Origin of the sequence: Aquimarina sp. AU119 (assembly GCF_900312735.1) — a bacterium.
GTDB lineage: Bacteria > Bacteroidota > Bacteroidia > Flavobacteriales > Flavobacteriaceae > Aquimarina > Aquimarina algiphila.
Genome location: NZ_OMPF01000016.1, coordinates 173,014 through 230,684, shown reverse-complemented (window position 1 = coordinate 230,684; position 57,671 = coordinate 173,014). Strand labels below are relative to the sequence as shown.

The window sequence follows — 57,671 nt, the reverse complement described above, 5'->3', positions numbered from 1 at the left end:
TCCATTTTTTAATTAATGAGTCTGGTACGGTATGATCCATCATAATTTTATTCCAGTGTTTTTTGTTCATATATGCAGGTGGTTGTACAGCCATATACGTTTCTCTAAGGTGTTCAACATCTTCTGGGTTACATTTTACACTGATAGCTTCAAAATTAGATATGTCAGTAGCAGTAAACATTTTCCCGAGTACTTTAAAGACTAATACATCAGGTAATTTCCCAAATGGAAATGATTCGGTTACTCCTTTTTTAGAAATACAATGCCCCCTATATTCTTCGATATTCATACTATAAAAATTGAAGTTATTAATTCCTGACCTTATATCTTCCTGATTTGGTGTCAAAAATGATTAAGTCTTCTGGAAATAGACCAGAAAATGCTCTTGCTTGAACTAGTTCTTTGGGTCTTCCAAATTCAAAACCATCTTGATTCATTACAATCATTTTATCACATAACTGTATAGCAAAGTCAATCTCATGTGTCGAGAAAAGAATTGTCTTTTTGGTTTCGAAAGCAAGGCGTTTTAATAATTTCAGAATATATGCCTTATGATAAATATCTAGATGAGTAGTGGGTTCATCTAACATGATAAAAGGAGTGTCTTGTGCTATTGCCCGAGCAATAAGTACTTTTTGTAATTGACCATCGCTTAGCTCAAAACATCTCTTTTCTATCAAATCATTGATATGTGTAACCTCTATCGCTTTACGTATTTTTTCTATATCTTCATCGGCCATTTTACCAACCCAATTGGTATAAGGTTGCCTGCCCAATGCCACTAATTCTTGTACCGTAAGGTTTTTTGAAGCAATTTGTTCTGTAAGTACAATACTTAATTGAGAAGCCAGTTCTATAGATTTATATGATGACAGATCCTTGTCAGATAACAATACTTTACCATGTAGAGGAGGCTGTACATGAGATAAAGTACGAAGTAAAGTGGATTTTCCAATCCCATTAGCGCCTACCAATCCTATAAGCTCTCCTTCATGTAACTTCAAGTTGATATCAGCTGCAACTACATTAAGTTCTTTTTTGGTTCGATATCCAATGGATAGGTTTTCCGTTTTAAGTACAATATTTAAGATTTCAGGATCGATAGATTTAAGGTTTAATACTTTTCTTTATCAAATATAGACAATAGAATTTTAAACACTTTTTTGATACTTTTTCTTTCTAATAAATGCAAATAATACCCCAAATAAAGCAAGAATACCTAATGGGACTATCATATTAATCACTTGCCATTTGGTCTTGTTTTTAATTACTTTTTCGATATCCAAAAATGAAATTCTTATTTCTTTACTTCTAATTTCAACGAGACCAGAATCGTCTAATAGATAATTTACTGTATTTAAAAGAAATTCTTTATTACCATAGTTCAAATTCATAGCAGGATCAAATCCGAGAGGCAAGGGCTGCCCTTTACGCACTTGATTTTTAATAATGTCTCCATCAGCGACCACCACCATCTTTGTAGGTTTACTATCATCTACATGAGATGCTATTTTATAAGGTTTTATCCTGCTTTTATATACAGATTTAAAACTTCCTTCTAAAAGTACAGCGAGATTTTGAGGTCCTTCTGTATAACTTGTGATATCTGGTTTTTTTCTTATAATATTTTCTAATCTGATTTCTTTTGGGACACCTTCAGTTTTTGATTTATCAGAACTTGTAAGTAGTATAGTTTTCTTAATATTGTTTTTCAAGGTATCTAATTGATTAGAAAAGTCAAATTTTACAGATTCTATGTTTTTTACAATAGGATGATTACTAGTGCTTTTGGTTAATGATCCATAAAACCAGGGATAGGGTGTAAATTGGGTTTCATTTCCTTGTCCTGATGCTAGTACCAATGGAGCAGAATATAAATCATTTACCAGAACAGGATTTATTCTTACACCATATGAGAATAAGGCATCTCCTAATCGTAAATCTTGCATAATTGCTACAGATGATCCCTCTGGATTCATCAGGCTATCAATTTCCATAGTGACAGATTCTGCAAGCCATAATGACTTACCACCATTCATAATAAATTGATCTAATACATATTTTTCTTTCTCAGAAAAAGCTATAGTAGGTTTGGCATTGATAATCATATCAAATTTTTGCAAGTCTTCTAATGTTTTTTCAGGACTTCCCGCAACCGAATCCAGAGTAAATGCACCGACAAAATAATAATTCTGTAAGGTTTTAATAAAATCTGCAATTTTGATATCTGGTAACTGACCATTACCTTTTAATACCGCTATTTTATACTTTTTTGGGTGAAGTAGTTTAGTTAGCCCATCTATAAATGCATATTCTAATTGTTGTATTGAACTGTTTACTCGTTCTTCGGTGGTTGCTCCAATCGTATTTTTGATCAAAGGAATTTTTACACTTTGATCTTTAAGGCTTATAAGTGCCCAGGGAACCACAGTTTCAATTTCAGTCTTTCCGCTCTCCTGTACGCTAACTTCCATAGGAGTTAACCCAAATCTTTGCAATTCTACAATAGTTTGAGAACGTAATTCTTCTTCTTCAAGGGGGTTCGTGAAAATGTATTGTATATTGGGATTTAAAACGTTAAACTCTTCTAATAATTGTTTTGTTTCTAATTGTAAACGCCTAAATTCTGAAGGGAAATCGCCCTCTAATAAGACTTCTATCAATATAGGAACATCTGCTTCTTCTATTATGTTTTTTGTAGCTTCAGAAAGAGTGAAACGCTGATCTTGAGTAAGATCAAAACGCTTATAGAATGTATTTCCTATTATACTTAATACAACAGCAAATATCAATGTAATACTTGCAGGTTTAATTTTTTGTTTTAAAGAGCTTTTTTTTAGAACTACAATAGTAAGTGCAATAAATATCAATATACAACTTAAGAAATAGAAGACATCTCTTGTATCAAGAATACCTTCACTCATACGTTCATAATGTAATTGCATTCCAAATTGCCCTAAGGTTATATTGGGAGATCCAAATAATGTGTAATTTGCTAATCCACTAAATCCGAAATAGAAAACAAAACATAGAAATAAACCGACTAAAAAAGAAACGATTTGATTGTTGGTAATTGAAGAAGAAAATATCCCAATTGCAGTATATGACGAACCTAGCAGAAGCAAAGCGATGTATGATCCCAATGTACTACCTATGTCAAGATTACCAATGGGTTTTCCGAGTTGATATATAGTAAGAATATATAATAATGTAGGAATAATAGCAATAAGGATTAAAGAGAGGCTTCCCAAATATTTCCCAACTACCAAATGCCATTTTTGTATGGGTTTGGTAAATAATACTTCAAGAGTACCTTGTTTTTTCTCCTCGGCAAAACTTCTCATTGTCACAGCCGGAATTAAGAATAGCAGTACCCATGGAGCAATTTGAAAAAAAGGAGATAGATTTGCAAATCCACTGTCAAGGATATTGAACTGTCCTTTGAATACCCATAAGAAAAGGCCATTAAGCGTCAAAAATATAGCAATAACAAGATATCCTACTGCAGAGGAAAAAAAAGTATTAATTTCTTTACGTATTAATGCAAACATATTTTTTTAATTTCTAGTCTTTAAACAATTTAGGAGTACTATTTGCAATCTAAAAAATTATGCATCTACGACACTCCAAGCTTCAGGTCTTTGATTGAATTTATTTTTGGTGTTTTTCCAAACTCCATTGAATAACGCAGAGTTTCTATAGTTATTGAGATGTTCTTCAGATTCCCAATGACTATACGTGAAAAATTGATTAGAATTCGTAATATCTTGTAGCAGTTTTAAGTGACTGCAACCTTCAAAATTTCGAATTTTATCCTTGTTTTGCTCAAAGACTTCTAAAAAAGCATCAATTTGATCGGGGATAAATCCCATTTTTACAATTCGTATTATCATTTTTTAAGTTTCAAAAGTAGTGACATAGAATACTAGTACTACGATTCATGTTTTTTTAGATTAGAGTCATTCAAAACTAATACTGACTGTATCCCTATAGTATAATCCAAATAGACTAGAAGCCCCACCAACGGTTTTAGGATTACTCTTATAAATTGCTAATTCTAAATATCCAGAAGAATTAAAGACAGCTAGTTTTTTACCATCTTCTTCGCGTTTGCCTTTTTCGATATCAAAATTGATAGCATCACTGTATCGTTCATATACATTTTCAAATACAGCTGTACGAGCAGTAATTTTAAACTTCCTTCCTTTACCTATTTCTTCAAATAGTTTTCGGGTAATATTGGTTACCAGATTTCCATAATTGTCAATATAAATAATACTTCCAACAATTTGAGTACCTCCAACATTTACAATAGGGGTCATTCCTTTGATGGTTTTAATTTCAGTTATTGTTTTTCCAATAACTTCAAGTGTACCTCCTCGGGCAATGTGGCAAGCTACGTTTACAAAAACATCTAATACAGGGAAATTTGAAGCAATAGCATCATGAATATTTATCTCTACCACTTTTTCAGGATTAAACTCTGATGTAATCAAACAAACGAGTCCGTTATTAGCACATATAAAATAATGATCATCTAATTTTACTGCAATATGTTTATTTTCGGGATTAAGCTCGCTATCTATTCCAACAATATGTATACTACCTTTTGGAAAGCTTTTATAAGCGTTCTGTATTATATATGCAGCTTCTGTGATATGAAATGGAGAGATTTCATGAGATATATCAACAACTCTGGCTTCCGGCAATTCTGTATAAATAGCACCTTTTACAGCAGACACAAAATGATCTTTGATTCCGAAATCTGTAGTTAAGGTGATAATTGGCATGTACAAGAATTGTTAATATCTTTTGGCTGTAAGCGTTTAAAAATATGTAAATTTGTTATGAAGTTACTCAAAGTTTTTCTTTGGACTACAAAATGATGATAAAACCATCGTATTTACTGCTTTTTGATCACTTCATTGATTGTGATACTTTAAGCATTTTGCTTCGTTTTAATTTTTTATTTTGCTTTCCCGACAAAACTTAAACAACTTTAGCAAACTTAGTCAATCCTAAAAAAAAATCATACTAAAATCCACATAGCTTTTGAACGAACTTATAATTGAACTTACAGAAATTAATCCGAGAGAGTTTTTCGGACTTCAGAATAGCAATATTCAGTTATTAAAAAAATACTTCCCTAAGTTAAAAATTGTTGCGAGAGGTAGTAAAATGAAAGTATATGGAGATGAGGATTTACTCGAAGAGTTTGATTTACGTCTTAACATGCTACTGGAACATTTTGGAAAATATAATAAATTAGATGAAAATGTAATTGAACGGATATTGACCAGTGATAGTAAAGCTGATTATGAGACATCTGCAAATAGTGGAGAAACGTTATTGCACGGAGTTGGAGGAAAGTTAATCAAAGCACAAACAGCTAATCAACGTAAACTTGTTGAATCATCTAATAAAAATGATATGGTTTTTGCCATAGGACCTGCAGGTACTGGAAAAACATATACAGGTGTTGCGTTGGCAGTTAAAGCATTAAAAGAAAAGCAAGTAAAACGAATTATACTTACTCGCCCTGCTGTAGAAGCAGGAGAAAACCTGGGTTTTTTACCAGGAGATCTAAAAGAAAAACTAGATCCTTATATGCAACCACTATATGATGCGTTAAGGGATATGATTCCTAGTGAAAAGTTAGATAGCTTTATAGAAAAAGGAGTCATTCAGATTGCACCAATGGCATTTATGAGAGGAAGAACCTTAGATAATGCTTTTGTTATTCTTGATGAAGCACAAAATACAACACATGCTCAGATGAAAATGTTCTTAACCCGTATGGGTAAGAATGCTAAATTTATTATCACAGGAGATCCTGGGCAGATAGATCTGCCAAGAAGAGTAACTTCTGGGCTTAAAGAGGCATTATTAGTACTAAAAAATATTCAAGGGATTGGTATGATTTATCTTGATGACAAAGATGTGATTCGCCATAGACTTGTTAAAAAGGTAATTGCTGCATATAAGGATATAGAAAATAGAAATGGATAAATATTTTAGGCTTTAATTCGATTAGGATTAAAACTTAAAACATGAAATTAACTAATGAATACAATAGTAGATACAAACTATAATTTCCCAAATCAAAAGTCTGTTTATAAGGGAAAAGTGAGAGAAGTATATAGTATAAATGATGAGCTTTTGGTTATGATTGCTACTGATCGCTTATCAGCATTTGATGTGGTAATGCCCAGAGGTATTCCTTTCAAAGGTCAAATACTCAATCAGATTGCTACCAAAATGATGAAGGCTACTGAAGATTTGGTGCCGAACTGGCTAATTGCTACTCCAGACCCAAATGTTGCTGTTGGTCATCTTTGTTCACCTTTTAAAGTAGAAATGGTGATTCGAGGATATCTTTCTGGTCATGCTGCACGCGAATATAAGGCCGGAAAAAGAATGTTATGTGGAGTTGATATGCCCGAAGGAATGAAAGAGAATGATAAATTTCCAGAACCAATTATTACTCCTTCGACCAAAGCAGATAATGGAGAACATGATGAAGATATCTCTAGAGAAGAGATACTATCAAAAGGAATAGTTTCTGAAGAAGATTATGTGATTCTTGAAGAATACACACGCAAACTTTTTCAACGAGGATCAGAAATAGCAACAGAGCGTGGATTAATTTTGGTGGATACCAAATATGAATTTGGAAAAACAAAAGAAGGAGAAATTGTTTTGATAGACGAAATACATACTCCGGATTCTTCTAGATATTTTTATGCCGAAGGATATGAAGAAAGACAGCAAAAAGGAGAGTCACAAAAGCAATTATCAAAAGAGTTTGTAAGACAATGGTTGATTAGTAATGGTTTTCAAGGTAAAGAAGGTCAGCAGATACCAGAAATGACTGATGAATATATTCATTCGGTTTCTGAACGTTATATTGAATTATATGAAAATATCACAGGCATTCCTTTTGAAAAAGGAGATGTTACCTATATAGAGCAGCGTATAGAAAAGAACGTATTAGCATATTTATAAGTTTATTCTTTTTTCTGCTTTTAAAATTTAAAAGAAAGCTGATCTTTTTTATAAGAGATCAGCTTTTTATTTCTACAAAAAATAAAGAATTAATCAAGGATAAAAATACATATTAATTCTGCGCAATGAGGACCATAGTCAGAGCATAATCCAGTCCTTGGATCAATACATTGTTTTCTACCCTCCATTAATAGATATTTGTTGTTTTCTGTTTAGTTTTTCAATACTATTAAGGTTTATTTTTTTTACCTTATACAGGTTTTAAAAGTTAGTATTCTTTTAAAGATATATGAAGAGTTTTGTTTTTTGATACGGTATTAACTCAATTAACAGTATGATATACAATATATAACTATTAGAATATTCGAAATGATATAATAAAACTTTCCATTTCTTAGTATGAAAAAGTTGTATTCAAAAATAAAAAAAGCTAATCAAATATTAATATTTTGATTTCCTGGGGTAAAAAATGATTAGTTGTACAATGATTCCAATAAAAATCAAAAAAGTGATTTCTACTTTTAAGAGTACTTTATCTATACTAAGTAATTTTTGATTCATTCTTGGAAGTTGTAATTGTGCATTATCTTTGAACTTAATATTTGCCAGAGCATCTATATTTTCTAGTATAAGATCAATGATAATGTTCATTTCTGAATGTACTTTTTTTACAGTTTCATGTGTCTTACCCGCAATGGATTCTTCTAGATCCAGTAACCTGATATATTTTTTTTCTAAATTATTAAAATGTAGCGATTCCTTTGTTGTTAGTGTCGTGGCTCTAAAGTCGGTTAACAATTGTTTAATTGTTATACTTTCCCCGAAATTATTAGAAAATGTAGTATTAGTATTTAACTGTAATCGTTTTAGGTTGAAAAGATGATTCAGTTTATACACATAGTGTTGAGTAATTACATGATCTTTATATGATGAGTCTAAAGAGCTTAGTACCATTGATAAGTGTCTTTGATTTAGCCAATTAGTTGTAAGAACCAAGATTACTACCAAAAATATTGCTTTAATCAGACGAAAATTAAAAAATAAGACTGATTTTATCGCTATAATTTTTTTGTATATTTTTATTATACTATTCATTGAAACTGCAACATAAGGTAGGTTTTCAATACGCTTCGCAAGTATTTAATTTTATTTTTTATGTCCTGGTTCATAAATTAATCTTAAAAATGTACTGAATCTTTCATTCTTTCTACTTATCGGAATACCTGTCACTATTCCGATCAATAAGTCGTTCGCTATTCCAACTCGCATTTGTGGTCTTATCGTCATATCAAAGTCTAACTCATTCACATTTTTATTGAACTCAATACCAATGAAATTTCTGGTACCACTTATCATATAATGTACATTGGAGTTTATTTGCCAATTTGTATCAATAACACCATTAGAAAAATGGTGGATAAATTGAGGTCCGGTATATAGTAATGTATGAAAATTTTGCCCCCATCTCTTTGCAACGATATAAAATGGATTATAGACATTACCTGTAAATAGTGTTTTCTTTCCGTAGTTGTCGAACTCGGTCATCTCAAACTCATGGATATATCCAATGGCCATAGAAGTATTAAGCTTTTCTGATACAAAAAAAGAATATTGTGCTGCAAGTTTTAAACTGTTTAGGTTGCTGGAAGGTGCGTTTCCGTTTTGGGATGATGGATAAATGGAAAAAGGCAGCTCAACTTCCAAACCCAGTCTATCTATAGGGGCCCATTCATATTCTACTAAGGCTTCATATTCATCATATACGTTTCTATCGGTAATACCAAATCCAACGTTCCATTCTTTTTCACCTTTTCTTGCGCCCAAATCTCTTATTAAATCAATATATAGGGGTTCGGCATGAAAATTTTTAATGGGCTCCTTTTTTTCGATTTCTTGTATATAAATACTATCCTTGGTTTGTTTTCCTGATTCTTGCGCCTTGACTTTTGCCAATGCGAATAATGTAAAAATAATTGTAAGTCTCATTTTTAATTTATGATTGCTGAAATGAAGTTTATTAATAACTTTTTACGGTCATTTTATGTGAGTTATACAGGAAGATTAATCTGTAGCTATTTTGCTGTGATTTTTTGCAACTCAATTTTTAAAATAGATTTTTACTATTTCGATAAAATACCTACTACATCTAAGTTAAGAAAACCCTTTTTTAGGAGAAAAAAAATGACCTCATATTAACCTTATTTAATACTGCTTAGCCCAATCTTCCTCTTCCTTTGTAAGATTTATTTGATATACTTTAGGCACATTTTTTAAAATAAAATACAAGGGGTCAAATGTAGAATTATGCGAAAAATCCAAATCTCCTTTTTGAGGTACTACTGCAATTTGTATTTGGTGTTCATCTCTAAAGTTGTTAAAAGCGTATGAATTGACCCCAATGAATAACTCTATTAGAATTGAATTAATGTTTATATAATATCTATTAACAAGTTTGTTTTTTGCTTTAGAAAATTCCTCACTATTAAGTTCAGCTATAATTTCTTTCGAAGAGAACCTGTAAAGATCACCCTCCCAAACAGGTAATCGATATGGATATACCAGTATAAGATTAACTATTTCTTTAGGGTATAGATTAAAAGCGTATTCTGCTAATTTTAATGATTTGATGCTAAAGTCTGTAGGAATCAATATTTTTTTCATAATGCTCGTATTTTATTTTGATTACAATAGTAATCTCGAGACATTAAAAAAAGATAAGAATGAGATTGGAATGAGATTAAAATTTTAACGAGCTATCGTTAACCCTTGATCAACATTAGGTAATTGTACTAAGACTTGTGTTCCTTGTCCTATTTCTGAATGAATTTTTAGCTCTCCACCGTGAAGATGTATTATTTTATGGGATAGGGGAAGTCCAAAACCAAACCCTTCATAAGCCCTTGCATTCGAGCCTCGGTAAAAGGGTTCAAAAATATTTTTAACATCATCTTTGGGTATGCCGATACCTTTATCCTTTATAGAGATGAGAATTGAATTCTCCTTTGCCTTAAGACTAAGGTCAACTTTTGCATTTTTTGAATATTTCAATGCATTGTCTAAAATATTTAGTAAAGCTACCTTTATAAGGTCGTGGTTTCCTTGAAAAATGAGCTTATCAGGATTTTTGGGCAAAAATTGAAAATCACAATTTATTTTGTTTGAAATGGAAGTGTCAAAACTTGTTTTTAATTCGGTTATAAGTTCATCAGCTCGTATATGTTCAATAATCAAACCTTTTGAATCAGATTCGGTATGGGCCAGTTCAAGAAGAGCATTGATAAGCTCATTAAGTCGTAAAGCTTCTTTTTCAATGGTTTGAAGTGTAACAATATATTCTTGTTTCGTTCTAGTACTGTTAAGTGCAATCTCTGATTGACCAATGATAGCCGTTAAAGGATTCTTGAGTTCATGTGAGGCATTATGTATAAAACTGCTTTTCATTTCAAAAGAAGTTTCGAGCCTATCCAACATATTGTTGAATGTTCTAGATAGTTCGCCTAATTCATCTTTTTTATGTCCGTTGGCCAATCGCAGGTGAAGATTTTTTGCCCTTATTCTGTTTACCTGATTTGTGATATCAGAAATAGGCTTTAAAACTTCCTTTGCATAATAGCGCCCAATTACCAAAAGTATGATCAAACTCAATACATATCCAGTTAACAGTGTTCTTAAGAGATTTTGCATTTTTGCAGATCCGTAAAGATCTTCTGCAGAAAGTACTACAATAAAATCTCCCTGATTATCCTTATAAAGAATAGCCGTATAATGTTTTTTCTCTATTTTGGCCTCTGCATATCCAGAGGCAAAGACTTCATCAAAGAATTCCATTTTTAATAAGGGTTCGGGAGATGAAACCAAAGTTTTTCGAACCATATCGACTTTCAAAATATCTTCTTTCTCGTTGGGTAAGGTTTGTAAATGTTTTTTACGGATATCTTCGTATATATTTGTACTTAATTCATCTTCTTCTAAATACGTCTGTGCCGCAATTGATGCCCTTTGCTTTAATCTAAGATAAAATTCATTTTCTGTATAATGTTTTACAGAAAAATAGATAAATAAAAATATTGACAGCAGTAATAAGGCAGTGAGCAATACAAACATTAATGTTATTTTATTTCTAATCTTCATTGTCAGCAGGCTCACGCAAAGTATATCCCATACCGATTACTGTATGGATTAGTTTTGGTTTACAATCCTTATCTATTTTGTTTCTAAGGTAATTGACATAAACGTCAACGACATTGGTTCCAGGATTAAAGCTAATATCCCATACATTTTCAAGGATATCGATACGGCTCAAAACCCTATTCTTGTTTTTTAATAAAAACTCGAGTAAACGGAATTCTGTGGAGGTTAATTTGATTTCATCGCCAGATCTTTTTACTATTTTGGCGTCTTTGTCAAGTTCTAGGTCGAGTATAGTTAATTTTTGATTTATGACAATTGAAGATTCATGTCGTCTTGACAATGCTCGGATACGGGCCAATAGTTCTTTAAATTTAAAAGGTTTTACCAGATAGTCGTCGGCTCCTGAATCTAGACCTTTGACTATATTTTCGGTTGTTCCTAGTGCTGTGAGCATTATAATGGGTAGATTTTTATAACCAAGTTCCCTGATTTTTTCAGCTATTAAAATCCCGCTCATACCTGGTAAAATAACATCAAGAATAAGCAAATCTATTTCTTTCTGTCTTAACAGTTCCAAACCTTGTAGACTCTCATAAGCTAAAAAAACTTCATATCCCGATTCACACAATCCTTGCTTAATAAAAGCAGCTACATTCTGTTCATCTTCTATAACCAATATTCGTTTGACCATGTGTGTGCCCGATAGTATTTGGAATAGTATGGGTTTTAAAATCATAAAGCTAAAAATTAAGCCTCAGGGTTCATTGCGAATGAGATTAGAATAGTATTAGAATTTTAAAACAGTATCCGTATGATTTTTAATACAACATACTGAATTATCCTTTTAATTAGAATCTACCTTTAAGGTTTATAATATTTTTTAACATAACATAGGTTAATAGTTATTATTCCTTTAAAGATATATGTAAAGCTTTGTTTTTTGATATGGCATTACCACAATTAACAATTTTACAAGAAATGTATAATGTAATTAATGTTTAAAAACAAAGTTACTTAGTAATCAGGCAACTTTATATTCTAATAGCTGTACACTATCATGTAAACGTTCTTTTACAATATTCATCATACGTTTATTTAAAGCCGAAGAATTTTTGATATAAATAAGATATTCTTCTACTGTAAATTGCCCAATAATCATCCCTTTAAGGCTATTCCTGAATTTCATATCCTTTTGAATAGCATTTTCGATGAAATCAAAACGCTTTTCTAAGGTTAATTCGTAGAACGTATTTTTTCTTTTTGTAATATAATTTTTAAATACTTCAATTAATAAGTCTCCTTGTAGTTTTATGATAGGCCGAATTGTTTTATTCTGAAACTGCTCATCATTAGACATGTTTTTAGAAACTTTAGCATTTAATAATTGAGGACGTATTGCCAATAAATTTGATTCCCTGTTTTCCATAATAAAGAAGGTTTACTAAAAATACTTAATTGTGGTACTCAAAATCAAGATCTGAATTAGAGTTTTAAACTAGTTATAAACAATAATGGCTTAAATTTAAATCTAATGTACCCTTTTTATAAGTGTGTTATATTATCTTAATGCTAACTTATATATACATTACACCCCTCCTGGGAGGGGTGTAATAGATCATAAAACTATAGATGTTATTTAGTCAAAAACTTCTCTTTATCTAAAATTTCGGCAGTAGTATTTCCTGATTTTTCCAGATATTTGTTAAGTTTTGCGATTTGTTTGTTATTAATTTTTTCGTAAGCAGTTTTACCTTCATTTAGCCTTTTCTCCAAAACTTCTTTATTCTCTATTTGTGAGAAAGAAGGTTTCTCGAATTGATCTGCAACCTCTCCATACAATTTTGATAGCTTTTCTCTTAATTGAGGTTCTGCTTCGTTAACATAATTATCTCCTGTTGTAACTACCAGAGTTTCTTTTAGAGCATTTAATGTTGCAATTACGGCAGAAGTAACTTTTTGTGATGCAGGATCCTTTCTAGCAATTCCCTCTGCTTTTTTAATGTTTTGATCAATTTTATATACCAAATATGCTAAATCCTCCATGTCATCAAATAACTCTTTTGTTATTTTACGATGTACAATTCTATCATTTTCTGTAATTAAGGATTTAGGATCATTTTGTAGCGTTATAGTGCTTTCATATTGCTTTTTACCTTTGGTAAGTATAACTTTATAGGTTCCTGAAGGAGCTCGCGGAGCCGTAAATCCTCCAAAAGTAAATGTCTTTCCTGCTGCGACCTTTGGTGCTTTTTTCCTAAAATTCCAATCTACAATATTAATTCCTTTACTTTTACCGGGAACAAGACTAACGATTTCATTTCCATTTTGATCCTGAATAGAAAGAGTCATTTTTCCGAAGGTATGTCTCTTTTTGAGGTAGTAAATAATTTTTGCCGAAGCACTTGGATTATCACCAACAAATTGAAGCTCTGTGCTTCCTCCTCCAAAACCGCCTTCTTCTTTTATGGCAAACGACTTGGTGTCAAAAAAATGAACATCTTTAATAAGTACCTCTTGGTTTATCTGCCTTAAGGGAGAAATATCATCTATAATGATAACACCTCTACCATGAGTTCCTAAAACAAGGTCATTAGTTTTTTTCTGTAGATCAATAAAATGAACTGCTGTTGCAGGCATGTTATTAGTGAAACGAGACCAGTTTTTACCACCATTAATAGTAATAAATAATCCAAACTCGGTACCAAGGTATAATAAGTCTTCATTGACATAATCTTCTTGGATATTTCTTGCAAAACCAATGATTTCATCAGTAACAATGGATTTCCATGTTTTTCCAAAATCAGAAGTTTTGTACACATAAGTAGTCATATCTCCAGATGCGTGACCATCAAAAACAGCATATGCAGTAGCTTTATTATGTGTGCTGGCTTCGATGTGATATACCCATGTGTTTTTTGGCAATCCTTGAATATTTGCAACAGTATTGGTCCAGGTAACCCCGCCATCTTGCGTAACTTGTACGTTACCATCATCGGTTCCTACCCAAATAATTTTTTGATCTATAGGTGATTCTGCAATTGTAAAAATTGTAGTATGTGTTTCTGCACCGGATTTGTCTACCGAGATACCTCCGGACTCTTTATCCTGTTTTGCAGGATCATTTGTAGTAAGGTCTGGGGATATTTTTTTCCAATTATCTCCCATGTCTTCGCTTACATGAAGAAATTGACTTCCCATGTAAAAGCGATCGGGTTGATGATTACTTACTGCCATTGGAGCGTTCCAATTAAAGCGTAAATCAACTTCTCCTTTAATAGGGAGAGGTTGTACATTTTTGGTGTAATTTTTATCCACATCATATCTCCATACATTTTGCGCTCCCTGCATCTCAGAATAAATAATGTTTTTTGATGGATGTTTTAAAACTCTAAACCCATCTCCGACACCTACGCGTTTCCAATCGCGAGCTTCTATTCCCCCGGGAGAGGAAGAGGGACCCCACCATGAACCATTGTCTTGTAGTCCTCCATAAATATTATAGGGTTCTTCATTGTCTACACTAATATGATAAAATTGGGATACAGGCAAATTATCTACCATATCCAAGGTAGCACCACCATCCCAACTTCTGTAAACACCGCCATCGGTTCCAACATACATAGCATCAGGATTATTAATATCAAAAACAATATCGTGTATATCTGCATGCATATCCCCAAGATTTTTGAAAGTCTTTCCTCCATCTCTGGATATGGATCCAAACAAACCTCCTTTTACCAGAATATCTGGATTTTTTGGATGCACTACTAATCGTGAGAAATAGAATGGTCTTACTACAAGTCCAAAATCTCCATTGAGTAATTTCCAGTTTGCACCAGCATCATCAGATCTATACAAACCTTTATTTTCTTTGCTTTCTACAACAGCGAATACTATTCTGGAGTTAGAAGGAGCAATAGCAATCGCAAATCTCCCTAAGTCACCTTTGGGAAAGCCATTATGAATTTTGTTCCATGTTTTTCCTGCATCTGTAGATTTATATAATGCGCTTTCTGGTCCTCCAGAGTTAAAGCCCCATGCGGTTCTCCTAAATTCCCACATTGCTGCGTACAATGTATTTGGATCATTAGGATCCATGATAAGATCATTAACTCCGGTTTTTTCATTAACATACAATATCTTATTCCATGTTTTTCCGCCGTCTGTAGTCTTATATACTCCTCTGTCTGGGCTATCACCCCATAGAGCACCCATGACACCAACATATACTTCGTTCGAATTTTTTGGATTGATCTCGATGCTACTAATTCGTTCTGAATTTTCGAATCCCATCTTTTTCCAGTTAGCGCCTCCATCTGAAGATTTATATAAACCGTCACCGATAGAAACACTATTTCTTGTCCAGATTTCACCTGTTCCTACCCATACAGTTTTATCGGGATCATTAGGATCAATGGCAACCACACCAATAGATTGAGCATGGTCATCAAAGACTGAAGTAAATGAAGCACCTGCATTTTCAGATTTCCAAACACCACCACCTGCAGTTCCTGCATAAAGTACTTTAGAATTTGTAGGGTGATTTTCTAGATCAATTATTCTACCGCTCATAAGAGCAGGACCGATTTGTCGTGCCTCTAAATTGCCAAAAAGCTCTTTTCCTTTTAAGACAATATCCTGAGATTGTATACTTATTGAATATAGAATACAAATAGCCGCAACAATTGTTTTTTTATACATAATTGTTTTGATTGGTTTAGTGTGAATAAAAAATCCCCAAAAAAATAATTTTTTGGGGATTATAATAGATGTAGATTATTTTTTTTCTGGAAAAGCAAAAACTGCAGCATCAACTTCAGGATTTAACTTAATTTCTTTAAAGCCCAGAGTTTGAAATTGATTACTTATAGTAAATGGAAAATATACTCCGTTTACTTCCTGGTAGTCACTAACAGAAGACTTTACAGTTTGACCTTTCATTGGACCTTCATTGATCTCTGACTCTATTATTATAGGAACAAAGTTTTCTGTGTCAAAATAGTAATGAGAAATATTAGGTTTTGATTCTCCGTTGATAAGAATTGGATCTTTAGTAAGTTTTATTTTAAATGTTTCTGTACCATCTATAGTTTCTTTGCCAATTAACTCTACGGTATATCCTTTTTCTTTATAGTTTAATAATGGGTCTGGGAAATCTTTGACTTGTTTTTTAATATTTTCGGTTGCTTCATTATCCCTTTTTTCTGCCTCCATAGTTTGTTGATTTCTTTCCCATGATGTTTCTCCATCAAAAGCAGACCATACCATTCTATTACCTTGAAGTTCGATTGTAACTACTTGTTTACCATTTTTTGTTGCTACTTGTTCAAATGGAATTTCCATATTTTGCATTTTCATGACTCCAACCATTTCAATACCTTCTAACTTTTCCCAGTTTTCTTTTCCACCGGTATTTTCAAAATAATTGTTTATGATTTCGTCAGCTGTCTGAGCGTAAAAAGAAGATGATATAGCTAAAACAAAAGCTACCAAAATTGATTTTAAAGCATTCATTGTTGTAAGTTTTTATGATGTTGTTATAAAGTTAGTTAACCAAATCATATTTTTGTTACACTTTATATTAATCTTTTTTTAATAATTGATATGCAGTTTGGCAAAGTAGAATATCCAGAAACAATTGATTTCACCTTACCAGAGGATGATGAGAATACTGGAAGAATTTTAAAAGAAACCGCTTCAGGAAACCTATCTATACATGTTGGTTGCGCAAAATGGAACAGACAAGATTTGAAAGGTTTTTATCCCAGAGGAACAAAAGATGAGTTAGAATATTATTCTAGACAATTTAATTGTATAGAACTAAATGCTACTTTTTATAGGATATTTCCTGAAGAACAATTTAAAAAATGGTACGATAAAACGCCTGCGGGATTTAAATTTTTCCCCAAACTTGTACAAAACATATCACATTTGAAAAGATTAAACGAAGATGTACAACCTTATGTAGATCAATACTTGTCTAATGTGATTCATTTAAAAGAAAAATTAGGAACTATATTTTTACAGTTACACGGTAATTTTGGTCCCAAGAATTTTGATAGAGTTATTCGGTTTATAGAACAATGGCCTAAAGAAATACGACTTGCAGTAGAGTTTAGGCATACCGACTGGTTTAATGATACTGTAGTAGCAAATGATTTATATACCCTTCTGGAAAATAATAACGTTGCTAATATTATTACTGATACCGCTGGAAGAAGAGATTTGTTACACATGCGCTTAACCAATAATGAAGCATTTATACGATATGTAGGAGCAAACCATGAAACTGATTATACAAGACTTGATGATTGGATTAAAAGACTTGGTGAGTGGAAAGAGCAAGGAATTTCTAATATACATTTTTTTGTACATCAGAATATTGAAAAAGAGTCTCCATTATTGTCGAAGTATTTTATTTCTAAATTAAATGAACATTTGAATGTAGATTTAAGTTTACCAAGTCATCTATCTGATGATTTATCTCTTTTTTAGGAGTAAAAAAGGATACCTAATTTTGAATCTAGATGATATAGCGTACAGTTTTTGCATATCAGATTGTTAAAAAAATAAGATATCTTGTATTTCATCGATTTTATTTGTACTTTGCCGATGTTATTAAAAGAGAAATAAAGTTTAAATCCGTTTTTATTTAAGAAATAGATTTACTTTGAAATGAAAGTTAATAGCGAATAATTATAAAATCATGCCCCATATGACTAAACAACTACGTACTATATCTTTATTTTTTGTTTTATTTAGTTTCTTTGCTATGACTGTACAAAGTCAGCAATTAGCAGAACATTCTACAGACTATTTGGTGTTATCTTCAAAAACAAAAAATGTTTTGAACTCGGTGAAACTTCAAAAGAAAGTTTTTTCTGACAATATTGATTCTCAAGAACACAATCATGATCATGAAGACGAATTTCATGTGCATGATCATAAAGTGGTATTATTAGATATCATTTCTTCTGAAGAGAACTCAGATTTTAATTGCTCTGGAGGTTTTTGTATGAATAGATCTCATTTTCATAAAAAAGGTTTGACTTTAAAAAGACAACTTTTTGAATACTTCATGAGTATTTCTTGTTAGTTTAGATGACTTAAATACGTTATTTTTTGATTAAGTTGAATTATGAAAAGATATTAAATTACTTTTGCAGCTTAAATCAGATATGTATGACATTTTTAGAGTTAGGGGTCTCCAAAGACCTTAACAAAGGTCTTAAGGAAATGGGGATTAGTATTCCTACAAAGATTCAAGAACAAGCAATTCCGGTTCTGATGAATCGTCAGACTGATTTTATTGGAAAAGCTCAAACCGGAACAGGAAAAACAGCGGCCTTCGGAATTCCGTTATTATCACAAATAGATCCTTCAAAAAAACATGTCCAGGCTTTAATTCTGGCACCGACACGTGAACTAGGACAGCAAATAGCAAAACAACTTTTTAAGTTTACCAAGTATACAGATAAGATTTTTACAGAATCTGTTTATGGTGGTGAGAAAATCGAACGACAAATATCCAGACTTACCAGACCGACGCATATTGTTGTGGCAACTCCAGGACGACTTATCGATCTTATAAAGAGGAAGGCGGTAGATATTTCTAAAATAGATACTCTGGTTATGGATGAAGCAGATGAGATGTTAAGTATGGGGTTTAAAAAGGAGTTGACTACAATTCTAAGTCAAACTAAAGGTTATAGGAACGTTTGGCTTTTTTCGGCGACAATACCTTCTTCTTTAAATGAAATTATTGATTCTTATGTGAATAAAAACGCTATTAGAGTCAGCATAGATAAAGATGATGCAGTCAATAAAGGTATACATCATCAATTTGTAGTAGGAGATGAGATTAATAAGTTAGACACGCTTACTTATTTCTTAAAAACAGAAAAAGAGGGGAGAGGTATTATTTTCACAAGAACAAAGGTTGCTGCAAGAACGCTTCACAAACAATTAAAAGCTAAGAATTATGAAGTTGGCTTGCTTGAAGGAGAAATGACCCAGAAAGATAGAGATAAAGTGATGAGAGCTTTTAGAAAGAAAACATTACAGTTGTTGGTGTCGACAGATGTTGCTGCAAGAGGAATAGATGTTGCAAATTTATCTTTTGTACTTCATTATCAATTACCAGATCAAACAGAGTATTATACACATAGAAGCGGTAGAACTGCACGAGCAGGAAAAACTGGAATTTCTTTGGCATTAGTGACCAAATCAGAAGTGCAGACTATTCGAGAATTAGAAAAACAATTAGGAATACGTTTTAGCCAGATTCGATAATTAAAAAAATCTTTGTTGTAAATTAAGAAGTCTGTCTTTTATCAAATGAGGAAGATGTTATATTTGATATTACAGATATAAGTTTATCAAAATTTACAGGTTTAGAAAAGTAATTATCAAAACCGATATTTATAAAGCGTTGCTCATCTCCTGGCATAGCATAAGCGGTTACAGCAAATACGGGTATGTTTTTAAGGATTTCCAATTTGCGAAACCTCTGTAATAATTCGCAACCATCCATTTGATTAAGTCCCAGATTGATATCAACTAAGATAAGATCCAGATTTTCTTCTTTTACTACTTTTAGTGCTTGCGAACCATTTTCTGCAATGATAACATTAGAGTCATTTTTGGATAACATCTTATCCATTACCATTGCATTTATTTTATTATCTTCTACGTAAAGAACATTCATAGGCATTTTGGAATTATAATTTTAAACTCGGTACCCTTACCTATTTTACTTTTGACTTTAATTTTTCCGTCCAGTATTTCAATATATCGTTTTGACAAACTTAATCCCATACCAGTCCCTTCATATTTTCGACTTAGACCAATACTTTCTTGCATAAAAGGGTCAAAAATCTTTTTTAGATTCTCTTTATCTATTCCAATACCAGTATCAGTTATCGAAATATAAACATTATTTTTTGATTTTTCTGATTTGATCTTTATAATTATACTTCCAGTATTGGTGTATTTTATTGCATTATGGATGATATTATTTAAGGCAGTTCTAAAGAGATCTTCATCAACATTTATTTGAGGGCAAGCTTGATCTAATTCTAATTGATATAGTAGTCTTTTTGCTTCTGCCATATGTTTATACTCTCTAAATGAGGTTTCTACGGTGTAGTTGGTGTCTACTTCTTGAAGATTGAGATTATTTCTGATAGCTTCAATCTCACTAAAATTTGATAAGTTGTTTATGGTATTTAGAAGCCTGTTTTTACTTTCTTCCAGGTATTCTAATAGTTTTTCTCTTTCTTCAGCTTTATCTTCATCAAGTAAAAGTCTGCTTACGGTCATGATACCATTTAAAGGCGTTCTGATTTCATGACTAAAATTAGATAATATGTTTGATTTCAGGCTATTGAGTTCTTGTTCTTTTATATGAGATTCTTTAATAGCTATTTCTGCAAGCTTTTGCTCAGTAATATCATGAAAACTAACGAGAACAGAATTTACCGTTTTTTCCTGATCCAAAATAGGGGTGTATTTTGATTCTAACCATTGCGTATTGCCATTGTGTGTAATACGCTCAATTTCTTTTTTTACAATATTTCCTTTTAGTGCTTCATTAAATTCGTGAGCAAAGGAATTTTTAAAATTGAGAGGCATAACATCAATAAACCTAGACTGTACTTTATTAGGATTTACCTTAAAATCTCTCTCTATAATCTTTACAGACTTATCATCTGTCATTAAAATCTCACCTTTGGTATTAAGCAAAACAGTATATGCAAATCCATTATTTACCATTGCCTGTAATCTGTTTTTACTTTCTGCAATAGTACGTTCATTAATTTTTTTTTGATGCACATCGATCAAATTACCAATCATTCTTGTAGTCTCCCCTTTTTTATTTTTTCTACAGAAACCATAAACTTCGTAATGTCGAAATCCCCCCTGAAGATGTTTTAAACGGTAATGATTATAGTAATGATTACCTTCCTGATTAAGATTTTTGATATGTCTTTGATTAGCATCTTTCAAATCATCAGGATGTATCATTTTGGTAAATTCTTTTTCGGCAACAAAGTCCTGATCTAGTGGTAACCCCAGCATTTTTTTGAAATCAATACTGTAAAAAACTTCATTTTTTGCAATATGATGATCGAATAATCCAGATTGTATTCCTTTTAAAGCTAAATGTTTGGTCTCTTCACTATATTTTAATCGTTCAATATAATTATGTCTATCTGTGACATCTGCAATGGTACCGTTTACAAAAATCACTTCATTTTTATAGATAACAGGTTGACCAACTACTTTTACCCATTTTTCATTTCCTTTTTCAGTAATAATTTTTTCGGTATACTCGTAAGGTCTCTTTTCTTTAATAAGTGTATCAAGATAATTTTCGACTCTGGCTCTAGAATCTTTTGGATAAAAACTAGCTCCTTTTTCTCTGGTCATGGAAATATTCGGGTCTGCTTCCTTAATAAGGTAACATCCTTTTGACCAATACATTTCATTATTTTTTGGATTAAAATACCATGCACCAGTTTTAGTAAGTTTAGAAATGGTTAATAAAGCTCGATGTTCTTTATATTCTTTTGTGGTATCAATTCCTGCAGCATATATCAGATTGTTGTGTAGAGTAAAATCAAATTTTAAAGATAAAACACCATCTTTTCCAGAAGGAAAACTAAAAGATTCATTAATCATTCGATTTTTGTCAGAAAGACAACAAACTGAATCTTTGAATATTGGAACATCTTCATCGATAATATAATCGGTAATGTACTTTCCTTTAATTTCACTTTTATCCATTGGAAATAATACTTCGCATCTATTATTGAATGCGACTATCTTTCCATCTTTCTTTAAAATAAAAAGAAAAAGTAATGTTTTTTCCGATAAAATTTCAAATTGTTCTAGAGTAAAAGGCATAAATGTTGGTTAATTCCATTTTAAAGTTACAAAATGATTTGTAATTCTTTGCCAGACCTTGTTTCTAAATTTGAATTTTAGCAAATATTGGGTAATCTTTTAGTCTTCAATTATTTTATGTATACTTTTAACCTAAATCTATTTGGTTGCAAGATTTAAAAACTAGATGAATAGATAATAGAATACTAGTTTTTAAAAACTGTAAGAATATTTGTCTACTTTTAGTTATTTTTAAAAAGTAGTTCTGTGTATACTGGAAAATGATCTGAAGGATAATGACAATCTTTAGAATCAGATAAGATTCCACTCTTTAGTATTGTAAAATCATCTTTGCCAGAAAAAATATAATCAATTCTTCGTGTTACTGGTTTGTGAAAATGGAAACCATTAAATGTCCCGACAGGACCAAAAGCATTCTTACCTGCTGCCAGATGTGTGTCTTGTAATTCTTTTAGAATTATTCGAATACCTTCGGTATTCATTTCCAAATTAAAATCTCCCATTAAAATAATGGGTAATTTTTGAGTGTTAATTTTTTGAATCTTTTTAAGAATTAACTTAGAACTTTCTATTCGGGCTTTTTTACCAACATGATCAAAATGTGTATTGAAAACGATAAATCTGTCATTAGAATTTTTTTTCTGAAAAACCCCATAAGTACAAATTCTGTTTAGGGCTGCATCCCATCCTTTAGAAGGTCGGTTAGGAGTTTGCGAAAGCCAAAACGTATTTTGAGATATGAGTTGTACTTTGTTTCTGTTATAAAAAATGGCACAATGTTCACCTTCTTCATCTCCATGCTTTCTTCCTAAACCAAAAAACTGATATTGTTTTAGTGCTATTTGTATATCTTGTAATTGATGAAAAAGAGCTTCTTGTGTGCCAAAGATATCAGGTGAATAGAAACGAAGTTGTGATATCAAAAAGGTTTTTCGGTTTTCCCAATTATTTATACTATCCTTTGGATTATCATATTTGATGTTATACGTTAATAGAGATACATCCTGAGCCCGAAGAACTTGTGATAATAATACAATTAGAGTGGTAAAGAGTAGCTTATTCATTATTATCGTATTGGTTTTCCTCTAAGTCTTTTAAAGCTCTGATATGCTTTTTTGATTTCTTCTGGAGTGGCTTTGTCAAACTCTTTATTAGTAACTCTATATACTTTTTGTACAGAGTCAAGTTTAATTTTCATGGTTTGAATGGTCTCCTTGTAAACTAAATTGTTGATTAAGTTGTTTGATTCTTTTGGATCTTTTTCCAAATCATAAAATTCCCAGGTATCTATATCATCATAGAAATGAATGAGCTTAAAACGTTTGGTTCGAATTCCATAGTGTTTTTTTACCATATGAAATGCCGGAAAGTCATAATAGTGATAGTAAATAATATTTCTAAAATCTTTTTCTTTAACATTACCTGCTATTAGTCCTTTGAAGGATTGACCTTGCATTTCATTAGAAAAGTGGTTGGCATTAGCAAAATCCAGAAAAGTTTGTGCAAAGTCAAGATTCTGAACCATAGTTTCTTTTTTTGTTCCTGGTTTAATTGTTCCCGGGAATTGCATTAACAAAGGCATTCGTAAAGATTCTTCATACATAAATCGTTTATCAAACCATCCCCTTTCTCCAAGATAAAACCCCTGATCCGAAGTATAAACGACTAAAGTATTTTTATCTAAGTCATTTTGTTCCAAATAATCTAACAGTTCACCAACACCTTCATCTACTGAAGCCACTGTGCTCATATATTCTTGTAGATATCTCTGGCCTTTCCATTCTGCAAGAGCTTTGCCCGTAAGATGAGCTCGATGCATAGCATTATTTTTAGATATGTAAGCTTTATCCCATATTCTTCGTTGTTCTGTGGTCATTCTTTTAAAATCACTAACCCAGGGGTTGTGAGCCAATTTTGTAGACCCTTCGGTAACGGACATCTTAAGATCATGCCCTTCATACATATCATTATAAATGGTTTGTAGTTGTTCTTTGGCCGCTTGTTGATTTTTATGTGTTGTGAAATAAGTATCAGGTAAAGGAAATTGAATCGAATCGTATATATTCAAATGTCGTAATGCTGGCATCCAATTTCTATGAGGAGCTTTGTGATGTACCATAAGAAAGAACGGTTTGTTTTCTTTTCGTTTGGTCTTTAACCACAATAGTGATTCTTTTGTAATAATATCTGTTGCGTATCCTGGAATTTGTATAGAATCTCCGTTCTTTATAAAATCTGGGTTATAATAATTCCCTTGATCCTGAATAATGTTCCAGTAATCAAAACCTTGTGGATGTCCATGAAGGTGCCATTTACCAACTATAGCAGTTTGATAACCCGATTTTTGTAGCATTTTTGGTAAAGTTGGTTGGTTTCCATTAAAAAGCTCTCCATTTTGCCTAAAACCATTGATATGGCTATGTTTTCCAGTTAGAATGACTGCTCGGCTAGGTCCGCAAATAGAATTGGTACAGAAAGCATTTTCGAATAAAACACCATTTCTAGCAATTCTATCAATGTTTGGGGTAGGCGCTAGTTGACTAATAGGGTGGCCATAGGCACTAATAGCTTGACTGGCATGATCATCAGACATAATAAATATAATATTAGGTAAAGTTGTTTCAATAGTTTTTTCAAGTGGTTGAGGTTTTTTCTGTTGACAAGAAAAAAAACTAATACCTATAATAACTATGATATACTTTTTGATTAACATTATTTGTCTTCTTCAATTAATTCAAATTCATGTGTAAAAGGTAAATCAGAACTTCCTCCAACAAAAAACTCAAATCTTCCCGGCTCATAAGTGAAGTCTAATTGTTGATTGTAAAATTTTAAATTTTCAGTAGTGATTGTAAAAGTTAGGTTTGTACTTTCTCCTTTTTTCATAAAAACCTTTTTAAACCCTTTTAATTCTTTAACGGGAGGAGTTATACTTCTGGTTTTATCACGGATGTATAGTTGTGCTATCTCTGATCCATCATAATTTCCTGTATTTTTTATTTCTACTGATATGGTTATTTCTTCACCTGGTATAAGTTGTTTACCAGAGGAAGTAACTTTATATTCAAAATTGGTATAACTAAGTCCATAACCAAAGGGATATAAAGGAGTATTGGAAACATCAATATAATTAGATTTATAATCTTCTTTTGGATTTGAAGGATTAATAGGACGACCAGTATTTTTCATATTATAGTACATCGGAATCTGCCCAACATTTCGAGGAAATGTGACCGGTAATTTTCCAGAAGGATTGTATGTGCCAAATAATATGTCGGCAATTCCTAAACCACCCATTGTCCCCGGAAACCATGTCTCTAATATAGCATCAGTTAGTACATGTTCTTCAGAAAGATCTAAAGGTCTTCCATTCATTAGAATTAGAACAATTTGTTTGTTGGGGACTTCTTCAGTAATCTTTTTAATCAATGTTGTTTGTAATCCGGGAAGCTTAATATTTGTTCGAGAGGCAGCTTCACCACTCATATGATAATGTTCTCCCATGACCATAACAATAATATCAGCCTTTTTTGCAGCATCTATAGCTTCATTAAATAGATTTTCATCATTTGATAAAATATCACAACCTTGTGCATAAAATATATTCTTTTCATCAACATACTCAAGGAGTCCTTCATAGATACTAACCGCTTTGCCATAGCGATCTCCTGCGGCTGCCCAATTACCAATAATACTTTCCTTATCTTTTGCTAATGGGCCTATAAGGGCGATTGTTTTGTTCTTAGTAATTGGTAGTGTCTTGTTATCATTTTTTAATAATACAGATGAAGCAGCCGCAGCATTTCGTGCGGCATCCAGAAATTCTTTTTTATAAATAACTTCTTTCTCCCGATCTTCATTACTGTATCGATAAGGATCATCAAAAAGTCCAAGTTTGAACTTAGTTTCTAATATTTTTCGACAAGCTTCTTCTACAGTTTCTTTTTTTACTTTATTCTCTTCTATTAATTTTTTTAGATATAATCTATTTACATTTCCCATCATATCCATATCTACACCAGCATTCATAGCTAAGCGAGCAGCATCTTTTTCGTTTTTAGCAAAACCATGGGGTATTAACTCATTAATAGCTGTATAATCAGAAACGACAAAACCCTTAAAATTCCATTGCTCTCGTAATATTTCTCTAAATAAAGATTGATTTCCGGAAGCGGGAATACCATTTAAGTCATTAAAGGCTGTCATAAATGTTTCTACACCAGAATCTACAGTTGCTTTAAACGGAGGTAAATAGGTATTCCATAGTTCTCCATCACTCATATCTACTGTATGATAATCTCTACCTGCTTGAGCAGCACCATATCCTGCAAAATGTTTGGCACAAGCAATAATAGTATTGTTTGCAGCAAGGTCATTTCCTTGAAAGCCTTTTACATAAGCCTTAGCAATCTGACTTCCCAGATAAGTATCCTCTCCAGCACCTTCAGATATGCGACCCCATCTAGGATCTCTTGCAATATCCACCATAGGAGCAAAAGTCCAGTGAATTCCTTCTGCAGAAGCTTCCTCTGCGGCGATTCTGGCACTATTTTCAATTTGTTTAAGATCCCAACTTGCTGCCAGACCTAAATTTATCGGAAAAATGGTTCTATGACCATGAATTACATCATATCCAAAAAGTAAAGGAATGCCTAAACGTGTTTCTTCTATGGCAATTTGTTGTAACTCTCTTGTTCCTTTAGCAGAATAGACATTAAGCATTGCGCCTACATTGCCTTCACGAATATGCTTTATATTATCATCGCTTACTTTAGGCCCTGTCTTATCCCAACCTCCACTGTACATCACTGTCTGGCCTATTTTTTCTTCTAAAGTCATAAGGCTCATTAAAGAATCTATTTGAGAAGTGTAGGGTGATTTTATTGTTTTAGAGTGTTTTTTTTGATCACTACAGGAATGAATTATAAAAGTGAGACCAATAATGAGTATTGTATTTATTTCGTGTCGGAAATTCATTCTTTATTCTTTTTTTTATTTGAAAATAGCCAATACAATAGTTCTGGTTCAGCAAAAGCAGTATCCCAACTGTTGTGATTTGCAAAATCGTATAGGCTGAATTTAGGAAAACCGCCAGCTTTTAGAATAGCTTCTACCATATCTACAGAAAAGGTAGGATCTACTACAGTATCTCTAGCACCATGAAAAATCCAAAGAGCAACTTTATTTGCATATTCTGAAACTGAATTTGGATCACCACCTCCGCAAATTGGAAATGCGGCTGCAAACATATTTGGTCTTCTATATAGCATTTCAAATGTTCCCATACCACCCATTGACAATCCTCCAATATATACCTGATCATTCTTGGTGAAATTTTTATTAACCATTTGATCCATCAAATCAATTACTAATGCAAGTGTTGAATTTGGTATTTCTCCATATTTAAAACTGAATTTCTCTCTTCCTTTTTTAGTTCTATCAATACTTATATTGGACCAATAATCGTCTTTGGGGCACTGAGGAAAAATGACAATAGATGGATGTTTTTCCCTGAATTCTGAATCTAGAAATAATCTACTTCCATGTACCAATTGTTTTTGATTATCATTATCGCGTTCACCAGCTCCATGTAAGAATAGAACTACCGGATATTCTTTATCTTCAGTAAAATCAATAGGCCACAGAATACGATAACGAAGAGTATCTTTTCCTTTTATTAGCATTTCTTTTTCATAAGAATTACCACTTTGAGCAATTCCTATACTGACCAGAAATATTGAAAATAAATAACATACTATTTTTTTAGTTTCCATAGCTGAATCCCAATTTTTGAAGACCATTTTTGACATCGTTGTTTTTCATAAAGAGGTTCCATAACAATTGTGTCCTGTGATTCTCTATCATCACAGGTATAGGACCTTGATCAATAGCTAAATATCGTGGGACATACCAATCATGTTGTAAACTGAAAGCATCATAAGGGCCATATTTACCAATAAGGCTATCTTGCTTTTCATACATAAACCTCAAGAACTGCATACTCTCTTTTGGAGTATAAGGAAAAGAGGATAGAGCTGCAGTGGGAGATATCACTCCAAGGTCTCTACCAGGTCGATGACTAGAATATCCTTTCATCGAATAACTTGAAGTAAGTCCCCAGCAATCTTTGCCGTAACCCTCAAAATTATTAGGATTATCTAAAGCATAGTTATAATGGATTTTAGCATGATTTTTATTTAATTTCCAATAATCGGCATATTGATCTGTTAGTCCTTTTGGGTTTAATCCAAGATAAGAATAATGCGCCCAAAAAAGAGGACCAATAGGATCATTATCATGTTCATAATGATCTAACTCTGTATCTAAACCATAAAATACTGTTCCTTTTGCAATATCACCATTACGTGACCATCCTTTTTCATATACTTCTTTATCGATAGAGTGAGTGGGGGAGGAAGCAGCGAGAACATACATTATTAAGCATTCATTATATCCTCCAACAGGAAAATTCATTTCCCATTCATGATCAGGAGACCAGTGCCAATACAGTACTCTTTCTCCATTCTTGGTGTACCAATCCCATTCTACTTCTTTCCAAAGTTTATCTATTTTTTGAACTAATTCTTTTTCATTTTCATTGCCTTCTTTAAAATATTCTGAAACAGTTAACAAGCCTTGTATGAGAAAAGCTGTTTCTACGAGATCCCCACCATTATCTTTCTGACTAAAAGGCTTTACTTTACCGGTTTTTCCATTAATCCAATGTGGCCATGCACCATGAAACCGATCTGCCTTTTCTAAGAATTGAACTACTTTTTTAAAATGTAATACACCTTCATTCCTGGTAATATAATTTCGTTCAATACCTATCAAAATAGCCATTAGTCCAAACCCAGACCCTCCTGTTGTTATAATATCTTCATCATTTTGAGGATAAATATTATCCAAATGGATACGTTCTCTAGCCAATCCAGAATTAGGTTCTGCTCCTTCCCAGAAATAATTAAACGTTTGTTTTTGAATTTTGTCTAGAAGTTCTGTGTCTGTTAGTATCTCAATCGTTTCTTCTTGTTCAGGCGTTGATATTGTATCAGTTTGAGATGTTTTTTGATCATTACACCCAATACATATTATAGTGAAGAAGATCACAGTTATCATGATGATTCGCATAAATAAATTTTAATTAGTATAAATGTTTATAGTTTATTACCATCCCGGGTTTTGCATCATTTTTGGAGTTTGAATTAATTGATCATTTGGAATTGGAAAGAGTTCGTGTTTCCCAGTTTCAAAAGGCTTACCATGTGCAATCATAACCGCTGGTGCTTGACCTGTTCTTAATAAATCAAACCAGCGATCATGTTCCATGGCTAATTCTAATCTGCGTTCGTTCCAAATGATCTGTCTTAATTCAGACTGATTAGTAGTGGTAATATTCTCAAGGTTCACTCTATTGCGAACTCTATTAAGGTGAGTCAAAGCATCAGAAGAGAGGTTGAGCTCGTTTAGTGCTTCTGCGCGAATTAGTAAAACCTCGGCAAAACGAATAATACGAATATTTTTGTCACCATCTCCCTGACCTGCATTAGCACTTGAATACGCTTTTTCATTATATCTTGGATTTTCTACTCCAGCATCGATTACTCTTCCGTCAAACAATGTTTCACCAGCAAATATAATAGTAGCATCTCTTCTTATATCATCACCTTCTACATTGAAGGCATTTAATAAGTCTTCTGATGGCGTATTAAAACCCCATCCCCAACCACTAGGTCCCCTAGCACCTTGTGTAGTAGAATATTGTTGAATCCCATGTGCTACAATTTCGCCTCTTCCTTGTAATTCAAAGACAGACTCTAAACCATTTTCACCAGATACTCTCCATACTTCGGCATAATCAGGTTCTAAATCATACTCACCTGAGGTAATTACTGTATTAGCCATATCTGCAGATTCTTGCCATTTTTTTTGATATAAGTATACTTTTGCCAAAAGGGATTGTGCAGCTCCTTTGGTAACTCTTCCTAAATCTGAGGCTGCATATTCACTTTTAAAAGGTAAGGCAGGTATGGCTTCTAATAAATCTTGTTCTATATAAGCATAGACATCCGAGGTCGGAGCTCTGTTTATGATATCTATGTGTTGTAAAGGAATATCTCCAAAAGAACGAACTAACCAGAAATAATTTAAAGCTCTTAAGAACTTACATTCACCTATAAGGCGTTCTCTTAGTTCTTCGTTTGTCATCTCAAAAGTTTCTGTATATTCTATTGCTTGAGTTGCTCTTCCAATTGTTTTGTACCATTGAGTCCACATTGCTCTAATTGAAGGAGAAGATGTAGTATGCGTAAGACCATCCAGTAAATTTTTATCAGCCCCAGTATCTGTAGGAGCACTTCCTTTATCAGCATTATCCGAAATCATTTCGGTGATGCCAAGAAAAGAAAAGGCATATGCAAAATCGGTATGCCTGCCATACACTCCTGTTACGAATTGAATAGGCTCAAAAACTTCACCACTCTCTTCTGCTGTGGGAGCTACAACTTCTACTTCTTCAACAAAATCATCGCAACCTGTAAAGAAAGCTACAAACAGAAGCGCGAATACTATTAATTTTAGTTTAGCTTTCATAATATTTATTATTTGATTCATTTTAATTATAATTGTAGGTTAACACCAAAAATAAAAGACCGTGTCGTAGGATATGCAGATAATTCAATTCCTGTGGTTTGCGCAGGGTTACCATTTTGATTTAGTTCTGGTGTAAACCCTGAGTAATTGGTAAACATAAAAGGGTTTTGTGCTGTTACATAAAAACGAGCTTTATTTAGAAATCCGATCTTGTTGAACGTATACCCAAGCGTGATGTTATTGATTCTAAAGAAATCCCCATTTTCTAACCAATAAGAAGAGGCAAGTGCATCCCTGTCTGCTCCTGGTGCAGCATTGGTTGAGCCTTCACCTGTCCATCGACTATTAAAAGTCTCTTCTGTAATATTTTCTCCACCTAATCTGGTACTTGCTAAACCATTATATATCTCATTACCTCCAACTCCAAAACCATCTACACTAAAATCAAGTTGTTTGTATTGGATTCCGGCTTTTATACCATAATTAAATGTAGGAACATAATTACCAAAAAACTTTTTATCTCTATCATCTATAACGCCATCTGCATTTTGATCTACATAACGTAAGTGTCCCGGAGCAGCATTACCAACAGAGGGATTGTTATCAACTTCATCCTGATTTTGCCATACTCCATCAGCTTCTAGTAACCACCATGCAAACAGTGGTTGACCTTCCTGTAATCTTTTCGTTATTTGTCCATTGTTTAAACTACCTCCAGTTTCTCCATCAAAACCAGGAACTACATTTTCTACTCGATTTTTGTTTGTAGAGAAGTTTACACCAATATTATAAGTCAAATCTTTACCTAAATTATCCTGCCAGTTTATTAAAACTTCGATACCAGTATTAGATACTTCGGCAGCATGAGCTAAAAAGTTACCTTCAGATTCTGAGTTTAAAATATTTTGAACATTGATTATAGCATTTGTATTTGTTCTATCATAATAAGCAACGGTTCCAGATAATTTTCTATTAAGAAATGCAAAATCTAATCCTAATTCCCATTCTTCAGTGATTTCCCATTGTAATGGTTCAACAGGACTACCAAAAGAAGCTCCGAAAATAAGACTTTGTGTAGGTCCGAAGACATAATTTTGATTACCACTATCTGGATCTGTGTCTATTTGTTGTACATTAAAAGGAACATTAGCATTTCCTAATCGTCCCCACCCTCCAAACACTTTTAAGTGATTTATAAAAGTACTCTCTTTTAGGAAGTTCTCATTAGAAATGTTCCATCCTAAACTAAATGCTGGAAAATTATCAAAGAAATTTTCTCCTGTTACAAAATCACTCGTACCATCTCTTCTCCATACTCCTCTTAAAAAATATTTGTCTGCAAAATCGTATTCTACACGTGCAAAGTAAGATTGTAGATTTGTAGACTGATTAAATTGTTGAACGACGGTGTTGTCAAAAAATGAAGAGGTTCTCCTGCTTAAATTACGAAGTCTTTTCTCTTCAAACACATCAAACCCCTGAGCTTCTACAAGTTCTCTTCCATCAAATTTTTCTCTACTTAATCCAACAGTAGTGGATAAGCTATGCTTATTAAAAGATTTGTTAAAGGTTAAAAAGCCTTCTAGATTCCATCTAAAAAATTCAACATCTTGTACATTCAATGAATTATTAGCAAACTCTGTAGAGATAGTACCATCTCCATCCTCATCGACTCTTCCTGCTTCGAATTCTGCAATCGTACGTCTTGGGTCAGCGTTTAACCATCTTTCTCTAATAGGATTGTATTCATTTCTTTTAGAATAAAATTGTGTAGCTCCAAATCTAGCAGTAAATGTAAGATCATTTGTGATATCTGTTTCTGTAGCAATTTGACCTTGTAGTGTGGTGGTGTTAATGTCAATATCTTGAAAAAGTACATCAGATACGGGATTTCCATGTGGCGTTAATCTACCTACTGATTCGCCATCTTCAGATTCAAATGTAGCTATTCCGGTAGATTGGTTAACAAATGATTGTCCAAACCTTCCGTTAGAATAAAAAACTGGAACTAAAGGAGATTGACGATAAGCATTATTAAATGATCCGAATGGTTTTGGAGCTTCATTGGTATAGGTAATATTGATATTTTGAGTGATTCTAAATTTATTTTCAAATAAATGATATGTATTATTGTTTCTAATGGTTCCTCTACTATACTTATTATCTTTCAAGATTCCTTCCTCTTGATATAAATTATAACTAAAAAAATAATCTATAGTTTCTCCTCCTCCGGATACCGAAAAGTTATTACTATTTATATTTCCCAATTGTATCAACTCATCGTACCAATCAGTATTAAATTGTTGATTTTGCTGTAACTGAAAACCGTCTACAGCTGCGCTTTCTTCATTAAAATACTGAATGTATTGATCTGCGTTAGCCATCTTAACTTGATTAAGTACATTTCTAATACCATAAAAGGAGTCAAAACTAAAAATCGCCTTTCCCTTTTTTCCTTTTTTGGTAGTAACCAAAATAACTCCATTAGCAGCCCTTATCCCATAAATATTAGCATATGAAGCTCCTTTTAAAAATTCTATAGATTCTATATCAGAAGGATTTATGCTTCTTATATCTTGTGTAGGTTGACCATCTACAACATAAAAAGGCTCTCGTCCTGCCTGAGCTGTCCCCAAACCTCTTACAATAACAGTTGGTGTTGCTCCGGGTGCATCATTTGCAATTATGTTTACTCCGGCAACTTTTCCTTGTATTGATTGTAGAGCTGTTAATGCAGGTTGTTTTACAATATCTTCTGTACTTACCGAGACAACAGCTCCTGTAATAGCCGTCTTTTTTTGAGTACCATATCCAACAACAATAATTTCATTTAAAGAATCAGTATTAGGACTCATGGTTACCTCAAGAGTATTTTGATTTTGGATACTAATTTCTTGTGTTTCTAATCCTATATAGGAAAATATCAGAATATCACCTTTTATGGTTTCAATACTAAAATTTCCTTCAAAATCTGATTGTGTTCCTTTGTTAGTTCCCTTTATTAATATGTTTACACCTGGTAATGGTAACTCATCACTATCATTTACTTTTCCTGTAATGAGAACATTATCTTGTGCATATACTATAGTTTGTGTTAAAAAAACTATAATCAATAATAATGCACTTTTTATTTTCATGATTGTTTAATTATTAAGTTAAATTTTTATAAAATTAATAAAGTGGTTACTGTTTAACCGTAAAGAAGAGGTACATAAAAACTACATCAATAGGATTTATAGGCTAGAAGCTACAGTTGATAACGGCTTTGAAGTAATAGGTGTCTTAACGCAATGTTAAGTTTTAACATTGTGATGTAGTTATGATGTATTCGAAATTATATGAATTTTAAAAATATACCAGAAAGTATAACCCCATTTATTTACTTAAACGTAATCAAGAAGTTCGAAAGGTTTTTAGAACTATTAATTTTTAATTTTTTTCGAAGACGATATCGATGTATTTCTACTCCTCTTATTGTAATTGCCATTAATGGAGCAATTTCTTTGGAAGATAGATTCATTTTCAAGTATGCACAAAGTTTAAGATCTTTTGGTGTTAGATCAGGATAATTATTTAATAGTGTATCAAAAAAATCTTCATGAAGCTCTTTAAAACTTATTTCAAAACGTTTCCAATCTTCGTTATTATTAATAGCATCATTTGTCTTTCTTAGAATCGCTTTATAGCTTTGCTGACTAGAGAGTTTCTCTTTATTTACCAATAAAACACTTTTTAACTCAAGGATGATCTGATTTTTTTTGGCAATGTTCATAGTAGTACTTGCTAATTCTTTTTGTTTTTGCTTGATTTCTTTTGTGAGTTTATCTTTTTCTAATTGTGCTATTTTTTCTTTTTGCTCTCTTTCAAGATGTTTTCTCAGTTCATTTTGCTTTCTTTTTAATTTTTGCTTGTTATACATTCTAATCAAGAAAATAATCAGAAAAAAGGACAATATATATCCAAGGATACTGAGTTTTGATAAATACCAAGGAGGGGCAATTTTGAATGTGATATTCTTAGGAAGTGATTTTTTATTATTAATACCAACGGTATACACGTTTAATTCATAATTTCCGTGTGATAAATTCTGAAAATGGATATTTCCATCATTGGTATATGAAGATTGCTGTGTACTTCCAATTAGTTCATAATAGTATTTTGATTGTACCATGCTAGGAGTAGATACTTGTATTTTTAGATCTTTTGAATTACTATATGGGATTTCTAGAATATCTATATGCAAAGGATAATTTTTTTTAGTGTCTTTGAAGTAATAAAGATTTGGTTTTGGTATTTTGATCTTTTCTAAGTTACTCTTTAGTTTAGAAAAATTAATCTTGCTAAAACCATTACTCAATGTTAAGAAATTAATAGAATCACTTAATTGTACACTATTTTCTGCATCAGGAATTAGTCGTCTACTTAATTGATTTTCAGATATTGCTAAACTGTCTTTTTTGAGGTCAGTATAAAAGATTTGTTTAGTGTTTTCATTATCAATAAACCAAAAATGTTTTTCATCATAATGAATAAGTTCTTTATTACTATAATTATTAAATTCTTTAAATAGAACAATCTTATCTAAAATTGGATCATACTTATACCACTTTCCTTTACTTTGAAATATAATTTGATTCTTTATATTATAAAGTTTTACATTATAGTCTTTTGCATTGGCATCTGTCTGAAATTCTTTAATATCAAGAACAGCACTATAATCATGATTTAACTGTATTCTATAAAACCCTTTATAAGGATGTGCAGCCCATATAGTAGATGGATTTTCAAAGAAGAGTTGTTTTACAGGGAAATTGATTCCTTCTACTCGTGTCACTCGCCATGAATTATCTTCAAGTTTATGATATTTTGCTATACCCGTATATATTCCTTGTAAAAATGTAGTTTTTTGTTCAGGTACCTTTATAAATTGATATCCTCCAGAGAAGGATGAAACTTTTTCTAACGTATTTTTATTAACTATGAATGTGCCGGTATTATGGCCGCAAAATAATTGACCGTCCAGAATTTCCATGTCCCAAACATGTCCTTGAGAACCTTCTATAAATTGTAATTGATCGTGATCTAGATAATAAATTCCTGTATTACTACCAAGATATACGATATCCTGATAATTGGCAATATCATATACAGTTCCTATTGTACCAGAATTATCGGTATAATATTTTATGGATGGGTCTAATAGAACCCTGTCAATACCTTGATCTAGTCCGATCCATAGTTGATTGCGAAATGTGGATAAAGATAAAACTGTATTATTTTGCAACCCTATCTCTTTATTAAGCTGATCAATAGTTTTGGCGGTAGTGTCATATAAATAAATACCGTTTTTAATTGTACCAAAAGCAATAGAGTTAGGACTAACTTTTTGGATTTTGTTTAATTGATGTTTTTTTAGTTCCTTGTTTATAGCATTATCCCATATTGTAGTTTGTCCATTTAGATAAAAGTAACAACCATTAAGTTTTGTCCCAATAAGAAGTCCATTTTGATAAGACACCATATCTATTATAATCTTATGGTTAAGAAGTTCTTGGTTTTGTATGGTAACTAATTCATTATTAATAAGTTCAAAAAGCCCTTTGTTATCACTGGCTACAATAACTTTATTATTTAATAAAGTTATATCGGTAACAATAAAATCAGGATCGATAACTGTGATTTTATTATCCTTATAGATATATATACCAGAAAAAGATCTAAAAATTATAGTATTTTGATAGGGCAGTATTTGCCAAAATTCTTCGCTAGCGAATTCATGATTTTTAATCAGATTAGTAAGTGAGAAATATTCGTATTGACCAATTTTATTTTTTTTCCAATATCCAAATTCTTCATAAGATCCAGTAAATATTTTATCCTTCATTATACATACGGAGCGTACAATGGTTTTGTTTGGAAGTTTATAAAGAGTCCATTGTTCTCCATTAAAAAGTAAAAGCCCTGCATTGTTAGCAACAAAGAGTTCTCCGTTCTCACTTACATCCATCCCCCAATTTTGACTAGCAGCCTTATACTCAAAAATCTCGTAATTGTAAATAGGAGGTATAAGTTTTTGAGCTATTACTTCTGGGATAACAAAGCATAATAGCGTAATACAGTAAATAAAAATTCTCATTCCAATTACAAATTAAATAAAACATTCAGAGGAAGATAATAAAAATAAGATTTATGAATTTTGAAATATATGCTTTAGGTGTCGTTCATATTTATTTAGCTTTATGGTTTATAGTTTCCTTATCGTGGATATGTAGTACTTCGTTATCCTCTAAAATGTCTTCGTATATTAACAAAGAGAAGAAAGATAAAAAAATGTTCACTATCCTATAAGGAGGTGGGTATTGAAGATAATTATCACATGAAATCATCTTCAATACCCGAATCTTCATAAAACTTCTGATAATTATTTATGTTCAAGATATCTTTAATTGCTTTTTTCTTATCATCCATCAAATCAAAATATGATTTCACTATTTTGTAACCTATCCAATATCCAATGTTTTGTGGTCGTCCATCAATAGTTTCACTACCTAACCAGGGAGAAAGTTCTTCCTTATTCATTGTTTCTTTAAATTCCTCAAAGAGTTTCTTAAAATTCTGCTCACCATATTCATATACATTTGGTCCATTACAATATTTTACCTTTTCACCAGCAATCATTTCTGCAATAAAATCTGCACTACCTTCTCTAATACAATGCTTTAAGAGTGTTTCATTATTTTGATCATCTTTTTGTAAAAAATGAATGATTTCATGAGCTGTTAAAAACGGAAGTAATTCAATATCCAAACTTGGCCTACCATAGGCGGTCCTTGCTTGATTATCTGAAAATATCTCAACACCAATACTCAAACCAGCATCAGATGCAGTACCTCCAGAAGTAGTTCGACCAATGAGTATGTATGTAGGAGGGAAAACCGCCTCCGGATATAGATATTTTAGTGCATAAAAAGATGCTTTAATTTGATTTTTGAAACCGACTGCTTTATATGAAGAACTTCTGATATTTGAATAATATTTTTTTTCAGAAAGTACAAGTTCTTTAAGCTCATCTGGTCCTACTATGCGTTGATTACTAATGAAGTTTTGTAAACCGGGACTTCCTTCTTTTATATATCTTTCAAAAGGATTTTGAATAGTATCTCTTAAGAGTTCATCAAATGTCTCCCAAAACAAATCAACATCAGAAGTTATGATTTCTGCATGCATAGGATTCGTTGGAAACGTACTATTTATACTTGAGGATTGATTATTAGTACAACCATACAATATAAAAATGAGGATGATGAGGCGAATATAGTTTTGTGTCATTGCTATCCTGTATTATTTATTCTCGTTCTTGGAAAGGTATGATGATTCCTTTTTCTATATAATTTTTCAAACCAGAAAGCAGCATAGCCCAGCAGAATGAAGACTGTCTAAATTCATCATTACATTTTGGCCACCCTTTATGCCAGAATTTAAGTTGCACACCGTCTTTTATTTCTTCTAAATCGAATCCAAATGAGGTATTATTCCAGTCCTTATCGGATTTTGTCATCGTTATATGGAAACTTTTATTCGGTTTACAAGTTGTAACTTTACCGTACCAATCATATTCAGGAGGGAAATAAAAATTATATTCTTGTTCTAATTCTGGGGTTCCAGTACATTTTTTTGGCCACCAGTTGACTAAATGGTCAGGTACACTGACACCGTCAAAAACTTCTTTTATAGAGGCTAGAATGAATAAATCGTGATAAATTGAAAATGTTCCCATAGTTCTGTTATTTAAAAAGTCTTATTTCTATTTTGTTCTCCGTTGTCATAGTCAAAATAATATTTTTTTATTGATCGGATGTCCAGACTGTTTTAGCGAAAGAATGATTTTGCCTTTGTGGTGAGTCATATGACTCTAGATACCCTAAAAAAAGAGTGCTATAAGATCTTCATACATTTTTTAATCTAAGATTCTTATTAAAAAACTATTTAAAAAAAGAAATGCTTCCCCTTAAACTTTATTATCAAATTGCCCATATGTTATTGTGTTTTAAACATTAGATATATATCATTATTCGAAAAAAAATTATTTTTCAAAATGTTAATACTAATCAAAATTAGATCTTGTTGTTGATAAGGAAAATCAATATACGAATGTATTGAGGTTTCTAAAAAAAAATAGCACATAAAAATATTACCCCCAGGTGTGGCCGGCGTGTCATGCTTGGGGTAACTCTTTTTAATTAGTATATGATTAATCGTTTAAAAAAACATTATTTACGAATTCCATCTTTATTATGAAAAAACTTATTGGTATACTATTCATAAGCTTAACAGCTTTTTGTTTTGGACAACAAACCTCTCAGCATAGCTTCGAGATTAATGACAATTGGCAAAACCTTCTTGATAAAGATTTCTCAAATTGGGAAACATTTGTTGGGGTACCCCATACAAGTGTAGAATTAGAAGGTCATCCCAAAAGTGAGAACGTGCATAACGGAACTCCTATTGGATTGAATAATGATCCTAAAAATGTATTTTCTATTGTAGATGAAGAAGGGGATATGGTTCTTAAAATTACAGGAGAAATTTATGCTGGTTTAACTACGGTTAAGGAGTTTGGTAATTATCATTTAAAAGTTCAGTTTAAATGGGGAGAAAAGAAATGGGAACCGAGATTGGATAAAAAAAGAGACAACGGAATTTTATATCACTGCCATGGAGAACATGGTGCTTTTTGGAATGTTTGGATGTCTGGATTAGAGTGTCAAATACAAGAAGGAGATACAGGAGATTTTGTAACCTTGGTAAATGCTAGGGCAGATGTGGTCTCCACAAAAATAAAAGATAACCTATATAAAGTGACAGGAAAAAAAGATAAATCAATAACTTATGGTGCAGGAAATGGAAATCCGGGATACTGTCATATAAATTCACCTAATGAAAAACCAAATGGAGAGTGGAATACAGTTGAAGTTATATGTGTGGGTAATCAAAGCATTCATGTTGTTAATGGTAAAGTAGTAATGATTGTCAAAAATGCTCGCAAAGTGATTAATGGAGAAGAAATAACACTTACAAAAGGTAAGATACAATTACAGTCAGAAGGAGCTGAAGCGTATTATAAAGATATTCAGATTAAATCAGTTAAAAAATTCCCTAAGGAGTATAAGAAACAAGCAAAATTATAATCCTTTGTTATAAATAATATATTAATTAAAATTAGATAGTGACTATGTTACAATTTATTAAGTTTACTTTTCTTGCAATTTTGATGTTTTGTTTAGTTCCAGAGAATGCAATGGCTCAGAAACTTGAAAAAGATGAGTTACCATCTTTGAAGGGAAAAAAAGTTATCATGGTTTATGGAGGGTGGGATGGACACCAACCTAAAGTGTTTGCAGACAGAGTAAATGCTTGGTTAAAAACAAAAGGAGCAGAAGTGACTGTTTCAAACTCGTTGGATATTTATACAGATGAGAAAAAAATGTCTGAGACCGATCTTATTATCCAATATTGGACAATGGGAGAGATTACTAAAGAACAAGAAAAAGGGTTACTTCAGGCAGTTAAAAATGGAACTGGCCTTGCAGGATGCCATGGAGGGTTAGGAGATTCTTTTAGAAAAAATACAGAGTATCAGTATATGATTGGTGGCCAATGGGTGGCACATCCAGGAGGAAAAATTGATTACAAAGTTGATATTGTAAATATTGATGACCCTATAACAAAAGGACTTACTGATTTTGATATCAAAGATACAGAACAGTATTATATGCATGTAGATCCAAATTCAAAAGTATTAGCGACGACCACATTTGGAAATAAGCATAACGGTTGGATAGAAGGAGCAGTAATGCCCGTTTCCTGGAAAAAACACTATGCAAAAGGACGTATTTTTTACCTTTCTATAGGGCATGATCCGAAGGATTTTGATACTCCGAGTGCTTGGAAACTTTTAACAAGAGGAATACGATGGGCAAGCGGTAGTAAATACCAACCAAAAGAGAATACCCTTAATCCAATATATTCTCCTAGAACAGGAGTTAATATGAATCAATGGAAAAATTTGATTGATAAAAAACTTTCTATGTGGGATGTCTTTATGGGAGCACCTCATACGAGTACAGAAATAGAAGGGTATAAAAGGTTTCACGATGTAACAAAAGGCACACCTATTGGGCTCAATAAAGACCCTAAAAAAGTATTTTCTGTTATAGAAGAAAACGGAGAAGAAATTATTAAGATTACGGGAGAAATTTTTGCAGGACTAGTAACCAAAAAAGAATATGAAAATTATCACCTTACCTGGAAGTTTAAATGGGGAGATAAAAGGTGGGAACCTCGTTTAGAGAAAAAGAGGAATAGCGGAATTTTATATCATAGTATTGGTGATTATACCGATTTTTGGAATGTATGGATGACTAGTATAGAATGTGAAGTTCAACAAACAGATTGTGGTGACCTAATTACTTTGGGTAATGTAAAAGCAAAGGCACCTGCAATTAAAAAAGAAAAGAAATATTATTTTACTCCGGGTGCAAATTTAGTAGATTTTTCATGGAATAAAGGTTTTGAGACAGGAAGGTGTTTTAAGCCTAATGATCCAGAAAAAGAACATGGAGAATGGAATACAATGGAATTGATATGCGTGGGGAATAGATCTATTCATTTACTCAATGGGGAAGTGGTTATGGTTGTTGTTGATCCAAAGGCTAACTTGAACGGCGAATGGAAACCTATGAATAAAGGCAAAATACAAATACAATCTGAAGCTGCCGAAGTGTTTTATAAAGACATTCAGATTAGGTCAGTTAAAAAGTTTCCAGAAAAATATATGAAATTTGCTGTTTTGTAACAGTGTACTTTGGATTATGAGAAATATCTAAAGTATAATTAGAAAGGTATTCTATGTTTTTTTTAGTACTATTAATAAGTATAATAAAGAGTGTAGAAAAGAATATTACTCAAAAATAGTTTAATACCTCTTTCAATATAACTGAAACAAAACTCCTTTTAGGATTCAGATTACCCTAACTATATAGCATATGATTGATTTTGTACCACATATGTCCATAAGTACAAATCTTATCGTATGAAAACCTAAAAACCAAATAATTGTTTAATATATTTCGATAGTCAGAAATCAAAAATAATTTGTTTGTAGATAAATCCTCCTATTGCTAATCTGTGTTTTATAGAAGATTTAAAATGATAAAACTAGGTTTGTGGGATTGCATCTAAAACAAATAATTATTTGATAGTATGAAGTCCCATCAGATTTTGATACTATAACATAGACAGGTTTAGAATTTTGACTCGGTTGTCTATTTTTAATTTAATACATTTAAGTAACGTAATGGCTAGACTATGGATATTAGATTACATAAAATTTTAATCATTTGGATTGCTCTTGTTGGTTGTATAATGACCGGATATACTCAAGATCCAATCCATTTTGATCATATCACAACCGACGATGGTTTATCTCAGAGTGATATCAATAGTATTTATCAGGATACTCGTGGGTTTATGTGGTTTGGTACTCATGATGGATTGAATAAATATGATGGATATGGTTTTTCTGTATATAAACCTGATAATGATCATTTGGGTAATATAAGTAGTAATTTGATTTATGCAATTACAGGAGATCAAAATGGTAATTTGTGGGTAGGAACAACAGGTAGTGGATTGAACTTTTTTGATCGATCTACAGGAAAGTTTACCCAGTATAAACACGATGAAAATAATAAAGAGAGTCTTAGTAATGACCATGTCGCATCTATCTATAAAGATAGAAGAAATCGATTATGGGTCGGTACTATCGGAGGGCTTAATATGGTTGACCTTAATAAATCTACGGATACGTTAAAGTTTACACATTTTAGCCCAGAACAAGAATCGCTAATTCCTGGTTGGGAAAGAAATTCGATTAGCACTATTTTTGAAGATAGTAAAGATCAATTATGGGCAGGTGGCCGTAGTGGATTATATAAACTATCTAGAGACACTAATGGAGATTTATACTTTAGGTTAGTCAATGCAACTATTGGTTTGCCAAATATACAAGTGCAATGTATTGGTGAAGATAAATCAGGAAGATTACTTATAGGAACAAGTAATGGGTTGTATTGTCAATCCAAAAATAGTGATTCTGTACTTGTATATAGAGTAGATCAATCTAATATTAATGTGCTTCAGGTTGATAATAATAATAATATTTGGTGTGGCTCAAATAACGGATTGTTATATTTTAATAATTCACCAGGAAATGAATTTCCTCAATTTGTAAATAGATTTACATACGATTTAAGAAGTCCAAGTAGTATTACTAAAAATATTATTAAATCCTTATATCTTGATAAAACAGGTATCATTTGGGTTGGAACCAATGGAGGAGGCGTAAATAAATTTGACCCAGAAAGAAAACAGTTTCGACATATCAGAAAAACATTAGATCCCACAAGTCTTAGTTATGATAAAATTAGATCTATGTATGAAGATAGTAATGGTACTTTATGGATAGGTACAGAAGGAGGAGGACTCAATATGTTGCTCAAAGACAATGATAATGATGAATATACAGGGTTTAAAAATTTTCCAACAATTTTCAAACCATTTGCTCTTACCGAAGTTCAATACAAGAAAAAGAAAACGTTATTTATTGGAGTAGAAGATGTTCCAGGGTTATTATTGTTAGATATTTCAAACCCTAAAAGAGTTGTAGAAAGTGATATAATATCAATGCCAGATGTCAATCAGAGTGTATTTACTTTGCTAGAAGATCATCAGGAAAATATTTGGATAGGAACGTATGGAGGAGGAATTCATAGATGGACTTATAAAGGAGACGATAAAGAGTATGATAAAGATGTTTTTCAGGAAAACCCAAGCAATGCTAATTCGATATCAAGCAATATCATAAGAAATATCCTTGAAGATAAAAATAAAAATATCTGGTTCGCTACAGGAAAAGGCTTATGTAAACTTACAAAAGAAGAAGCAACCAAAAAACACCCAAAATTTGTAATTTATAAAAATGTTCAGGGAGATTCGAGCACAATAAGTCATGATTATATCCTTACGGTCTACGAGAGTAAAGCTGGTGATATCTGGATTGGTACATTTGGAGGAGGACTCAGCAAGTTGATTCCATCTTCAGATGGAAAACCAGAAAGATTCGTATCCTATTCAGAGAAAAACGGATTGCCAAATAATGTTATTAAGGGAATTCTTGAAGATGAGGAAGGTCATCTCTGGTTATCAACGAACAAGGGGCTTTCAAGATTTAATCCAGAACAAGAAACTTTTAAGAATTATGATGTAAATGATGGATTACAAAGTAACGAATTTCAAGAATTAGCTTGTTTAAAACGAAGTAATGGAGAAATGCTGTTTGGCGGAATTAATGGGTTTAATGCGTTTTATCCAAAACGTATAGGAGATAACACGTATGAATCTGAAACCGTTATTACGGATTTTATGATCTCAAATAATTCGGTACAAATAGGTGAGGAAATTAATGGACGTATTCTTTTAGAAGAACCAATAAATGATACAAAAGAAGTTCAATTAAAATATTGGGAAAACAGCTTTTCCTTTGAGTTTGCCGCATTACATTATGCAGCACCACAAAAGAATCAATTTGCATATATGTTAGATGGTTTTGATAATAATTGGGTGTTAACAACTGCCGATAAACGATTTGCTACATATACAAACTTAGAACCAGGTATGTATACCCTGAAAGTGAAAACCTCTAATAATGATGGAGTCTGGGATAAAACACCAGCAGAACTCAGAATCAACGTTATACCACCTTTCTGGAGGACTAAAATAGCTTATGTGATTTACGGTCTTCTTGGATTAGGGTTATTAATTGGTTTTTGGAGGAATATTGTTAATCGCACTACTAGAAAACATCAATCTGCACTAGATGACTTAGAAAAAGATAAACATGAAGAAGTGCAGCGAATGAAACTAGAGTTTTTCACTAATATTTCTCATGAATTTAGAACTCCGTTGACTTTGATTAAAGGACCTTTAGAATATCTTCAGAAAAGCGGTTCTAGGATAGAAGAATCAGTGTTACAAGAACAATATGGGCTGATGCATAAAAATACAGACTACCTACTTAGACTTGTAAATCAATTGCTTGACTTCAGAAAGATGAATCAAGGAAAAATGCGACTAGTTGTTAGACCAAGTAATATAACAGATTTTATAAAAGAAGTAGGAGAACCTTTTCAGTTTTTAGCACATAAACAACAAATCGATTTTACTATCAATACATCAAACGATTCTCTTATCACTTGGTTTGATCATGACGCCTTAGAAAAAATTATGAATAACCTTTTATCTAATGCTTTTAAATTTACTCCAGAGAATGGAACTATAACCATAGATATCTCTGAAGATAAAGAATTACAGCATGTTGGTGTTTTAAAAGCAAAGCCAGATACTACAAAAAGATATGTAGTTATACAAGTAAAAGATTCTGGTGCAGGGATTTCAAAGAATAAAGTAGAAAACATATTTGATAGATTCTACATGACAAAAGATAAAGATAAAAGAAATCCAGAAGGAGTGGGTATTGGTCTTTCTTTTGTAAAGAATCTTGTAGAACTTCATCAAGGAGCGATTAATGTAATTAGTGAACGCGGAACAGGAACCAATTTCATAGTGAGATTACCAATGCATAAACAAGCCTACGAAGATATTCAAGGTATAAGCTGTAAAGAAGACACAGAAAATGATTATTTAGTGCGTTCTTCTGAGACAGAATCTTTTGCAATTGGTATTAATGATGAGATTGTAGATGAAAACTTATCGCAATCTAGATCAAAATTACCTGTGTTACTTGTGGTGGATGATAATGCCGATATTAGAACTTTTATTAAACAAGCATTAGGTGAAAATTATACTATTCATGAAGCTGAGAATGGACAACATGGTTTTGAAGTAGCTTCAAAACTAATCCCGAATATTATTCTTACAGATGTTTTGATGCCGGTTATGGATGGAATTAAGTTTTGTAAAAAACTTAAAACTACCAAAGAGACCAGTCATATTCCAGTATTAATGTTAACAGCCAAATCTTCTCAAGAGAGCGAAGTAGAGGGACTTAAGACAGGGGCTGATGACTATATCAGAAAACCTTTTGATATGGATCTGTTACAGTTAAAACTGACTAATATTATCAAACATCGAGAAGAATTAAGAAAAGTGTTTAATCGTAAAATTACATTAAAACCCAAAGAAGTTACAGTAACATCAACTGATGAGAGATTTTTACAAAAAGCAATTGAAATTGTAGAAAAACATATGATGAACACTGATTTTAATGTAGAAATGCTTGTAAAAGAGATGAGTCATAGTCGAAGTAATCTATATTTAAAATTTAAGGAACTAACAGGACTTTCATCTAGTGAGTTTATAAGAAATATCCGATTAAAAAGAGCAGTACAACTTTTGGATCAGAGTGATATGTCTGTAAAAGAAATTATGTATATGACAGGGTTTAATACAGCATCATATTTCTCTAAATGTTTCAAAAAACAGTTTGGGGTAGTCCCTAGTGAGTATGTTCGACAAATAGAAAAGGTAAAAAAATAAAAATATCATTATAATTACTAATACACCTGTGTATGAAATGAGCGTAACAGCTTTTTAATTGCATAATTCGTTATTTATAGAACAGCACTGGTAATAGTGCTGTTTCTTGTATACATACTAATCATTTGTGGTAAAAAATTAGACATTAAGGAAGTGCTAGTATCATCGAATTATAGATATTTATAGCTCATAATTTTTTATTGTGATAAAACGAATAAAATATTTAAAACAAATGAATTTGATTAAAAAATTGTCATTTTTAGTACTAACAATTATATTAATTTCTTGTCATGAGAAACCAAAAGAAAGTAAAGTTGTAGATAGTGATATTACTTCTTCTAAACCTAATGTTATCCTAATCGTAACAGATGATCAAGGATATGGAGATATAGGAGTTCATGGTAATTCAATTATTAAAACACCAAATCTAGATAAATTTGCAGGAGAATCTTTAGAACTCACTAATTTTCATGTAGGCACAACATGTACCCCAACAAGAGCCGGTATTATGACTGGTAGGAATGCAAACCGAAATAATGCATGGCACACTATTGCAGGATGTTCTATACTACAAGAGGATGAGGAAACAATGGCAGAAGTATTTGTTCGTAATGGGTATCAAACTGCAATGTTTGGTAAATGGCATCTGGGAGATAATAAGCCATTTCGACCTCAGGATAGAGGTTTTCAAGAAGCGCTATATAATGGAGGCGGAGGAGTAGGTCAAACTCCGGATTATTGGGGGAACGATTATTTTGATGATACCTACTTTAGAAACGGAACTCCTGAAAAATTTAAAGGATATTGTACAGATGTATGGTTTGATGAAGCAATCCAATATATAGAAGGTCAAAAAGAAAAACCGTTTTTTATGTATTTGGCAACTAATGCAGCTCACGGTCCTTTCAACGTTCCTAAAGAATATATGGATATGTATAAAAAAGACACGTTGAATGAAAGTCAAAAACGCTTCTACGGAATGATCACAAACATTGATGATAACTTTGGAAAACTGACTTCTTATCTTGAAAAATCAGGACTTTCAGAAAATACAATAATCATTTTTACTACAGATAATGGTACTGCTAATGGTATTAATTATAATAAAGCAACAAAACAAACCTTAGGATATAATGCTGGATTAAAGGGCACAAAAGGGAGTCATTATGATGGAGGTCATCGTGTTCCGTTTTTTATTCGTTGGCCAAAAGGAAAAGTGTTGAAGAAGTCTAAAATTAATGAATTAGTAGCTCATGTAGATTTGTTACCTACCCTAACCGAGCTTGTTGGAATTGAATACCAATCTAAGAAAACATTAGATGGTATAAGTGTAGTTTCATTACTCGAAGGGAAAACCAAAACAATTGGAGATAGAATGTTGATTGTAGACACACAACGTAAACAATGGCCAGAAAAAGGAAGAAACCCTTGTGTGATGTCTACCCGATGGCGTTTGGTAAATGGTAATGAATTATATGATTTTGTAAATGATCCAGGACAAAAGATAGACCTTTCGAGTAAACATCCTGATGAGGTAGTAAAAATGCAAAATTTTTATGATACCTGGTGGGAGAGTATACAGTCAGATATTAAATATGCTCAGATTCCTGTCGGAAGAGAAGATAAAGATCCAGTTCGATTAACCATACATGATTTACATACCGAAGAAAATCTGCCATGGCATGAAGGACAAATCAGAAATGGAGAGTTTCATCCAGAAGGATATTATACTATCCGAGTAGAAGAAAGTGGTAATTATCAATTTAACTTGAGAAGATACCCAGAAGAGTCGGGATTATCAATTGACCAGGATATAGAGTCTATTGCATCAACACCTTATAAGGACGGGCAACCAGTAGGTAAAGGCCTTCAGGTATCTAAAGCAATAGTTAATATAGGTAATCTTAACCTTAAAACAGATGTAGATATTAATGCAACCTCTGCAATACTTAGTGGACATTTAGAAAAAGGAGAGTACAAGCTAAGTTGTACTTTTGTGAATACTGAAGGGAAGAAATTTTCAGCATATTATACTTCAATCGAGAAATTATAAAATCACATGAATAAGTTAGTTGCATTATTTTTTTTAATTTTTCTAGTGGGATGTTCTAAACCTGAAAAAACACTTAAAAAAAAGCCTAATGTCGTATTTATTTTTGCAGATGATCTAACATATTCTGCGATACATGCTTTAGGTAATACCGAAATACAGACTCCAAACCTTGATAGATTGGTAGAAGGAGGGACTACATTTACACATGCTTATAATATGGGAGCATGGAACGGAGCGGTTTGTGCAGCATCGAGGGCTATGATCATTTCGGGACGTAGTGTTTGGAATGTAAATCAATTTCGTCAAAACTGGAGTAATGGACGTGAGCTTGATAAAACCTGGGGGAAACTTATGGAATCTCAGGGATATACAACATATATGACAGGTAAGTGGCACGTTGATGCTAAGGCAGATAGTGTTTTTCAAAATGTAACTCATGTAAGACCTGGAATGCCCGGAGATGCCTGGGATCATTTTAAAATGGTTGAACGATTTGAAAATATAAAAGGAACAGATACGCTTCCTAAAGATATTATGCCAATTGGATATAATCGTCCTACTAATGAAAATGATACTATATGGTCTCCATCAGACCCAAAATTTGGTGGATATTGGGAAGGAGGAAAGCATTGGAGTGAAGTGTTAAAAGATGATGCTCTTACTTTTATAGATAAAGCAAAAAAAGAGGATAATCCGTTTTTTATGTATTTGGCCTTTAATGCGCCACATGATCCTCGACAAGCCCCACAAGAATACATTGATAAATATCCATTAGAATCGATTAGTCTACCAAAAAGTTGGTTGGCAGAATATCCTTTTAAAGATGGCATGGGTAATGCAGAAGACCTTAGAGATGAAGCGTTAGCACCATTTCCAAGAACAGAATATGCCACCAAAAAACATATACAAGAATATTATGCTTTGATAACCCATATGGATGATCAAATAGGCGAAATTCTAAATACATTAGAAAAAACAGGTGAAATGGATAATACATATATCATTTTTACCGCAGATCATGGTTTGGCAATGGGAAAACATGGGTTAATAGGTAAGCAAAGCCTTTTTGATCATAGTATACGTGCGCCTTTTATGATTATGGGACCTGATATTCCTAAGGGAAAAAAGATAGAAGAAGATATTTATCTTCAGGATGCAATGGCAACGAGTATTGAATTGGCAGGTGTTGATAAACCTGAGTATGTTGAGTTTAATAGTATCCTGGATATGATACATAAGGAAGGAAAAAGCTCTTATGAAGCTATATACGGAGCATATATTGATTTACAGCGTATGATTAGAAAAGATGGCTATAAATTGATTATATATCCCAAAATGGATAAGGTACTTCTCTATGATATGCAAAAAGATCCTGAAGAAATGAAAGATCTTGCAACTAATCCTAATTACAGAGCAAAGGTAGATGAACTTTTTAAAGCATTAATCACAATACAAAAGCAAAAAAAGGATCCTTTGGATTTAGAAAAACTCTATAAACAAATTACAATATCTAATGTCAAATAATAATGCATTGAGTGATTATTATTATATGGTATGAAATAATCTAAAAACATGATCTCGATGTGTTTTGCTTACAGGTACCTTTTTATCTCCGATAAAAAGCATGTTGCCTTCAAATCCACTAACTAGATCAATATTGACGACATAACTTCTGTGTGTTCGTAAAAATCGATTTATAGGGAGTTGTGCTTCTATGTTTTTTAACACCGTAGAATACACAAATCTATCTGATTTGGTATATACTGTGCAGTAGTTACTATCTGCCTGTAAAAATAGTATTTCGGCTAAAGGCACACGTTCAAAATGGTGATCTTTTTTTAAAAATAAACAATCTTTGATTTGTAAAACTTGATTTTCATTAGCAGTAAAATCTTGAGGTTCAAGCAAATCTTTTCCCGGTGTTTTCTTAGAAAAATTTAGCAAAGCTAATTCTATAGCGACACTAACTTGCCGATCATTAAATGGTTTAAGGATATAGGCATAAGGATGCACACTCTTTGCTCGTTCTACAATGTGGGTATCAGCATGAGAAGTTAGAAAAATAAAAGGAATATGATACTTATCATTTATGATACGAGCAAGTTCAATTCCATCTCGATCTCCTTTTAAAATAATGTCGATCAATATTATATCAATATCTTGATTTTCTGTAATTAATTGTAAAGCATGATTTACTGTTTGTGCTATTCCGGTGACATGGTAATTAATTTCAGTTAATCTTTGTGAGATATCCTGTGCTAATAATATCTCATCTTCTACAATAAGAATTTTTACTTTTGACGATTGATTAGACATTCTGTATTTAGGTTATAAGAACCACTAAATTAAGCTATTTTTATATCTATTTCCCAATGTGTCCCTTCATTACCTGTTTTTTTTATAGTACCTTCTAATTGTTGAATTAGAGAATTGATAAGTTTAATCCCAAAAGAGTTGTTTTTTTTGGTTTGAATAGTTGTAAAACCTACTCCATTATCTATAACTTGGATATGTAAACGATCTTTTGTGTCATTAGTTAGAGCTACTTTAAGCATTGGATCCGTTGTATTTTCATAAGCGTATTTAAGAGAATTTGTAATGAGTTCGTTAATAATTAATGCCAAAGGGATGGCCATGTCTATATGAATACTAATGTTAGCAATATCAAAATTAGGTTTAAATTTGGCATTATATCCATGAAAAAGCCCTAATACCAACTCTTCAATATACTCTTTTATCATGATTCGAGTATCTACGCCATCTTGATACAATTTTCTGTGTACAAGGGATAAGGCTTCTACTCTGGACTGTCCAGATACAATAGCCTCTTTTGCCGGGTGTCCTGTAAGCTCATGACCTTGTAAATTTAATAAGCTAGAAACCATTTGTAAATTGTTCTTTACTCGATGGTTTAGTTCTTTTAATAATAATGCTTTCTCTTGCTCACGTTTACTAATAATCTCCTTTTGATCTAATAAAATATAATTTGCTTTTTTAATTTTTGTATTACCTCGATAAAGCAGATAAGCAAAGAAAAGTAGTAAGAAAACCCCAGCAGCTAATATAAAAACCAGATTTTTTTGATTGGTATTTATAGTATTAAGCAGGCTTATTTCTGACTCACGTTTATCAATCTCATATCCAGATTTAAGTTGTTCTATTTTTTGAACATTCTCTTTGTTGACCAGACTATCTTGATATACTTGAAATAGTTTTTGATACTCCAGTGCTCTAGGGTATTGTTGTTGAGTTTCATAAAAATTAACCAGCATGATACTAAAATCCCTAATTTGTTCTTTAAGTCCAGCTTGTTTGGCCATAGTCAAAGCTTGCAGGAATTTTTCTTCAGCAAATTTTGATTCATTTTCTTTTTGATGAATCCCCCCTAATTCGGCTAAATATATAGATGTAGAATATGAATCTCCTGATTCACTTAGAATATCAATAGCTTCATGTAGATTGTCTTTTGCTAATTTAAACTTGTTTTGTGTGGCATACACCATTCCTAGATTTCCTAAAGAATAACTTTTTATGATGTCGTTTTTAACAAGATCATTGAGTTGTAATGCCTGTTGAAAACTTGTTGCTGAGCTATCCAGATATCCAGCCAAACGATACGCTTCTCCAAGATTAAGTATTGTAAGTGCATGATTACCTTTTTCATCAGAGTTTATATAAATATCGATAGCTTTTTTAAAATAATCAATTGCTAAATCATAATTTTTATCACTAATGTAATTACTAGCGAGTTGGTTATAAGAAGCAGCTTGTCGTTCTATTAATCCTTTAGATTCATAGATTTGTAATGCTTTTATAGAAGCATCAAATGATCGACTATTATTACCAAGCCTTCGTTCGATATGACTAATTTCTTCTAAAGCTTCTGCCTGTAATAAGGGTTCATTTATTTCTTTGGCAATTTGTAAAGATTGTTTAGCAGAAAGTAATGCTATGTTGGGATTTGGATGAAAAAAAGCAATATTTATTAATGAGGTTACTTGCTCTTTTTTAGACAAATGCCTAGTTTCCATAATATGAAATATACTATCTGCTTTTTTTTTGTTTTGTGAAAAAGATAGCGTAGTGGATAGTAAAAGAAATAAACACAACCTTTTAGGCATAGGTGAAATCAGTATGTTATTACTTTATTTTTGTGGACGGTTTGAACTAACTTTTGCTAAAGGATCAATTCTAAAATAATAAGATTGCCCTTTAGACTCTATAAACAAAGAAAATATAATACTGTACGAAATATAAGTTAATCCTTCAGGAAGAACGTCTTCAGATTGAGTTGTGATTTCAACCAGGTCACTCATGCGAGGATTAGGACTTACATATAAAGAGCCATCAGGAGTTGTTCTAAACTTTCCTGCCTCTTCATCTTCAGTAGTAAATGAAAATATGATATTCCAGGGGTTGAGAGATTTAGTCTGACTTTTTTGTGTTTCAATAGTAAAGACTTTGCCGACATTCTGTATTTTACAATACGTAATCGTGGCTTTAGACTCAGTATTAGACTCAGTATTAGTTTGCAAATATATTTTGATATCCGTATTGGGTTCAATATTGGGTATACCTAAAAAGCTTTTCAGCACTAAACCATCTATAGGAATGGGTTTATACATTGTCCCCATACCAAGTTCAAGGTTTGTAATTACTTCTTCTAAGGTCTCATAATGTACATTGAATGTAATGATAGTATCTGTTAGGTTTTCTGTGGAGGTTTCCATATGGATGAAGTTTAAATTGATTTAAGCCCTGATAATTAAAAGTGATAATTAGGAAGTTCTTTTTCTGTTTTAATAGCCTATAAATTAGTGAAAAGGTTTAATATTTATGGATGTTGTATTATAAAATTTTCTTAATTCCTTGTGTATAATTGTGATACGCTTTGTTTTTTAATGTTAATAAGCTTACTAGGAACATATATATTAAAAGGAATGTTCCTATTACCGCTAGTTATTTTCATGACAAGTTATGATGATTGAAATAGAAAACATAGTGAGATAATGACATTGGCAGTTTTTCGATAAAAGATGTCAGTTATTTGACAGTGTGTAATGAAATAGCAATGCTATTACACGCTTATGAATTGAATAATTTTATAGCTTTAAAGTTTTACGAAATAGAAGTAAATACATTTTTTATTTATTGAAAGAGAGAAAATAGTAAATGTTCACTAATCAATCTATATGTATTTATATAATCCCAATTCAAGCAAATTTTTACTGTATTAATTGATTGATAATATTGAAGAGAAGCGCCAAAAAAGTAAAACTATCTAAAGTATTTTCATAGAACGAAATAAGACTGTTCTTAACGAACAGTCTTATTGAACCAATTTTTTTATCATTTTATAATTTAAATGCTCTTGCTACATAATAGGCGATAGATCCTGATCCTGAGTTAACACGAATACTTAGACCTATTCCATTTTTAGTTGTAGTATATTCTTGTTTATTACTTTTTTGTGTTTCTATCGCTACATTCTTAGCCGTTTCTCCAATAGCACAATAACAATTATTATCTTCATAGATACTGGATAATGGATTTTGAACGCCAAAAGCAAGATCCATATCGTCATAATTCATAACAAAACCGTACTGAGTACCTACTAATGCATTTTGACTCTTTTCGGTCACGAAGAAACCTGATACAGGATAGGTTCCATATTCTGGAAGTATAATACCATTTTTGATAGGAGTTGTCATTAAGCGTGGTTTACCATGGACATTGTAATCATTTTTGAACGTTAATGGCTTATCTAATTCATTAATAAGTAAAATAATACAACTCGCAGGTTTTAGAATGAAATAAATAATAGGTATGATTATACTTACAATGACCAACCCAATAATTGCCACAACTACAGCCACAGTAGCGACTGTTACTCCTGTTAACGCTGCTATAGATGCAGTTGCTCCTGAAGCTAAAGACCCAATTACAGAAGTTGTAGATATCCCACCTATCCCTAATGCTCCTGATAATAAGATTTGTGCCGTAACTAATCCAGGATCACCATCATCATCCATTCCTTTTAAACGGTTTAAACCATCAATCAAAACCATCAATTGAGTCTTTATTGAATCTCCTGTAGCGTTCTTAAGTATTTCATATTGATCAGCGCCTAGAGGCATACTAGCCGTTTGGTCTGTAGCTGTTAATTTTGAAACGTCTTTACCTAGTACCTTTGCCAAATTTTGCTTTGCGTCCAGAATAAATTGTTCTTGTAATTTATCTATATCCTGTTGGGTTTTAGCTGTGTCTAATTGTTTCGCATATTCTGGAAACAAATTTCTAAACCCTTTTTTTAATTTGTAGTCTATCGATGTATTCATGATTTCTGAGTTTTATTCGTTATAAGTTTTTATTCAATTTTATAGGCCCCATTATTGATTTAATAGTTCAAAGAAGAGAATTCTAAAAGGAGAATAAAAAGAAGATGAGTAGATGGAACAAAATATTGCGTGAATTTAGCATATTAGTGAGTGAGTGATTTTGAAAATCATGAACCATAATAACCCAATAGCGTAGAGTCTAAACCAGTTTTATTTGCATTATGAACAAAGACAGGTTTAAAAATCAGTATTATTAGATTATAACAAAAAGTAGGATCAAATTAATATTAGAATCAAAATTTAGTAATTGTATCACTATAGAAATGTCAATACGCAATGAAATAATTGAGAATATTTTAAACTATTCGTTCTATTTCCTATACAGTTTATAATAATACCAGGCAGCCAAACCACCAATAAAAGAAAACAAGGCTAACATCCAAAACACATGTTGATGTCCTTTTGGACCGGGTGAATTTTCTAGGAGATATCCTATAGCAGGTCCTGCAAATATATCTGGAGTATACCCTATAAGAGAAATAATACCCACCGCAGTTCCTGTTAGGATCAATGGAATTTTCCCTCGCTGCATTACAGCAAAGTATAAAGAACGGGTGGCATATACTCCAGTAGCAACTACCAAAATTGATATAAAAAATAAAGCTGTAGAAGAATCCGAGATTACTCCTGTAGCAAACAATAACGCTCCAAAGAATGAAACTATAAAACTAATCAATAACCAGAAAGTAGTTTGTGAACGATCGGCCAATATTCCTATTAAAACACCAATAACAGGTCGGATAAATAATAAAAATGTACCTACTTGTGCAGACTTTACTTGGTCATATAACATTACATCTTGAGCATATAATGAAAATACATCTGTAATTTTGTAACCTACATAGGCGCATAGAATAATGATCATAAGTAACCATACAGATGGTAAGTGCAGGACCTCTTTTACCTGGGATATTGTGATTTTTTCTACTATAATTTCTTTTTCTAATTTATGATCCATTTTCATAAAGAACCAAACCAATATTCCTACAAAACTTACAATACCAGAGGATACTAAAATTACATATCTAAAAGCAGCTCTGCTTTCGGAGGCGGTTGCTTCAGAAATTTCTGCAGTAATAAATAGTGAAAATATAAGTACTCCTAAAGCCCCAAAGAGAGCCCCTACTAATCCACGTCCACCATCTAAAAAACCAAATGCTTTACCTTGAGAAGTACTACCTCCCCAGACACGAGTAGCTTTTATCATGGGAGCCCAAAATAAAAATATAGTAGTAAAGCCCCAATATCCATACAATGTTTTTAGTGTCAAATAATCAGGAAAAGTAGCATATACCAATCCCCCCAAAGCAGTCATCCAAAGGGCAACTGCAATCAATTTTCTTGGAGGAAACTTATCTGCTAATGCTCCTCCAAAAAGGTAAGATATCAATGCTACAAAGCCATATATAGAGAAACATATTCCTAACTGTATATTGTCTAAATTAAAAACTTCGAGTACCGTTGGTCTAAAAACTCTTGCAAGAACAAATGGAAGAATAAAAACAGATTCCCCAGCCAAAATAACAAGTAAAAGAAAGTACCATGGAGTTTTTGTTTCATTCATCTAATTTGTAAATTAAAATTTTAAGTCTAAATATATAGATTTCTATACTAAAATAGTTCTAATAATAGATTGAGATTCCCTGGTTAAACAGTTTTCATAGTTTTAAGATAGTTTTTATAATCCAAACTGTCTGGGCAACCATAAACTCAATTCAGGAATATAAATGATAAGCAATAACACCAAAATCATAACCAGGAATAGAGGTAACAATGGTTTTAAAACTTTCTGAATTGAAAGTTCGGCAACACTACATCCTACAAAGAGTACAGAACCTACAGGAGGAGTACATAATCCGATACAAAGATTCAAAATCATAATAATCCCAAAATGTATAGGATCTAAACCAATCTTAGTTGCTATAGGTAAGAAAATAGGTGTAAAAATTAAGATTGCCGGAGTCATATCCATGAATATACCAACGAATAATAAAATCAAATTTATAATAATCAAAATAACAATGGGATTATCGCTTATCCCTAATAAGGTATTGCTGATTTCCTGCGGAATGTTTTCATATGACATTACCCATGACATGGCAATAGACGTAGCGATAAGTAAAAGTACTATTGACGAAGTTTTTACAGTTTCCAGGAAAATAGGAGAGAAGTCCTTCCATGTAATTTCTTTATAAAGGGCTGCCAAAATTAGTGTATATAGTACAGCAATTGCTGAAGCTTCTGTAGCGGTAAAAATACCAATAACAATTCCACCGATAACCACCACAAGAAGAAGTAAACTAGGAAAAGCAGCTATAAAACGTTTTAAGAACTCTGTAAATCCTACTAACTTTTCGGTAGGATATTTTTTAATGATTGCATAAATTGTTGCGACAATCATAAGTGTTACTCCAATTAAAATCCCGGGAAGATAGCCTGCTATAAATAATGCAGCAATAGAAACTCCACCACTAGCCAGAGAGTAAACAATAAGGACATTACTAGGAGGAATCATTAATCCTGTTGTGGCACTAGTGATATTTATGGCAGCACTATACGCCGGATCATATCCATCTTTTTTCATCATAGGATGCATAAAACCTCCAATAGCAGAAGCAGCTGCAACAGCAGATCCAGAAATAGCTCCAAAAAGCATACATGAAATAATATTTACAAAAGCAAGACCTCCTGGTAGTGGTCCTACTATAGCTTTAGCAAAATTGATGAGCCGCACTGCAATACCACCTCGATTCATAATTTGACCAGCTAATATAAAGAAGGGAATTGCAGAAAGAGTGAAGCTATCCAAAGAAGTTGTCATACGTTGTGCCAAAGTAGTTACCGAAGGTAAAAAAGGCATTGTAGTAATTAATGTGAAAAAAGCTGCTAAACCAATAGAGTATGCAATAGGAACTCTTAATGATAAGAACACCAGGAAACTAATTACTAATATCAATACCTCGGTATAA

At 32.2% G+C, this 57,671-nt stretch carries 41 protein-coding genes (2 of these 41 only partly in view); 10 read left to right on the top strand and 31 right to left on the bottom strand.

Features of this window, described 5'->3' with window-relative positions; all coding sequences use genetic code 11:
• From DK442_RS15765 to DK442_RS15745, 5 genes are all read right to left on the bottom strand, one after another.
• Positions 1-289: the 5' portion of an MmcQ/YjbR family DNA-binding protein gene (locus DK442_RS15765; RefSeq protein WP_109436855.1), read on the bottom strand. 71 nt of this gene lie to the left of the window's left edge; the window shows 289 of its 360 coding nt (coding positions 1-289); it begins with the start codon at positions 287-289; the stop codon falls past the left edge of the window.
• Between the two features lie 19 nt (positions 290-308).
• Positions 309-1,004 carry an ABC transporter ATP-binding protein gene (locus DK442_RS15760; RefSeq protein ID WP_333967990.1) on the bottom strand — a complete coding sequence of 232 codons (696 nt, stop codon included), beginning with the start codon at positions 1,002-1,004 and terminating at the stop codon, positions 309-311.
• A gap of 147 nt (positions 1,005-1,151) precedes the next feature.
• Positions 1,152-3,551: a gliding motility-associated ABC transporter substrate-binding protein GldG gene (gldG, locus tag DK442_RS15755; protein WP_109436853.1), complete on the bottom strand. Its 2,400-nt coding sequence runs from the start codon at positions 3,549-3,551 to the stop codon at positions 1,152-1,154.
• A gap of 57 nt (positions 3,552-3,608) precedes the next feature.
• Positions 3,609-3,893 carry a putative quinol monooxygenase gene (locus tag DK442_RS15750; protein ID WP_109436852.1) on the bottom strand — a complete coding sequence of 95 codons (285 nt, stop codon included), beginning with the start codon at positions 3,891-3,893 and terminating at the stop codon, positions 3,609-3,611.
• Positions 3,894-3,959: 66 nt separating this feature from the next.
• On the bottom strand, positions 3,960-4,790 hold the full coding sequence (locus DK442_RS15745; RefSeq protein ID WP_109436851.1) for an S-adenosyl-l-methionine hydroxide adenosyltransferase family protein: 831 nt from the start codon (positions 4,788-4,790) through the stop codon (positions 3,960-3,962).
• A 262-nt stretch (positions 4,791-5,052) separates the two neighbouring features.
• Here DK442_RS15745 and DK442_RS15740 point away from each other — a divergent pair, with 262 nt between their 5' ends.
• Both DK442_RS15740 and DK442_RS15735 read left to right on the top strand, forming a co-directional pair.
• Positions 5,053-6,009 carry a PhoH family protein gene (locus DK442_RS15740; RefSeq protein ID WP_109436850.1) on the top strand — a complete coding sequence of 319 codons (957 nt, stop codon included), beginning with the start codon at positions 5,053-5,055 and terminating at the stop codon, positions 6,007-6,009.
• A 54-nt stretch (positions 6,010-6,063) separates the two neighbouring features.
• On the top strand, positions 6,064-7,005 hold the full coding sequence (locus tag DK442_RS15735; RefSeq protein WP_109436849.1) for a phosphoribosylaminoimidazolesuccinocarboxamide synthase: 942 nt from the start codon (positions 6,064-6,066) through the stop codon (positions 7,003-7,005).
• A gap of 441 nt (positions 7,006-7,446) precedes the next feature.
• Here the strand turns inward: DK442_RS15735 and DK442_RS15730 are convergent, their stop codons facing one another.
• The 8 genes from DK442_RS15730 to DK442_RS15695 all read right to left on the bottom strand — a co-directional run bounded on the left by DK442_RS15730 (position 7,447) and on the right by DK442_RS15695 (position 16,650).
• Positions 7,447-7,959, bottom strand: coding sequence for a hypothetical protein (locus tag DK442_RS15730; protein WP_143915437.1), 513 nt, complete (start codon positions 7,957-7,959; stop codon positions 7,447-7,449).
• Positions 7,960-8,151: 192 nt separating this feature from the next.
• Positions 8,152-8,991 (bottom strand): HAEPLYID family protein, encoded by an 840-nt coding sequence (locus DK442_RS15725; protein ID WP_109436847.1) that lies wholly within the window; start codon positions 8,989-8,991, stop codon positions 8,152-8,154.
• A 216-nt stretch (positions 8,992-9,207) separates the two neighbouring features.
• Positions 9,208-9,666, bottom strand: a complete 459-nt coding sequence (locus DK442_RS15720) for a hypothetical protein (protein ID WP_109436846.1) — start codon at positions 9,664-9,666, stop codon at positions 9,208-9,210.
• 84 nt (positions 9,667-9,750) lie between these two features.
• The gene (locus DK442_RS15715; RefSeq protein ID WP_109436845.1) at positions 9,751-11,136 is read right to left on the bottom strand and encodes a HAMP domain-containing sensor histidine kinase; all 1,386 of its coding nucleotides are present in this window, start codon (positions 11,134-11,136) and stop codon (positions 9,751-9,753) included.
• Positions 11,126-11,827, bottom strand: coding sequence for a response regulator transcription factor (locus tag DK442_RS15710; RefSeq protein ID WP_109437013.1), 702 nt, complete (start codon positions 11,825-11,827; stop codon positions 11,126-11,128). Before DK442_RS15710 ends, DK442_RS15715 begins: the two co-directional genes overlap by 11 nt.
• A 330-nt stretch (positions 11,828-12,157) precedes the next feature.
• Positions 12,158-12,562 (bottom strand): glyoxalase, encoded by a 405-nt coding sequence (locus DK442_RS15705; RefSeq protein WP_109436844.1) that lies wholly within the window; start codon positions 12,560-12,562, stop codon positions 12,158-12,160.
• 206 nt (positions 12,563-12,768) lie between these two features.
• A complete protein-coding gene (locus DK442_RS15700) occupies positions 12,769-15,837 on the bottom strand; it encodes a hypothetical protein (RefSeq protein ID WP_109436843.1) in 3,069 nt (1,022 codons plus the stop codon).
• Positions 15,838-15,912: 75 nt separating this feature from the next.
• Positions 15,913-16,650 (bottom strand): outer membrane lipoprotein-sorting protein, encoded by a 738-nt coding sequence (locus DK442_RS15695; RefSeq protein WP_109436842.1) that lies wholly within the window; start codon positions 16,648-16,650, stop codon positions 15,913-15,915.
• A gap of 90 nt (positions 16,651-16,740) precedes the next feature.
• Here DK442_RS15695 and DK442_RS15690 point away from each other — a divergent pair, with 90 nt between their 5' ends.
• The 3 genes from DK442_RS15690 to DK442_RS15680 all read left to right on the top strand — a co-directional run bounded on the left by DK442_RS15690 (position 16,741) and on the right by DK442_RS15680 (position 19,428).
• Positions 16,741-17,631 carry a DUF72 domain-containing protein gene (locus DK442_RS15690; protein ID WP_109436841.1) on the top strand — a complete coding sequence of 297 codons (891 nt, stop codon included), beginning with the start codon at positions 16,741-16,743 and terminating at the stop codon, positions 17,629-17,631.
• A 220-nt stretch (positions 17,632-17,851) separates the two neighbouring features.
• The gene (locus DK442_RS15685) at positions 17,852-18,232 is read left to right on the top strand and encodes a hypothetical protein (protein ID WP_160114212.1); all 381 of its coding nucleotides are present in this window, start codon (positions 17,852-17,854) and stop codon (positions 18,230-18,232) included.
• Positions 18,233-18,318: 86 nt separating this feature from the next.
• A complete protein-coding gene (locus tag DK442_RS15680; protein ID WP_109436839.1) occupies positions 18,319-19,428 on the top strand; it encodes a DEAD/DEAH box helicase in 1,110 nt (369 codons plus the stop codon).
• A gap of 22 nt (positions 19,429-19,450) precedes the next feature.
• On the opposite strand, the gene DK442_RS15675 is transcribed toward DK442_RS15680, so the two are convergent.
• The 12 genes from DK442_RS15675 to DK442_RS15620 form a co-directional block, all read right to left on the bottom strand.
• Complete coding sequence (locus DK442_RS15675; RefSeq protein ID WP_200825117.1) at positions 19,451-19,843, bottom strand: response regulator; 393 nt, start codon at positions 19,841-19,843, stop codon at positions 19,451-19,453.
• Positions 19,840-22,044: a PAS domain-containing sensor histidine kinase gene (locus DK442_RS15670; RefSeq protein ID WP_109436837.1), complete on the bottom strand. Its 2,205-nt coding sequence runs from the start codon at positions 22,042-22,044 to the stop codon at positions 19,840-19,842. Before DK442_RS15670 ends, DK442_RS15675 begins: the two co-directional genes overlap by 4 nt.
• A gap of 221 nt (positions 22,045-22,265) precedes the next feature.
• Entirely contained in the window at positions 22,266-23,108 is an 843-nt protein-coding gene (locus tag DK442_RS15665; RefSeq protein WP_109436836.1) for an endonuclease/exonuclease/phosphatase family protein, read from the bottom strand.
• Between the two features lie 2 nt (positions 23,109-23,110).
• On the bottom strand, positions 23,111-24,757 hold the full coding sequence (locus DK442_RS15660) for a sulfatase (protein WP_109436835.1): 1,647 nt from the start codon (positions 24,755-24,757) through the stop codon (positions 23,111-23,113).
• Positions 24,757-27,021 (bottom strand): beta-glucosidase BglX, encoded by a 2,265-nt coding sequence (bglX, locus tag DK442_RS15655; protein WP_109436834.1) that lies wholly within the window; start codon positions 27,019-27,021, stop codon positions 24,757-24,759. Before bglX ends, DK442_RS15660 begins: the two co-directional genes overlap by 1 nt.
• A complete protein-coding gene (locus DK442_RS15650; protein ID WP_109437012.1) occupies positions 27,018-27,818 on the bottom strand; it encodes an alpha/beta hydrolase-fold protein in 801 nt (266 codons plus the stop codon). The genes bglX and DK442_RS15650 overlap by 4 nt, the downstream gene beginning before the upstream one ends.
• Positions 27,808-29,175, bottom strand: coding sequence for a glucoamylase family protein (locus DK442_RS15645; RefSeq protein WP_109436833.1), 1,368 nt, complete (start codon positions 29,173-29,175; stop codon positions 27,808-27,810). Before DK442_RS15645 ends, DK442_RS15650 begins: the two co-directional genes overlap by 11 nt.
• A gap of 36 nt (positions 29,176-29,211) precedes the next feature.
• On the bottom strand, positions 29,212-30,636 hold the full coding sequence (locus tag DK442_RS15640; protein ID WP_109437011.1) for a RagB/SusD family nutrient uptake outer membrane protein: 1,425 nt from the start codon (positions 30,634-30,636) through the stop codon (positions 29,212-29,214).
• 26 nt (positions 30,637-30,662) lie between these two features.
• Positions 30,663-33,773, bottom strand: coding sequence for a SusC/RagA family TonB-linked outer membrane protein (locus DK442_RS15635; RefSeq protein WP_109436832.1), 3,111 nt, complete (start codon positions 33,771-33,773; stop codon positions 30,663-30,665).
• Between the two features lie 242 nt (positions 33,774-34,015).
• Entirely contained in the window at positions 34,016-36,772 is a 2,757-nt protein-coding gene (locus tag DK442_RS15630) for a Two component regulator three Y domain-containing protein (protein ID WP_109436831.1), read from the bottom strand.
• 236 nt (positions 36,773-37,008) lie between these two features.
• A complete protein-coding gene (locus tag DK442_RS15625; protein ID WP_109436830.1) occupies positions 37,009-37,965 on the bottom strand; it encodes a DUF2268 domain-containing putative Zn-dependent protease in 957 nt (318 codons plus the stop codon).
• A 16-nt stretch (positions 37,966-37,981) separates the two neighbouring features.
• Positions 37,982-38,413, bottom strand: coding sequence for an SRPBCC domain-containing protein (locus DK442_RS15620; RefSeq protein ID WP_109436829.1), 432 nt, complete (start codon positions 38,411-38,413; stop codon positions 37,982-37,984).
• 517 nt (positions 38,414-38,930) lie between these two features.
• Between DK442_RS15620 and DK442_RS15615 the strand changes: the two genes are divergently transcribed.
• The 5 genes from DK442_RS15615 to DK442_RS15595 all read left to right on the top strand — a co-directional run bounded on the left by DK442_RS15615 (position 38,931) and on the right by DK442_RS15595 (position 49,828).
• A complete protein-coding gene (locus tag DK442_RS15615) occupies positions 38,931-39,824 on the top strand; it encodes a DUF1080 domain-containing protein (RefSeq protein WP_109436828.1) in 894 nt (297 codons plus the stop codon).
• Positions 39,825-39,868: 44 nt separating this feature from the next.
• Positions 39,869-41,491, top strand: coding sequence for a ThuA domain-containing protein (locus DK442_RS15610; protein ID WP_160114211.1), 1,623 nt, complete (start codon positions 39,869-39,871; stop codon positions 41,489-41,491).
• A gap of 512 nt (positions 41,492-42,003) precedes the next feature.
• A complete protein-coding gene (locus DK442_RS15605) occupies positions 42,004-46,251 on the top strand; it encodes a hybrid sensor histidine kinase/response regulator transcription factor (RefSeq protein ID WP_109436826.1) in 4,248 nt (1,415 codons plus the stop codon).
• A 232-nt stretch (positions 46,252-46,483) separates the two neighbouring features.
• Positions 46,484-48,304 carry an arylsulfatase gene (locus DK442_RS15600; protein ID WP_109436825.1) on the top strand — a complete coding sequence of 607 codons (1,821 nt, stop codon included), beginning with the start codon at positions 46,484-46,486 and terminating at the stop codon, positions 48,302-48,304.
• A 6-nt stretch (positions 48,305-48,310) separates the two neighbouring features.
• Positions 48,311-49,828 carry a sulfatase-like hydrolase/transferase gene (locus DK442_RS15595; protein ID WP_109436824.1) on the top strand — a complete coding sequence of 506 codons (1,518 nt, stop codon included), beginning with the start codon at positions 48,311-48,313 and terminating at the stop codon, positions 49,826-49,828.
• A 21-nt stretch (positions 49,829-49,849) separates the two neighbouring features.
• Here DK442_RS15595 and DK442_RS15590 read toward each other — a convergent pair whose 3' ends face one another.
• The 6 genes from DK442_RS15590 to DK442_RS15565 form a co-directional block, all read right to left on the bottom strand.
• Positions 49,850-50,620, bottom strand: coding sequence for a LytTR family DNA-binding domain-containing protein (locus DK442_RS15590; RefSeq protein WP_109436823.1), 771 nt, complete (start codon positions 50,618-50,620; stop codon positions 49,850-49,852).
• Between the two features lie 29 nt (positions 50,621-50,649).
• Positions 50,650-52,335: a histidine kinase dimerization/phosphoacceptor domain -containing protein gene (locus tag DK442_RS15585; RefSeq protein ID WP_235010973.1), complete on the bottom strand. Its 1,686-nt coding sequence runs from the start codon at positions 52,333-52,335 to the stop codon at positions 50,650-50,652.
• A gap of 114 nt (positions 52,336-52,449) precedes the next feature.
• Entirely contained in the window at positions 52,450-53,034 is a 585-nt protein-coding gene (locus DK442_RS15580) for a hypothetical protein (RefSeq protein ID WP_109436821.1), read from the bottom strand.
• 624 nt (positions 53,035-53,658) lie between these two features.
• The gene (locus tag DK442_RS15575; RefSeq protein WP_109436820.1) at positions 53,659-54,642 is read right to left on the bottom strand and encodes a hypothetical protein; all 984 of its coding nucleotides are present in this window, start codon (positions 54,640-54,642) and stop codon (positions 53,659-53,661) included.
• A 370-nt stretch (positions 54,643-55,012) separates the two neighbouring features.
• Positions 55,013-56,266: a nitrate/nitrite transporter gene (locus DK442_RS15570; protein WP_109436819.1), complete on the bottom strand. Its 1,254-nt coding sequence runs from the start codon at positions 56,264-56,266 to the stop codon at positions 55,013-55,015.
• A gap of 114 nt (positions 56,267-56,380) precedes the next feature.
• Positions 56,381-57,671: the 3' portion of a TRAP transporter large permease gene (locus tag DK442_RS15565; RefSeq protein WP_109436818.1), read on the bottom strand. It continues 5 nt past the right edge of the window; the window shows 1,291 of its 1,296 coding nt (coding positions 6-1,296); its start codon lies off the right edge, out of view — the gene reads right to left on this strand; the stop codon is at positions 56,381-56,383.

Bases quoted from the DNA above. Each gene is read 5' to 3' on its own strand.
- gldG (WP_109436853.1), bottom strand. From the start codon at position 3,551: ATGTTTGCATTAATACGTAAAGAAATTAATACTTTTTTTTCCTCTGCA.
- DK442_RS15750 (WP_109436852.1), bottom strand. From the start codon at position 3,893: ATGATAATACGAATTGTAAAAATGGGATTTATCCCCGATCAAATTGAT.
- DK442_RS15745 (WP_109436851.1), bottom strand. From the start codon at position 4,790: ATGCCAATTATCACCTTAACTACAGATTTCGGAATCAAAGATCATTTT.
- DK442_RS15735 (WP_109436849.1), top strand. From the start codon at position 6,064: ATGAATACAATAGTAGATACAAACTATAATTTCCCAAATCAAAAGTCT.
- DK442_RS15730 (WP_143915437.1), bottom strand. From the start codon at position 7,959: ATGGTACTAAGCTCTTTAGACTCATCATATAAAGATCATGTAATTACT.
- DK442_RS15725 (WP_109436847.1), bottom strand. From the start codon at position 8,991: ATGAGACTTACAATTATTTTTACATTATTCGCATTGGCAAAAGTCAAG.
- DK442_RS15720 (WP_109436846.1), bottom strand. From the start codon at position 9,666: ATGAAAAAAATATTGATTCCTACAGACTTTAGCATCAAATCATTAAAA.
- DK442_RS15715 (WP_109436845.1), bottom strand. From the start codon at position 11,136: ATGAAGATTAGAAATAAAATAACATTAATGTTTGTATTGCTCACTGCC.
- DK442_RS15710 (WP_109437013.1), bottom strand. From the start codon at position 11,827: ATGGTCAAACGAATATTGGTTATAGAAGATGAACAGAATGTAGCTGCT.
- DK442_RS15705 (WP_109436844.1), bottom strand. From the start codon at position 12,562: ATGGAAAACAGGGAATCAAATTTATTGGCAATACGTCCTCAATTATTA.
- DK442_RS15700 (WP_109436843.1), bottom strand. From the start codon at position 15,837: ATGTATAAAAAAACAATTGTTGCGGCTATTTGTATTCTATATTCAATA.
- DK442_RS15695 (WP_109436842.1), bottom strand. From the start codon at position 16,650: ATGAATGCTTTAAAATCAATTTTGGTAGCTTTTGTTTTAGCTATATCA.
- DK442_RS15690 (WP_109436841.1), top strand. From the start codon at position 16,741: ATGCAGTTTGGCAAAGTAGAATATCCAGAAACAATTGATTTCACCTTA.
- DK442_RS15685 (WP_160114212.1), top strand. From the start codon at position 17,852: ATGACTAAACAACTACGTACTATATCTTTATTTTTTGTTTTATTTAGT.
- DK442_RS15680 (WP_109436839.1), top strand. From the start codon at position 18,319: ATGACATTTTTAGAGTTAGGGGTCTCCAAAGACCTTAACAAAGGTCTT.
- DK442_RS15675 (WP_200825117.1), bottom strand. From the start codon at position 19,843: ATGAATGTTCTTTACGTAGAAGATAATAAAATAAATGCAATGGTAATG.
- DK442_RS15670 (WP_109436837.1), bottom strand. From the start codon at position 22,044: ATGCCTTTTACTCTAGAACAATTTGAAATTTTATCGGAAAAAACATTA.
- DK442_RS15665 (WP_109436836.1), bottom strand. From the start codon at position 23,108: ATGAATAAGCTACTCTTTACCACTCTAATTGTATTATTATCACAAGTT.
- DK442_RS15660 (WP_109436835.1), bottom strand. From the start codon at position 24,757: ATGTTAATCAAAAAGTATATCATAGTTATTATAGGTATTAGTTTTTTT.
- bglX (WP_109436834.1), bottom strand. From the start codon at position 27,021: ATGAATTTCCGACACGAAATAAATACAATACTCATTATTGGTCTCACT.
- DK442_RS15650 (WP_109437012.1), bottom strand. From the start codon at position 27,818: ATGGAAACTAAAAAAATAGTATGTTATTTATTTTCAATATTTCTGGTC.
- DK442_RS15645 (WP_109436833.1), bottom strand. From the start codon at position 29,175: ATGCGAATCATCATGATAACTGTGATCTTCTTCACTATAATATGTATT.
- DK442_RS15640 (WP_109437011.1), bottom strand. From the start codon at position 30,636: ATGAAAGCTAAACTAAAATTAATAGTATTCGCGCTTCTGTTTGTAGCT.
- DK442_RS15635 (WP_109436832.1), bottom strand. From the start codon at position 33,773: ATGAAAATAAAAAGTGCATTATTATTGATTATAGTTTTTTTAACACAA.
- DK442_RS15630 (WP_109436831.1), bottom strand. From the start codon at position 36,772: ATGAGAATTTTTATTTACTGTATTACGCTATTATGCTTTGTTATCCCA.
- DK442_RS15625 (WP_109436830.1), bottom strand. From the start codon at position 37,965: ATGACACAAAACTATATTCGCCTCATCATCCTCATTTTTATATTGTAT.
- DK442_RS15620 (WP_109436829.1), bottom strand. From the start codon at position 38,413: ATGGGAACATTTTCAATTTATCACGATTTATTCATTCTAGCCTCTATA.
- DK442_RS15615 (WP_109436828.1), top strand. From the start codon at position 38,931: ATGAAAAAACTTATTGGTATACTATTCATAAGCTTAACAGCTTTTTGT.
- DK442_RS15610 (WP_160114211.1), top strand. From the start codon at position 39,869: ATGTTACAATTTATTAAGTTTACTTTTCTTGCAATTTTGATGTTTTGT.
- DK442_RS15605 (WP_109436826.1), top strand. From the start codon at position 42,004: ATGGATATTAGATTACATAAAATTTTAATCATTTGGATTGCTCTTGTT.
- DK442_RS15600 (WP_109436825.1), top strand. From the start codon at position 46,484: ATGAATTTGATTAAAAAATTGTCATTTTTAGTACTAACAATTATATTA.
- DK442_RS15595 (WP_109436824.1), top strand. From the start codon at position 48,311: ATGAATAAGTTAGTTGCATTATTTTTTTTAATTTTTCTAGTGGGATGT.
- DK442_RS15590 (WP_109436823.1), bottom strand. From the start codon at position 50,620: ATGTCTAATCAATCGTCAAAAGTAAAAATTCTTATTGTAGAAGATGAG.
- DK442_RS15585 (WP_235010973.1), bottom strand. From the start codon at position 52,335: ATGGAAACTAGGCATTTGTCTAAAAAAGAGCAAGTAACCTCATTAATA.
- DK442_RS15580 (WP_109436821.1), bottom strand. From the start codon at position 53,034: ATGGAAACCTCCACAGAAAACCTAACAGATACTATCATTACATTCAAT.
- DK442_RS15575 (WP_109436820.1), bottom strand. From the start codon at position 54,642: ATGAATACATCGATAGACTACAAATTAAAAAAAGGGTTTAGAAATTTG.
- DK442_RS15570 (WP_109436819.1), bottom strand. From the start codon at position 56,266: ATGAATGAAACAAAAACTCCATGGTACTTTCTTTTACTTGTTATTTTG.